The sequence below is a fragment of the Pseudomonas sp. MB-090624 genome (assembly GCF_003205245.1).
Taxonomy (GTDB): domain Bacteria; phylum Pseudomonadota; class Gammaproteobacteria; order Pseudomonadales; family Pseudomonadaceae; genus Aquipseudomonas; species Aquipseudomonas juntendi.
This window is the reverse complement of record NZ_QJRK01000011.1, coordinates 1-52,766: the sequence shown is the minus strand read 5'-3', so window position 1 is coordinate 52,766 and position 52,766 is coordinate 1. Positions and strand designations below refer to the sequence as shown.

At 61.4% G+C, this 52,766-nt stretch carries 65 protein-coding genes, 1 tRNA gene and 1 pseudogene (1 of these 67 running past the window's edge); 51 read left to right on the top strand and 16 right to left on the bottom strand.

All coding sequences use genetic code 11. The features are described from left to right. The 31 genes and pseudogenes from DMX12_RS08165 to DMX12_RS08030 all read left to right on the top strand — a co-directional run. Positions 1-173, top strand: the 3' portion of a protein-coding gene (locus tag DMX12_RS08165; protein WP_110677033.1) for a hypothetical protein. Its footprint begins 157 nt before the window's first position; the window shows 173 of its 330 coding nt (coding positions 158-330); its start codon lies off the left edge, out of view; it ends in the stop codon at positions 171-173. Beyond that, positions 170-328, top strand: coding sequence for a hypothetical protein (locus tag DMX12_RS29435; protein WP_177411251.1), 159 nt, complete (start codon positions 170-172; stop codon positions 326-328). Before DMX12_RS08165 ends, DMX12_RS29435 begins: the two co-directional genes overlap by 4 nt. After that, positions 328-666: an HNH endonuclease gene (locus tag DMX12_RS08160; RefSeq protein WP_110677031.1), complete on the top strand. Its 339-nt coding sequence runs from the start codon at positions 328-330 to the stop codon at positions 664-666. The genes DMX12_RS29435 and DMX12_RS08160 overlap by 1 nt, the downstream gene beginning before the upstream one ends. A 157-nt stretch (positions 667-823) precedes the next feature. After that, positions 824-1,300, top strand: coding sequence for a terminase small subunit (locus DMX12_RS08155; protein WP_110677029.1), 477 nt, complete (start codon positions 824-826; stop codon positions 1,298-1,300). Between the two features lie 3 nt (positions 1,301-1,303). Continuing rightward, the gene (locus tag DMX12_RS08150; protein WP_110677027.1) at positions 1,304-2,983 is read left to right on the top strand and encodes a terminase large subunit; all 1,680 of its coding nucleotides are present in this window, start codon (positions 1,304-1,306) and stop codon (positions 2,981-2,983) included. Positions 2,984-3,133: 150 nt separating this feature from the next. Continuing rightward, complete coding sequence (locus tag DMX12_RS08145; protein WP_110677025.1) at positions 3,134-4,432, top strand: phage portal protein; 1,299 nt, start codon at positions 3,134-3,136, stop codon at positions 4,430-4,432. A 16-nt stretch (positions 4,433-4,448) separates the two neighbouring features. Beyond that, on the top strand, positions 4,449-5,306 hold the full coding sequence (locus DMX12_RS08140) for a head maturation protease, ClpP-related (protein ID WP_110677023.1): 858 nt from the start codon (positions 4,449-4,451) through the stop codon (positions 5,304-5,306). Between the two features lie 2 nt (positions 5,307-5,308). Further along, positions 5,309-6,490: a phage major capsid protein gene (locus tag DMX12_RS08135; protein ID WP_110677021.1), complete on the top strand. Its 1,182-nt coding sequence runs from the start codon at positions 5,309-5,311 to the stop codon at positions 6,488-6,490. 588 nt (positions 6,491-7,078) lie between these two features. Further along, positions 7,079-7,420, top strand: a complete 342-nt coding sequence (locus DMX12_RS08125; protein ID WP_110677019.1) for a head-tail connector protein — start codon at positions 7,079-7,081, stop codon at positions 7,418-7,420. Further along, positions 7,417-7,743 (top strand): head-tail adaptor protein, encoded by a 327-nt coding sequence (locus DMX12_RS08120; RefSeq protein ID WP_110677016.1) that lies wholly within the window; start codon positions 7,417-7,419, stop codon positions 7,741-7,743. Before DMX12_RS08125 ends, DMX12_RS08120 begins: the two co-directional genes overlap by 4 nt. An 8-nt stretch (positions 7,744-7,751) precedes the next feature. Further along, the gene (locus DMX12_RS29430; RefSeq protein ID WP_177411250.1) at positions 7,752-7,922 is read left to right on the top strand and encodes a hypothetical protein; all 171 of its coding nucleotides are present in this window, start codon (positions 7,752-7,754) and stop codon (positions 7,920-7,922) included. Positions 7,923-7,925: 3 nt separating this feature from the next. After that, positions 7,926-8,426 (top strand): HK97 gp10 family phage protein, encoded by a 501-nt coding sequence (locus DMX12_RS08115; protein ID WP_009681824.1) that lies wholly within the window; start codon positions 7,926-7,928, stop codon positions 8,424-8,426. Next, a complete protein-coding gene (locus DMX12_RS08110; protein WP_054913598.1) occupies positions 8,419-8,805 on the top strand; it encodes a DUF3168 domain-containing protein in 387 nt (128 codons plus the stop codon). The genes DMX12_RS08115 and DMX12_RS08110 overlap by 8 nt, the downstream gene beginning before the upstream one ends. Before the next feature lie 54 nt (positions 8,806-8,859). Next, on the top strand, positions 8,860-9,360 hold the full coding sequence (locus tag DMX12_RS08105; RefSeq protein ID WP_009681822.1) for a hypothetical protein: 501 nt from the start codon (positions 8,860-8,862) through the stop codon (positions 9,358-9,360). A gap of 40 nt (positions 9,361-9,400) precedes the next feature. Continuing rightward, positions 9,401-9,745: a hypothetical protein gene (locus tag DMX12_RS08100; protein ID WP_033690111.1), complete on the top strand. Its 345-nt coding sequence runs from the start codon at positions 9,401-9,403 to the stop codon at positions 9,743-9,745. After that, positions 9,742-9,978 (top strand): hypothetical protein, encoded by a 237-nt coding sequence (locus DMX12_RS29850; protein ID WP_110677014.1) that lies wholly within the window; start codon positions 9,742-9,744, stop codon positions 9,976-9,978. The genes DMX12_RS08100 and DMX12_RS29850 overlap by 4 nt, the downstream gene beginning before the upstream one ends. A 41-nt stretch (positions 9,979-10,019) precedes the next feature. Next, a complete protein-coding gene (locus DMX12_RS08090) occupies positions 10,020-13,310 on the top strand; it encodes a phage tail tape measure protein (RefSeq protein WP_110677012.1) in 3,291 nt (1,096 codons plus the stop codon). Further along, the gene (locus DMX12_RS08085) at positions 13,310-13,648 is read left to right on the top strand and encodes a phage tail protein (RefSeq protein ID WP_054913693.1); all 339 of its coding nucleotides are present in this window, start codon (positions 13,310-13,312) and stop codon (positions 13,646-13,648) included. Before DMX12_RS08090 ends, DMX12_RS08085 begins: the two co-directional genes overlap by 1 nt. Continuing rightward, entirely contained in the window at positions 13,645-14,394 is a 750-nt protein-coding gene (locus DMX12_RS08080; RefSeq protein ID WP_110677010.1) for a phage minor tail protein L, read from the top strand. The genes DMX12_RS08085 and DMX12_RS08080 overlap by 4 nt, the downstream gene beginning before the upstream one ends. 2 nt (positions 14,395-14,396) lie before the next feature. Further along, positions 14,397-15,152, top strand: coding sequence for a C40 family peptidase (locus tag DMX12_RS08075; RefSeq protein ID WP_110677008.1), 756 nt, complete (start codon positions 14,397-14,399; stop codon positions 15,150-15,152). A gap of 29 nt (positions 15,153-15,181) precedes the next feature. Then, on the top strand, positions 15,182-15,532 hold the full coding sequence (locus tag DMX12_RS08070; protein WP_064314679.1) for a hypothetical protein: 351 nt from the start codon (positions 15,182-15,184) through the stop codon (positions 15,530-15,532). A 42-nt stretch (positions 15,533-15,574) separates the two neighbouring features. Next, positions 15,575-16,204, top strand: a complete 630-nt coding sequence (locus tag DMX12_RS08065; RefSeq protein ID WP_110677006.1) for a tail assembly protein — start codon at positions 15,575-15,577, stop codon at positions 16,202-16,204. Positions 16,205-16,260: 56 nt separating this feature from the next. Continuing rightward, positions 16,261-18,877 (top strand): annotated as a pseudogene (locus tag DMX12_RS29845) (host specificity protein J); the annotation flags it as partial. 290 nt (positions 18,878-19,167) lie between these two features. Next, on the top strand, positions 19,168-23,673 hold the full coding sequence (locus DMX12_RS30255) for a DUF1983 domain-containing protein (protein ID WP_371928255.1): 4,506 nt from the start codon (positions 19,168-19,170) through the stop codon (positions 23,671-23,673). Continuing rightward, the gene (locus DMX12_RS08055) at positions 23,670-24,050 is read left to right on the top strand and encodes a hypothetical protein (protein WP_009681809.1); all 381 of its coding nucleotides are present in this window, start codon (positions 23,670-23,672) and stop codon (positions 24,048-24,050) included. The genes DMX12_RS30255 and DMX12_RS08055 overlap by 4 nt, the downstream gene beginning before the upstream one ends. After that, positions 24,034-24,204 carry a hypothetical protein gene (locus tag DMX12_RS29425; RefSeq protein WP_009681808.1) on the top strand — a complete coding sequence of 57 codons (171 nt, stop codon included), beginning with the start codon at positions 24,034-24,036 and terminating at the stop codon, positions 24,202-24,204. Before DMX12_RS08055 ends, DMX12_RS29425 begins: the two co-directional genes overlap by 17 nt. 61 nt (positions 24,205-24,265) lie before the next feature. Then, complete coding sequence (locus DMX12_RS08050; protein WP_064314436.1) at positions 24,266-24,490, top strand: hypothetical protein; 225 nt, start codon at positions 24,266-24,268, stop codon at positions 24,488-24,490. 60 nt (positions 24,491-24,550) lie between these two features. Next, positions 24,551-24,988, top strand: a complete 438-nt coding sequence (locus tag DMX12_RS08045; RefSeq protein WP_110677002.1) for a structural protein P5 — start codon at positions 24,551-24,553, stop codon at positions 24,986-24,988. After that, positions 24,985-25,368 (top strand): hypothetical protein, encoded by a 384-nt coding sequence (locus DMX12_RS08040; RefSeq protein ID WP_110677000.1) that lies wholly within the window; start codon positions 24,985-24,987, stop codon positions 25,366-25,368. Before DMX12_RS08045 ends, DMX12_RS08040 begins: the two co-directional genes overlap by 4 nt. A 92-nt stretch (positions 25,369-25,460) precedes the next feature. Further along, positions 25,461-25,706, top strand: a complete 246-nt coding sequence (locus tag DMX12_RS08035) for a hypothetical protein (RefSeq protein ID WP_371928254.1) — start codon at positions 25,461-25,463, stop codon at positions 25,704-25,706. A gap of 56 nt (positions 25,707-25,762) precedes the next feature. Continuing rightward, positions 25,763-25,918 carry a hypothetical protein gene (locus DMX12_RS08030; protein WP_371928252.1) on the top strand — a complete coding sequence of 52 codons (156 nt, stop codon included), beginning with the start codon at positions 25,763-25,765 and terminating at the stop codon, positions 25,916-25,918. Here the strand turns inward: DMX12_RS08030 and DMX12_RS08025 are convergent. Then, positions 25,905-26,357: a response regulator gene (locus DMX12_RS08025; RefSeq protein ID WP_110676998.1), complete on the bottom strand. Its 453-nt coding sequence runs from the start codon at positions 26,355-26,357 to the stop codon at positions 25,905-25,907. The two genes, DMX12_RS08030 and DMX12_RS08025, sit on opposite strands and share 14 nt — an antisense overlap. Positions 26,358-26,536: 179 nt before the next feature. Between DMX12_RS08025 and DMX12_RS08020 the strand changes: the two genes are divergently transcribed. The 4 genes from DMX12_RS08020 to DMX12_RS08005 all read left to right on the top strand — a co-directional run bounded on the left by DMX12_RS08020 (position 26,537) and on the right by DMX12_RS08005 (position 28,671). Continuing rightward, positions 26,537-26,761 carry a hypothetical protein gene (locus DMX12_RS08020; protein WP_110676996.1) on the top strand — a complete coding sequence of 75 codons (225 nt, stop codon included), beginning with the start codon at positions 26,537-26,539 and terminating at the stop codon, positions 26,759-26,761. A 73-nt stretch (positions 26,762-26,834) separates the two neighbouring features. Beyond that, positions 26,835-27,128 (top strand): hypothetical protein, encoded by a 294-nt coding sequence (locus DMX12_RS08015; RefSeq protein ID WP_110676994.1) that lies wholly within the window; start codon positions 26,835-26,837, stop codon positions 27,126-27,128. Further along, complete coding sequence (locus DMX12_RS08010) at positions 27,125-27,430, top strand: hypothetical protein (protein ID WP_110676992.1); 306 nt, start codon at positions 27,125-27,127, stop codon at positions 27,428-27,430. The genes DMX12_RS08015 and DMX12_RS08010 overlap by 4 nt, the downstream gene beginning before the upstream one ends. Before the next feature lie 740 nt (positions 27,431-28,170). Further along, positions 28,171-28,671, top strand: a complete 501-nt coding sequence (locus DMX12_RS08005) for a GNAT family N-acetyltransferase (protein WP_110676990.1) — start codon at positions 28,171-28,173, stop codon at positions 28,669-28,671. Between the two features lie 36 nt (positions 28,672-28,707). Here the strand turns inward: DMX12_RS08005 and DMX12_RS08000 are convergent, their stop codons facing one another. Beyond that, positions 28,708-29,427, bottom strand: a complete 720-nt coding sequence (locus tag DMX12_RS08000; RefSeq protein ID WP_110676988.1) for an SOS response-associated peptidase family protein — start codon at positions 29,425-29,427, stop codon at positions 28,708-28,710. Positions 29,428-29,529: 102 nt separating this feature from the next. Here DMX12_RS08000 and DMX12_RS07995 point away from each other — a divergent pair, with 102 nt between their 5' ends. Together DMX12_RS07995 and DMX12_RS07990 are read left to right on the top strand one after the other, a co-directional pair. Next, positions 29,530-29,958 carry a LexA family transcriptional regulator gene (locus DMX12_RS07995; RefSeq protein WP_009682126.1) on the top strand — a complete coding sequence of 143 codons (429 nt, stop codon included), beginning with the start codon at positions 29,530-29,532 and terminating at the stop codon, positions 29,956-29,958. Continuing rightward, complete coding sequence (locus DMX12_RS07990; RefSeq protein ID WP_110676986.1) at positions 29,948-31,222, top strand: Y-family DNA polymerase; 1,275 nt, start codon at positions 29,948-29,950, stop codon at positions 31,220-31,222. Before DMX12_RS07995 ends, DMX12_RS07990 begins: the two co-directional genes overlap by 11 nt. Positions 31,223-31,281: 59 nt before the next feature. Here the strand turns inward: DMX12_RS07990 and DMX12_RS07985 are convergent, their stop codons facing one another. Both DMX12_RS07985 and DMX12_RS07980 read right to left on the bottom strand, forming a co-directional pair. Then, entirely contained in the window at positions 31,282-31,623 is a 342-nt protein-coding gene (locus DMX12_RS07985; RefSeq protein WP_110676984.1) for a hypothetical protein, read from the bottom strand. 107 nt (positions 31,624-31,730) lie between these two features. Then, positions 31,731-31,967 (bottom strand): hypothetical protein, encoded by a 237-nt coding sequence (locus tag DMX12_RS07980; protein ID WP_082416178.1) that lies wholly within the window; start codon positions 31,965-31,967, stop codon positions 31,731-31,733. 207 nt (positions 31,968-32,174) lie between these two features. Here DMX12_RS07980 and DMX12_RS28955 point away from each other — a divergent pair, with 207 nt between their 5' ends. Beyond that, the gene (locus DMX12_RS28955) at positions 32,175-32,405 is read left to right on the top strand and encodes a hypothetical protein (protein WP_146226818.1); all 231 of its coding nucleotides are present in this window, start codon (positions 32,175-32,177) and stop codon (positions 32,403-32,405) included. Between the two features lie 73 nt (positions 32,406-32,478). On the opposite strand, the gene adhP is transcribed toward DMX12_RS28955, so the two are convergent. After that, the gene (gene adhP / locus DMX12_RS07975) at positions 32,479-33,489 is read right to left on the bottom strand and encodes an alcohol dehydrogenase AdhP (protein ID WP_110676982.1); all 1,011 of its coding nucleotides are present in this window, start codon (positions 33,487-33,489) and stop codon (positions 32,479-32,481) included. A 10-nt stretch (positions 33,490-33,499) separates the two neighbouring features. Here adhP and DMX12_RS28950 point away from each other — a divergent pair, with 10 nt between their 5' ends. Both DMX12_RS28950 and DMX12_RS07970 read left to right on the top strand, forming a co-directional pair. Then, positions 33,500-33,814, top strand: coding sequence for a hypothetical protein (locus DMX12_RS28950; RefSeq protein WP_146226817.1), 315 nt, complete (start codon positions 33,500-33,502; stop codon positions 33,812-33,814). A gap of 76 nt (positions 33,815-33,890) precedes the next feature. After that, positions 33,891-34,094: a hypothetical protein gene (locus DMX12_RS07970; RefSeq protein WP_029886325.1), complete on the top strand. Its 204-nt coding sequence runs from the start codon at positions 33,891-33,893 to the stop codon at positions 34,092-34,094. A 1-nt stretch (position 34,095) separates the two neighbouring features. Here the strand turns inward: DMX12_RS07970 and DMX12_RS07965 are convergent, their stop codons facing one another. Next, entirely contained in the window at positions 34,096-34,509 is a 414-nt protein-coding gene (locus DMX12_RS07965) for a DoxX family protein (protein WP_009681230.1), read from the bottom strand. Positions 34,510-34,613: 104 nt separating this feature from the next. Continuing rightward, positions 34,614-34,698, bottom strand: a tRNA-Leu gene (locus DMX12_RS07960). Between the two features lie 269 nt (positions 34,699-34,967). Here DMX12_RS07960 and DMX12_RS07955 point away from each other — a divergent pair. From DMX12_RS07955 to DMX12_RS07945, 3 genes are read left to right on the top strand one after another with little or no spacing between them, the layout of a single operon-like run. Further along, positions 34,968-36,128, top strand: coding sequence for a nitrogen regulation protein NR(II) (locus DMX12_RS07955; RefSeq protein ID WP_110676980.1), 1,161 nt, complete (start codon positions 34,968-34,970; stop codon positions 36,126-36,128). A gap of 5 nt (positions 36,129-36,133) precedes the next feature. Then, the gene (locus DMX12_RS07950) at positions 36,134-37,579 is read left to right on the top strand and encodes an ATPase domain-containing protein (RefSeq protein WP_110676978.1); all 1,446 of its coding nucleotides are present in this window, start codon (positions 36,134-36,136) and stop codon (positions 37,577-37,579) included. A gap of 11 nt (positions 37,580-37,590) precedes the next feature. After that, positions 37,591-37,944, top strand: coding sequence for a response regulator (locus DMX12_RS07945; RefSeq protein WP_110676976.1), 354 nt, complete (start codon positions 37,591-37,593; stop codon positions 37,942-37,944). 41 nt (positions 37,945-37,985) lie between these two features. Here DMX12_RS07945 and csrA read toward each other — a convergent pair whose 3' ends face one another. From csrA to DMX12_RS07910, 8 genes are all read right to left on the bottom strand, one after another. Continuing rightward, positions 37,986-38,183: a carbon storage regulator CsrA gene (gene csrA / locus DMX12_RS07940; protein WP_009683195.1), complete on the bottom strand. Its 198-nt coding sequence runs from the start codon at positions 38,181-38,183 to the stop codon at positions 37,986-37,988. Between the two features lie 253 nt (positions 38,184-38,436). Further along, the gene (locus DMX12_RS07935) at positions 38,437-39,459 is read right to left on the bottom strand and encodes a DNA topoisomerase IB (protein ID WP_054913452.1); all 1,023 of its coding nucleotides are present in this window, start codon (positions 39,457-39,459) and stop codon (positions 38,437-38,439) included. A 56-nt stretch (positions 39,460-39,515) separates the two neighbouring features. Next, positions 39,516-40,607, bottom strand: a complete 1,092-nt coding sequence (gene modC / locus DMX12_RS07930) for a molybdenum ABC transporter ATP-binding protein (RefSeq protein WP_110676975.1) — start codon at positions 40,605-40,607, stop codon at positions 39,516-39,518. 1 nt (position 40,608) lies between these two features. After that, positions 40,609-41,289, bottom strand: coding sequence for a molybdate ABC transporter permease subunit (gene modB, locus DMX12_RS07925; RefSeq protein ID WP_110676973.1), 681 nt, complete (start codon positions 41,287-41,289; stop codon positions 40,609-40,611). After that, complete coding sequence (gene modA / locus DMX12_RS07920; RefSeq protein ID WP_232108656.1) at positions 41,289-42,011, bottom strand: molybdate ABC transporter substrate-binding protein; 723 nt, start codon at positions 42,009-42,011, stop codon at positions 41,289-41,291. Before modA ends, modB begins: the two co-directional genes overlap by 1 nt. Positions 42,012-42,187: 176 nt before the next feature. After that, positions 42,188-43,264, bottom strand: coding sequence for a nitronate monooxygenase family protein (locus DMX12_RS07915; RefSeq protein ID WP_110676969.1), 1,077 nt, complete (start codon positions 43,262-43,264; stop codon positions 42,188-42,190). A 42-nt stretch (positions 43,265-43,306) separates the two neighbouring features. Then, positions 43,307-43,477: a hypothetical protein gene (locus DMX12_RS29420; RefSeq protein WP_165944137.1), complete on the bottom strand. Its 171-nt coding sequence runs from the start codon at positions 43,475-43,477 to the stop codon at positions 43,307-43,309. Between the two features lie 7 nt (positions 43,478-43,484). Further along, on the bottom strand, positions 43,485-43,787 hold the full coding sequence (locus tag DMX12_RS07910) for a DUF1883 domain-containing protein (RefSeq protein WP_003250918.1): 303 nt from the start codon (positions 43,785-43,787) through the stop codon (positions 43,485-43,487). A 159-nt stretch (positions 43,788-43,946) separates the two neighbouring features. Between DMX12_RS07910 and DMX12_RS07905 the strand changes: the two genes are divergently transcribed. From DMX12_RS07905 to DMX12_RS07870, 8 genes are all read left to right on the top strand, one after another. Further along, positions 43,947-44,306: a hypothetical protein gene (locus DMX12_RS07905; RefSeq protein ID WP_054913448.1), complete on the top strand. Its 360-nt coding sequence runs from the start codon at positions 43,947-43,949 to the stop codon at positions 44,304-44,306. Between the two features lie 145 nt (positions 44,307-44,451). Further along, the gene (locus tag DMX12_RS07900; protein ID WP_054913447.1) at positions 44,452-45,102 is read left to right on the top strand and encodes a cytochrome c; all 651 of its coding nucleotides are present in this window, start codon (positions 44,452-44,454) and stop codon (positions 45,100-45,102) included. Beyond that, the gene (locus DMX12_RS07895) at positions 45,099-46,013 is read left to right on the top strand and encodes a c-type cytochrome (protein WP_110676967.1); all 915 of its coding nucleotides are present in this window, start codon (positions 45,099-45,101) and stop codon (positions 46,011-46,013) included. The genes DMX12_RS07900 and DMX12_RS07895 overlap by 4 nt, the downstream gene beginning before the upstream one ends. Before the next feature lie 273 nt (positions 46,014-46,286). Beyond that, the gene (gene galU / locus DMX12_RS07890) at positions 46,287-47,126 is read left to right on the top strand and encodes a UTP--glucose-1-phosphate uridylyltransferase GalU (protein ID WP_009683182.1); all 840 of its coding nucleotides are present in this window, start codon (positions 46,287-46,289) and stop codon (positions 47,124-47,126) included. Between the two features lie 188 nt (positions 47,127-47,314). Beyond that, entirely contained in the window at positions 47,315-48,670 is a 1,356-nt protein-coding gene (gene gorA, locus DMX12_RS07885) for a glutathione-disulfide reductase (protein ID WP_009683181.1), read from the top strand. Between the two features lie 180 nt (positions 48,671-48,850). After that, positions 48,851-49,414: an alkyl hydroperoxide reductase subunit C gene (ahpC, locus tag DMX12_RS07880; protein WP_004375926.1), complete on the top strand. Its 564-nt coding sequence runs from the start codon at positions 48,851-48,853 to the stop codon at positions 49,412-49,414. 127 nt (positions 49,415-49,541) lie between these two features. After that, positions 49,542-51,119, top strand: coding sequence for an alkyl hydroperoxide reductase subunit F (gene ahpF / locus DMX12_RS07875; RefSeq protein ID WP_110676965.1), 1,578 nt, complete (start codon positions 49,542-49,544; stop codon positions 51,117-51,119). Between the two features lie 487 nt (positions 51,120-51,606). After that, the gene (locus DMX12_RS07870) at positions 51,607-51,795 is read left to right on the top strand and encodes a hypothetical protein (protein WP_029886312.1); all 189 of its coding nucleotides are present in this window, start codon (positions 51,607-51,609) and stop codon (positions 51,793-51,795) included. Positions 51,796-51,799: 4 nt separating this feature from the next. Here the strand turns inward: DMX12_RS07870 and DMX12_RS07865 are convergent, their stop codons facing one another. Continuing rightward, the gene (locus DMX12_RS07865; protein ID WP_029886311.1) at positions 51,800-52,447 is read right to left on the bottom strand and encodes a YceH family protein; all 648 of its coding nucleotides are present in this window, start codon (positions 52,445-52,447) and stop codon (positions 51,800-51,802) included. Between the last annotated feature and the right edge of the window lie 319 nt (positions 52,448-52,766).

Below are 52,766 nucleotides of genomic sequence, written 5' to 3'. Positions count from 1 at the left end.
TCCGTGCTGCCTACGACGTTGCCATGGCCGAGCGTGACAAGCGCCTGGACGACCTGACCAGCAAGACCGAGAGCGCCGCTACCAAGGCATCGAAGGCTGCAACCACCGCAACTCAGGCCGCCGACAAGGCTGATGAGGCGCTGAGCCGAACCCAATCGGAGCCATGGCCATGACTCGCATCACCGCAACGATAGTCTGCCGCCAGGCCTGGTGGCTGAAGTACTACCTTGCCGGCGCCCTCATCGTTTCCCATATAACCGGCCGCGAGCCTGATATGTGCCGCGTCTTTCGATGGATAGAGCGTGGAATTGAGGTCGAGGTGCACTGATGGCCAGGCTCAAGACACTGGGATCGCGCATCAAGGAGAGCGCAAGCTCGCGGGTCAAGGTGGTCACGCCTGGCAGCTGGCGTAGCGGCATGACCAGCTCTCAGCGTGGTTACGACTATCGATGGCAGAAAGCGCGAGAGCACTACCTCAATGAGCACCCGCTGTGCGTCTTCTGCGAGCGGAACGGCCGAACTGCTGCCGCAAAGGTAGTAGACCACATCGTTGCACACCGCGGTGACATGGTCCTTTTCTGGGATCAGACCAACTGGCAAAGCCTATGCAAGCCTTGCCACGACTCGGTCAAGCAGGCCGAGGAGGCAGCTGGCCTGGGCGGCTGAGTCATCAGTGGATCGCCGAAAATCAGCCAATAGGCACAGAGGCACGCCAGTGACGTGCTGCGAAAGGGGTAGGGGGTCAAAAGCTAGGGATTCTCAACTAGCTAGACCGCCACCGACCCCACGTACACATTTTTTCCCGTTTCAGGAAAAGTTAACCATGGCTTTAACCGACAAGAAGCGGCGGTTTGTTGACGCTTTGTTGTCGGGGGCCTCGAATCGCGAATCGGCGATCGCCGCCGGATATTCCGAGAAGACCGCGTCGCAAGCGGGCTCCAAGCTTGCGAAGGACCCCGATGTCCTCGCAGAGGTCGGGCGCCGTTTGAAACAAAAGCAGGCTTCCAGCACCGAGGTTAAACCCTCTCGAAAAGTTAAAGATGAACAGCCCCGAGACCTACAGGCCGACGAGCTGTCGTTAACCGAGACCGACGACCCGCGAGCCTTCCTTACTGAGCTCATGAATGCGGAAGGCGCCGACATGCGCCTGCGCTTGGAGGCGGCCAAAACCCTCATGCCGTATTCGCACGGCAAGGTCGCGGACCAGGGCAAGAAAGAGCAAAAGGTCGAGGCCGCGAAACAGGTCGGCAAAGGCAAGTATTCCCAAGGCAAGCCGCCCCTCTCCGTAGTGAAGAATTGATCTATGCAATGGACAACAGCCTGCCCGGACTGGTGGAGGTGCCTGGCTGCGGGCGAATCAATCATTCCTGATCCGCTGTTTCCAGACGAAGCAGAAGCCGGACTTGAGGTGTTCAAGGGGCTGAAGATCGTTGATGCCCCGGGCAGTCCCACCATTGAGGCCGCCTGTGCACCGTGGGTCCTGGCGTTCGCCGGGGCCATCTTCGGGAGCTACAACAGTGAGACCGGCGAGCGCCTAATTCGGGAGGTGATGCTCTGCATCCCCAAAAAGAACAGCAAGTCCACGATTGCTGCCGGGATCATGCTGACGGCGCTGATCCGCAACTGGCGGCTTTCGGCTGAGTTCATCATCTTGGCGCCGACCAAGGAGATTGCCGACAACTCGTTCATACCGGCCAAGGACATGGTCAACAATGACGATGAGCTGAAAGCGCTGCTGCATGTCCAGCCGCACCTACGGCTGATCACTCATCGCGAGACCGGCGCCACGTTGAAGGTGGTGGCTGCGGATAGCGACGTGGTGGGCGGCAAGAAGGCGGTCGGCGTCCTGATCGATGAAGCCTGGCTGTTCGGCAAGAACCCCAAAGCCGCTGACATGATCCGCGAGGCCACTGGCGGTCTGCTGTCGCGACCTGAGGGCTTCATCATTTGGTTGACGACCCAGTCGAACGAGCCGCCGGCTGGCGTGTTCCGCTCCAAGCTCAATTATGCCCGCGGCGTGCGTGATGGCCGGATCGACGACAACCGCTTCCTGCCGATCATCTATGAGTTCTCTCAAGAGATGATCAAAAGTGGCGAGGCGCGGAAGCCTGAAAACTTCCACCTGGTCAATCCGAACATCGACTACTCCGTCGATCGACCTACGCTTGAGCGCCTGTTTATGCAGGCTGAGCTGGACGGCGAGGCTGAATTGCGCGGCTTCCTGGCCAAGCATCTCAACATCGAGATCGGCCTTGCGCTGATGTCCGATGCTTGGGTCGGGGCAGAGTTTTGGGAGCAGCAAGGAGCAACGTGGCTGAACCTCGATGAAATTCTCACGCGGTGCGAGGTCATTGATGTGGGCGGGGACGGCGGCGGTCTTGATGACTTGCTCGGTCTTGCCGTCATGGGCCGGGAGACGGGAAGCCGTAGGTGGTTCCACTGGGCTCACGCCTGGGCGCACCCTTCGGTTCTGGAGCGCCGCAAGTCAGAAGCGCCACGGTTGAGGGACCTAGAAAAGGCAGGCGACATCACCATTGTGGAGCGCATCGGTGATGACGTTGAGCAGTTTGCGGCCATCGTTGCCCGCGTTAATGACACCGGCCTACTCGATAAAGTTGGCCTCGACCCGGCTGGCATCGGGGCAGTACTCGACGCGCTTGCGGATGCTGGCGTTGAGGAAGACAAGATCGTGGGCATCTCGCAAGGTTGGAAGCTCACCGGTGCAATCAAAACCACGGAACGCAAGCTTGCCGAGGGCACGCTGCTCCATTGTGGTCAGCCGCTCATGGCCTGGTCCTGCGGAAATGCCAAGGGCGTGCCTTCAGCCAACGCCTTCTTGATCACCAAGCAAGCCTCGGGCACCGCCAAGATCGACCCGCTGATGGCGACTTTCAACGCCGTTTCACTGCTCAGCCTCAACCCAGAAGGCCGCGGGGGAATGGACAATTTCATGGCAGGCATTCGGGATCCACTGATCGCATGAACGCATTTCATATTTTCATCGCCTGCGCAGTGATCGCTTTCTGCTTGGCATGCGGCGGCATCTGGATGCTGGCTGGTACCGGCTGGGCTTTGCTGGCGGGATCGCTGAGCTTTTTCTGCATCGCTGGCTTCATACGCAGAGGGCTTGTCAGTGATTAAAACCCTATCCCAGGCATTAGGCGCTGCTGCCACCAAGCCTTCAGCCAGCATGAGTGAGTGGCTGGGGAAGACTATCAAACTGTCGGATGGCGGTTTCTGGAGTGCCTTTAACGGTGCCCAGTCCAGTAGTGGTAAGTCAGTCAGTGTCGATAAGGCCATGCGCCTGTCCACCGTTTGGGCATGCGTCCGTATCATCTCGACTTCGGTAGCCGGCCTGCCGTTGAGCATCTACCGGCGGATGCCCGATGGTAGTCGAGAGAGCGCCCGCGATTTCCCGCTGTACGACGTCGTGCACAACAGTCCCAACGAAGACATGGCTGCCTTCCATTTCTGGCAGGCAGTCGTCGCCTCGATGCTGTTGTGGGGCAACGCCTACTGCGAGATCCATCGTTCTGCTGGACGCGTCATCGCCTTGGACTTCCTCATGCCGTCGAGAGTCGATCTTGAGTTCGACGACGATGGACGGCTCAGGTATTTCTTCAGGCCCCGAAAGGGAGCCCGCCGAGAGATCCAGCGGCAAGACATGCTGCACATTCCCGCCTTCACCCTGGACGGCCGAGTCGGCCTTTCAGCTATTCGGTACGGTGCGGATGTATTCGGCTCTGCGATGTCTGCTGACGACGCCGCCAACAGCACCTTCCGGAACGGCATGATGCCGACGGTCGCGTTTTCGGTAGACAAGACGCTGAATCCAGCCCAGCGCATCGAGTTTCGTGAGTACGTGAAGACGATCTCCGGGGCGTTGAATGCTGGCAAGAGCCCCGTGCTCGAGCAGGGTGTGAAGCCGGAAATGATCGGCATTAACCCTGCCGATGCGCAGCTGTTGGAGTCGAGAGGGCACAGCATCGAGGAAATTTGCCGATGGTTCGGCGTTCCCCCCTGGATGGTGATGAAGACCGACAAGGGCAGCAACTGGGGTACCGGTCTGGAGCAACAGCAGATCGCGTTCCTCACGTACTGCATCATGTCCTTCACGGCGCCGATCGAGCAGTGCGTGAACAAGTGGTGCATGACGGCGGTTGACCGGATCAAGTTCTACGCAGAGTACTCACTTGAAGCGTTCCTGCGTGCGGATAGCGCAGGCCGCGCGGCCTATCTCAGCACGATGGGGCAGAACGGCTACCTGACTCGAAACGAGGGGCGGCGGAAAGAGAACCTTCCAAGCATGCCTGGTGGCGATGTACTGACCGTGCAATCCAACCTGGTGCCACTTGACCAGCTGGGCAAGCAAAACGACAGCCAGGCCGCAAGGGCCGCACTGATGAACTGGCTTCAACAGCCGGAAAAGTAAATCACGGGAGCAATCCATGAAGCACAAGATCCAGTCTCGCGGCCTGCGCAGCGAGATGAGCCCGCGCGCGCTCGAAAAATGGAATCCCGCGATCCAGGCGGCCGTCGAGAATACCTCGGACACCATCACTGTTTACGGAGTGATCGGCGAGGACTGGTATGGCGAAGGCGTCACTCTGAAACGAATCGATGCCGCTCTGCGGGCCATCGGCGAGCGAGATGTCACCGTCTACATAAACTCGCCAGGCGGCGACATGTTCGAAGGTATTGCTATCTACAACCGCCTGCAGGAGCACAGCCACCAAGTCACCACCAAGGTGCTCGGGATGGCAGCTAGCGCTGCTTCAATTGTCTTCCTGGCCGGCAAAAAGCGTGAGGTGGCCAGCAGCGCGTTCCTCATGATCCACAACTGTTGGACCTGGCTCGCCGGCAATCGCAACTACCTGCGCGACATCGCTGACGACATGGAGGAGTTCGACGCCGCGATGGCAGACCTCTATGCCGAGACCAGCGGCCAGTCGACAGAAGACATGGCCGAGCTGATGGACGACGAGACCTACATCCGCGGCAAGCGTGCAGTCGAGCTTGGTCTGGCCACTGGGCTGTTGTCCTCCACTGAAGTCACCGAGCGCGAAACCGAAGACGCCTCGCAGGCCAATGCGCTCAAGGCCATGGATGTAGCGCTGGCCAAGGGTGGCATGCCTCGCTCCGAGCGCCGCGAACTGTTCGCCAGTTTCAAGTCCGGCATGCCTCGCGCTGCCGGCGGGGGTACGCAGAACGCTGCCCCGACCGACAAGCCTAGCGCTGTCGCGCCAGACCTATCCGCCTCTCTGAGCGCGGCAACCGATCTCCTCAATTCTCTGAAAGGAAAGTGACCATGGACTTTGAAGCCCAAGTCAAAGAACTCAACGCCAGCCTCAAGGGCATTGGCGATCAGATCAAAAGCCAGGCCGAGGCGACCGAGAAGCAAATCAAGGCTTCCGGTGAAATGAATACCGAAACCCGTGCCAAGGTTGATGAACTGCTGACCAAGCAGGGCGAGCTCCAGGCGCGACTGGGCGAGGCCGAGCAGAAGCTCGTGAACGCAAGCCGGGATCGCAACCATCAGGAGGAGCCGCAGAAATCGGTAGGCGCCCTCGTGATCGAAAGCGAAGAAATGAAGGACATGACCTCGTCCTTCCGCGGCTCTCGTCGTGTCTCCGTGCCGCGTGCGGCCATCACCACCGCAACCGGCGGTGACCTGGTGCAAACTCAGCGCCTGCCGGGGATCATTGCCCCGGCTCAACGCCGGCTGACCGTTCGCGACCTGGTCGCGCCGGGCACCACCGAATCGAACTCCATCGAGTACGTCCGTGAGACTGGCTTCACCAACAACGCCCGCACCGTGGCGGAGACCACTGCCAAGCCGTACTCCGATCTGACCTTCGGCCTGACCACTGCGAACGTGCGGACCATCGCCCATTTGTTCAAAGCCAGTCGACAGATGCTGGACGATGCCAAGGCCCTGCAGAGCTACATCGATGGTCGTGCACGCTACGGCCTCAACATGGCTGAAGAGGCTCAGTTGCTGTACGGCAACGGCGCCGGTGTGAACCTGCAGGGCCTCATGACTGTTGCTCAACTGTACGCCGCCCCGGATGGCGTTGCTGTGGTGGGCGAGCAGCGCATTGACCGCCTGCGCCTGGCACTGCTGCAGGCCGAACTAGCCGAGTTTCCATCGGACGGCATCGTGCTCAACCCGATCGACTGGGCGGCCATTGAACTGACCAAGGACGGGGAGGGCCGCTACATCATCGGTCAACCACAAGAAGGCACAAACGCGAAGCTGTGGAATCGTCCGGTAGTTTCCACCCAAGCCATGATCCAGAACGACTTCCTGGTTGGTGCCTTCAAACTCGGCGCTCAGATCTTCGATCGCATGGAAATCGAAGTGTTGATCTCGACCGAGAACAGTGATGACTTCGAGAAAAACATGGCAACGATTCGTGCTGAAGAGCGCTTGGCCTTCGCCATCTATCGCGACGAAGCATTCGTTACTGGCCCGCTGGTCACGCGTTAACCATCCCGCAGATCGGCGCCAGAAATGGAGCCGCAATGGAGTAAGCCAATGGCACGTAAACAGGAAACACCAGCCTCGACGGCTGATGCGAAGGATCCGGTATCGACCGTTGATTCCTGCAGCGAGCCGGCTGAGGCTGCCGGGATGCCTCTTTCGCCTGGCCAAGCGATAGTTCCAGACGCTAGCGACTCCGCTGATTCGGGCATCCCTGCAACTGCTTCAGGCTCGGCGGAGGGCTCGGGCCTGTTGACGGCAGAAGGACAGGCAGCCGCTGGCACTGGGCCTGATGGCGTCACAGGCGAGCAGGGTGCCGGTATCTCTACGACGGGCGCTGCCGATGCCGCATCCGAAGCCGTCGCTCAAGCTACCTCAGTCTTGGCAGATAGCGGCACCGGCGCTGATGAGTTGGCACTAGATGATCGGACCAAACCCAACCCTGCGACTCTTCAGATCTATCCGCTGCGTTCGTACATGGATGAAGGCGAGCTTCGCCGTCGCGGTGGCCCAGCGTACACGGTGCCGCGCCGGCACGCTGAGGAACTGGTACAGCGGAATCTGGCATCCCTCGAACCGCTGAAGGAGTAGGTGATGCCGGTTATCAGTATGTCCATTGCCCGGCATCACCTTCGAGATCCCGATGATGATGACGAGTATCTGGAGCTGCTGGTCGAGGCGGCTGAGGGGCAGGCGATGGACTACCTGAACCGCCGGTTTTACGCCAACCAGCAGGCGCTTGATGAGGCTGTCGCCGCCGGGGATGCCGGTGATTCGCCCATGGTCAGCAATAAGCAGATCCAGGCGGCTTGCTTGTTGATCCTCGGCCACCTTTACGCCAACCGCGAGGACGTTGTGATCGGGACCATCGCCACCGAACTGCCGCAAGGTTCGAAGGCGCTCCTGACGCCGCATCGTATCGGGTGGGGCATATGAGGGCCGGGCCGCTGCGCCACCGGCTGCAGGTTGCTCATCGACACGAGGAGAGGACTAAATCCGGGGGCGCTACAGTGACGTGGCTACCAGCTGCTCGCCCAGAAATGTGGGGTGAGGTTCGCACCCCAAGCGGTCGAGTCATTGCGGTTGCTGAAAAGCTGAGTGCTGTTGTAACCACCGAAATTATCGTCAGGCCGCGCCCAGATATCGTTGCAGGATCGCGCCTGACACGTAGGGGGATCACGTACCAGGTTGAGGCCGTGTTGCCTGACAACGAAAATTCCCTGATGAGGCTTCTCTGCTCATCGGTACCTAACCCATGAGGTGAAACATGAAAATTCGAGCACTGGGCCCGCTGACGGGCGCATCTGGTGAGCGCGAGAAGGGCGAAGAGTTCGAGGTGACCAACGAGCAGGGCGAAGGCCTGATTGCTCGTGGCTACGCTGAGGCCGTGGTCGACAAGGCCGTCAAGCCAGCGAAGGCCGATCAGGCCAAGGAGTAGGCCATGGCGCGCCGCTCGAAGATGCGCGGCGACATCCGCCTCCGGCGGACGCTGCGCAACATCCACAAGACGATGGACAACGAGTTGGCCCCGGCGATGCGCCAGGCCGCTGAGCGGGTTCTGGCTACCCAGCAACAGCTGATGCCCAAGGACACGGGAGCAGCGGCCGCCGCGCTGAAGATCTACGTCGCGCCCAGCGGGCTGGATGCGCAGATCGGCATTCGAGGAAAGCGCGACAATCGAAAGTTCTTCTACCTACGCTTCATCGAGTACGGAACCAAGGGCTACATCGGCGGCAAGCGCGCAGGGAGCCGGAACCGCCGCGCAACCAACAAGAGCGATGGCGAACACTTCTTCGGCAAATACCCGGACATTCCGGCCAGGCCGGCGCATCCCTGGCTACGCCCGTCCATCGACGTGAACCGCGAGTACGTCATGGCTGATATCGAGACGGCGGTGCGTCGAACGCTCCGCAAGGCAAGCCAGGGGGTAGGCAATGACTGATCCATCCCTGGCCCTACAAGAGGCCATCTTCGCCAGGCTTCAGGCGGAGGTGAGTTGCCCGATCTACGACGGTGCGCCCTTGAATGCGGAAATGCCATATGTGTCCATAGATCGAGAAGTTTCGGTCAACAACAGCCCGATCTCGGGCCGCAAGCGCGACACGCGCCTGCTGTACCTGTCCGTCTGGTCTGATGCTGTCGGCCAGGCCGAAGTGAAGCGCATCAACGGCGAGGTGATCGCCGCCCTGGACGAGCGCCCGCTGCCGCTGGAGGTTGGCCGCGCTGTATCGGTACGCGTCATCCAGTCGGACGCCCAGCGGGATGCTGACGGCGTTACCTATCAGGGCTCGATCACGGTTCGCGTCATCACCACCCACTGATTTAACCACCGGCCGCGCTGCGGCTTTATCCAATGTGCCTTTGGAGGAACCCCCATGGCCGAAGACAACCTCAACACAGCCGCTGGCTGCCGCCTCTTCATTGGTGGTAAGACCGGCGCTGATACCGTAACCGAGTACGAGGCCGATACCTATGTCCGGGTGGGCGAGATCGAAGACCTCGGCGAGTTCGGCGACACCTTCAACCCGGTGAACTTCACCTCTCTGGATGATGGCCGTGTGCGCAAGTACAAAGGCACTGCCGATGCAGGCAACATGACCATGGTGGTGGGCTTTGACAGCGGAGACGCCGGTCAGAAGGCTGTGGCTGTCGCGCATAAAGACCGCTCCAAGGGTAACTACAACGTCAAGGTCACCTTGAATGACGGAGACCCTGACGCAACCCCTGCGATCCTGCCGACTACGTTCTATTACGGCGTGAAGGTAATGAATAACACCGTGGCAGCCGGCCAGGCCGACAACGTGGTGCGCCGTAACGTCACGCTGGCGATCAATACCGACATCATCGAAATTCCAGCCGGACCGGCCACCCCATGATCTACGGGGCTGGCCCCGTCCCACCCCTGCGAGAAATCCAATGAGCGAAGCCATGCACGGCACCGTCACGCTGGTGATTGGTGCCCGTAGTTACACCCTGAAGCCGACGCTGGATGCGGCTTTGCGTATTGAACACCGGTTCGGTGGTCTGCGCGGAGCGCTGGAATCGATGCGACTGATGAGCATCGCCGCCTGTGCTGACATCGTGATTGCTGGCGCCGACCTGAAACCCGACCAGCATCCGGTTATCGCCAGTGAGGTGTTCCACACCGGTGTGGCCAAGGTGTCTGGTCAGTTGACCGAGTTCATCACCGTTCTGCTCAACCCTGTACCGCCGAGTGTGGTTGCCAAGGGAAAGGACGAGGCGGCCAGCACAGCGCAGTGAAAAATGGCAGCTACGTTGACTACCTGTTCGGCGTTGCCACCGGCTGGCTTGGCTGGCCGCCTGAAACCGCCTGGCGTACTCCCATCCCCCAAATCATGCTGGCGCTTGACGCCCGTCTCGACTGGGCAGGTCGCGGTCAGGTTCAGCCATCTGGCCAGCCCGCGGCGCCGCGTAGCCCCGGCAGCGTGGCCGACAAGCTGAAGGCCTTCTTCCGAGGCCGTCAGCCAAAGTAGTTTGCCGCCTCCGGGCGGTTTTTTTATGCTTGGAGAATTGCATGGCCGATCAACAAGTCCAGGGCATGCTTGTCCAGATCGAGGCGACAACGGCTCAGCTACGCCGCGAGTTGGCAAGCGCTGACCAGGTGGTGGCGCGCAGCACGCAGGCGATCGACCGCAACCTGGCCACCGTCGATTCGGCTTTTGACAGGGCGGGTGCAGCGGCTGAGAGCGCTGGTGCACTGATGCGTGGCGCCTTCGCTGCTGTTGCTGGCGCCGGGCTGATTGGCGGCATCATCAAGCAGGTCGACGCCTACGGGCAGATGTCGGACCGCATGAAGGCTGCCGCGGGCAGTGCTGGCGAGTACCAGATGGTGCAGGAGCACCTGCTTCGCACGGCCCAGGAAACCTATCGGCCCATGGCCGAGGCCCAAGAGCTGTATATTCGCACTGCCGATGTCATGCGCAGCCTGGGCTTCAATACCCAGCAAACGCTCGACATCACCGACAGCTTCAGCTTCCTGCTGGTGACCAACGCGGCGGCCGCTGACAAGGCCGGCTCTGCGTTGGACGCCTACTCCAAGGCGCTGCAGACCGGCAAGGTTGAGGCTGATGGCTGGGTGTCCATTCAGGACGCAATGCCAACCATCGTCACTGCGATCGCCACTGCCACCGGCAAAAGCGCTGAAGAGATCCGTAAGCTCGGCGTGCAAGGCAAGCTGTCGCTCGATGATATCAACACCGGCCTGCTGCGCACCGTGGAGGTCAACCGCAAGGCTGCGGCTGACATGTCCACCAGCGTGCAGGACGCGATGGTAAACATCAGTAACGCCATTCAGAACTTCCTGGGCGGCATGGAGGAGCAGACCGGAGCAGTTGCAGGCCTGTCTAGCGTGCTGATCGCCCTGGCCGACAACGTTGACCTGGTGGCGGTCGCCATGGGTGGCGCGGGCGCTGCGGCTCTTACCCTCTATGTAGCCAAGGCTGGCATGGCGCTGAAGGCCGCCCTGGCCCAGCGCATCGCGGAGGTCCAGAACGCACAGGCAGCACTGCGAGGCGCTGAAGCACAGCGCATCTATGCCCAGGCGCAGGTGCAGCAGGCGGAGGCCTCGGTAGCTGCCGCGACAGGCCTGCAGCGGCTCAATCTGGTTCAGACCCAGCTCTTGCCAAAACAGGCGGCGCTCACGGCATCCACCGAAGCGCTGACCATTGCCCAAGCCAACCTGACACGCGCCGCCACCGGCGGTTTGCTGTCGGCACTGGGCGGCCCGATGGGGCTGGCTTTGCTCGCCGGTACCGCAGCGGCCAGCTTCCTGTTACTCAGCGACAACGCCGACCAGGCGGGCGTCAGCCTGGACGACCTGCACAAGCCGGTTGCTCAGCTGCGAGAAGAGTTCGCCAAGCTCAACAAGGACCAGCGTGAAGCCTCGCTGGTGAAGTGGCAGCAAGAACAGGTCAATGCCGCTGACAAGGTGAAGGACGCCTATGGCGACCTGTCCCAGTCGATCCGATCGGCTGTGGTCACGGCCCCGGCGCGCGACTCTGGCGGCCAGTACAATCGGCAGTTGGCCGAATACCAAGGCCTGATCGATCGCCTCAATGAGGCGCGTGCCTCGGGACAGGGTTTATCGCCTGTGCTGCAGGAGGTAGCGACACGGCTGCAACTGCCGGCCAGCACGGTGCAGCAGTGGATCACCCAGGCGGGTGCCGTCAGCGACGCCGACCAGCGATCGAGCCTGATCGCGGAAACCCTGCGAGTGCTCACCGGTGTCACCGATGCGAACACCTCGGCCACCCAGGCGAACAATGCCGCCAAGGTCGGCATGAGTTCGGCGGGCCAGACGTATCTGGAAACGCTGCAGAAGCAGCTGGCCGGCCTGCAGGACAATGGCGACGCAATCAAGATCGCCAACCGCTACATCGCCGAAAACGCCGATCTCACCGAGACCGACCGACAGGCGATCCTTTCGGCGGCCAGCGCGATCGAGTCGCAGAAGAAGGCCAACAAGGATGCGACTGAAGGCAGCAAGGGCCGCACCAAGGCGCTGAACGACGAGGTCAAGGCGCTCGACGCGATCATCGACCGTGCGCTGCCGGAGAAGAAGCGCCTGGAGGACCTGGTCGAGGGCGTGCAGGGGCTGCGCAAGGCCCAGGCCGCCGGCAAGATCACCGCCGCCGAGATGGAGCTCGGCATCAAGAACCTGAACGCGGCCTATGCCGATCCGGAGTTGAAGAAACGGGCCGAAGAAGAGAGGAAGCTGGCGGAGATCCGGCGCAACAGCGCCGAAGCCTACCGCAAGGCCATGGAGGTGGTGCTGCAGACCCGGCAGGACGCAATCAATGCGGACGTAGCCGGCGTAGGCATGGGCGACGATCAGCGCGAACAGGCCGACCGGCTCAACGCTGTGCGGCAGAAGTATGCCGAGGCGCGCCGGCAGCTTGAAGAGCAGCAGGAGGATGTGTCGCGCCGGCTCAGCCAGGACGCCTATCAACAGCGGCTGGCGGACCTGGCCGACTACCAGGCCCGCGAGCTGCAGATGGAAGTCGACGGTTTCGACGCTCGCTTGCTGGCCCAGCGCGACTATCGCAACGGCGCCAAGCGGGCCTGGGCGAACATCCAGGCCGATGCCCCGAACGTGGCAGTCGCAACCGACGACATGCTGACTACGGGCTTCAATACTGCCCGTGACGCGTTGGCTGACTTCGCTATCAGCGGCAAGGCCAGCTTCAGAGACTTCACTACCAGCGTCATTTCGGATATGGCCAGGATCGCCAGTCAGCAGGCCGCGAGTTCGCTGCTGAGCGGTTTGGTTGGCCTAGGTGTTTCTGCTGCGAGCGCCTGGTTCGGCGGTGGCTCAGGTAACGGCATGACGCCCGGGTCTGCGGGTGCCATCTCGTCGAACCTCGGTGCGTCGCAGGCGGGCTATGGCAGTACGTACTTCCCCCAGGCGCTGGGCGGCGCTTGGTCTGGAGGCGTGCAGTTGTTCGCCAAGGGCGGTGCGTTCACCAACAGTGTGCTGAGCCGCCCGACTGCCTTCGGCATAGCAAATGGTGGCCTAGGCGTGGCCGGCGAGGCTGGACCTGAGGCAATCATGCCGCTGGCCAGGGGCTCGGACGGATCGCTTGGCGTTCAGGTCGTTGGTGGCAACGGCGGCGGGTCCACCGTGGTGCAGCTCAATGTGCCGGTTTCGGTGAGTGTTGAGGACCGCAGCGCAGACGGCATGGAACTGGACAGCACCACCCTTCAGCAAAACCTCCAGCAGCAGATGCAGGGGGTGGCTGAGCGTGCCATAGCCGCCTCGTGGCGGGCGGGTGGTGTGAGTTATCGAAACAGTAACGGGAGGCGCTGATGGCGATCGAAACCTTCACCTGGACGCCAGACGACGAGGCCAGCGGTGATAGCACCTTACGCACCCGGAAATCACAGTTCGGTGACAACTACGCCCAGGTGTCCACCGATGGCCTAAATGCCGAATCTGACAGCTGGTCGCTGTCGTTCGGCGGTCTGGCTGACGAGCTCGCACCTATCCTGGCGTTCATCCGGAGGCACCGGGGCGCCACGTCATTTCTGTGGACGAATCCCGAGGGCGTCCTTGGGCTTTATCGGTGCGAGACCTTCCGGCAGCAGCGAAAGCCGGGCGGTGTGGCGGTGCTGACAGCTACTTTTGAACGAGCATTTCATCCATGACCTTGATCACTCAGCTGCAGAAGCTGGAACCCGGTGCAGAGATCCTGTTGTTCGAGCTGGACGGTTCCGATTTCGGAGCGGACACCCTGAGATTCCACGGGCATGCGATACCGCACACGCCTCAAGAGCTTGCAGCGGCAGGCGCGAACGCCGATCAGCTGCCAGCCAAGTCGATCTGGTGGCAGGGCAATGAGTATGGCGCCTGGCCCATGCAGATCGAGGGCATCGAAGCGAACTCGGACGGTACTGCCGTGCGTCCCACGCTCACCGTAGGTAACGTCAACGGCCGGATCACGGCCCTGTGCTTGGCCTTCGACAACCTGCTCGAGTTCAAGCTGACTGTGCGTCACACGATGGCGCGGTACCTGGATGCGGTGAATTTCCCGTCAGGTAACCCGGAGGCCGACCCGACCGATGAAGCCATTGAGGTCTGGTACATCGACCAGAAGGTGTCCGAGAACGGCACCACGGTTTCTTGGGAGCTGGCCAGCCCTGGCGACGTGGGCGGGGAGACGATCGGCCGGCAGATGACCCAGCTACGTCACTGGGCAATGACTGCCGGCTACCGTGGCCCCAACTGCGGCTACACCGGCCCCTATTACAATTTGGACGGCAACCCCACGGACGACCCGGCCAAGGATCAGTGCAACGGCTGTCTCGACTCAGGCTGTACCGTTCGCTTTGGCCAGGGCAACCGACTGCCCTTTGGCGGCTTCCCGGCTGTTTCCCTCATCGCACGGAGCTGACCATGCGCAAACATATCTTGGCCGCCGTGCAAGTGCACGCTGCGGCGGAATACCCGCGGGAGTGTTGCGGGCTGATCGTTACCGTTGGTCGCTCGCAGCGCTACGTACCGTGCGAGAACACTTCCGCCGATCCTGGCGAAGAGTTCCGCATTTCGCCAGAGCAGTACTCGGCAGCTGAAGACCAAGGCGAGGTGATCGGCATCGTGCACTCGCACCCCGACGCCACCAGCAGGCCGTCCCCCCGTGACCTGGCAATGTGCGAGGCCACCGGGCTGCCCTGGTACATCCTGTCGTGGCCGGAGGGTGACCTGCGCACTGTCACGCCCACCGGTCACACACCTCTGCTCGGGCGGCCGTTCGTGCACGGTGCTTGGGACTGCTGGCAGGTCTGTGCTGACTGGTACAAGCGAGAGTGGGGTCTGGAATTTCCGGCCTACGCGCGGGAGGAGGGGTGGTGGGAGAAGCCGGACGGTCCAAGCCTGTATGAGCAGGACTTCGAGTCTGCTGGCTTCTACCAGGTCAGCCAGCCGCAGCGCGGCGACATGATTGTCATGGCCGTGGGCCGCACGGCACACCCGAACCACGCCGGCATTTACCTCGGCGCTGACGCTCGGCTGCCGGAGGAATCGGCGGAGGTCTTCGGACCTGGCCCGTTCATGCTGCACCACCTGCTGGGGCGACCATCAGAAATCGTTGTCTTCGGCGGGCCATGGCTCGATCGAGCGCGGCTGGTGCTGCGTCACCGCGGCGCCAGGTGATACATTCCGTCTTTTCAAGGAGTGATGCCATGCGCGTAATGGTCACGATACTGAGCTTCGTGCTCTTGGGCGGATGCGCTTCGATGAATGAGAAACGGGCTGCTGGGCCGGCCTTTACCGCCAACAGTTCGAAACCCGTAGACAAAGTCGCAGAGTGTGTCTTGTTTGCCTGGCAGAACCAGTCTTTGATGGGGGCTCATTACGCTGCGGCATTGCAGCCATTGGCTGGTGGAGGGAACACAGTCATCAGCGCAGGAGAGGTCGAGTTCGCGGACTTTGATGCTGCGAATGGCAAAACGCAGGTGCGTCTCTACTTCCAAACTGGCTTGATGGACTGGAGGAAAAAACGACGAATTGAGGCGGTTGAGAGCTGCCTTTGATCAAACCGCCTTCGGGCGGTTTTTTATTTTCCGGAGGCATGCATGTCTGATTCAGCAATCCACTACACCGCCATGACAACCATTAAGTTGTCAGGCTCCTTGGCTCAGAAGTTTGGTCGTACCCATCGCCGGCAGCTGGATACTGGCGATATATGGGAGGCATTCCAGGCGTTGAAGGCTACCCTGGTTGGATTCGAAGACGAAATCCGCCGCCTTGATGGCCTGGGCCTGCGGTTCGCGGTATTCCGGAATCGACTGAATGTCGGGGCGGATTCGTTTGACCGCGGTGGTGTCCGAGAGCTGCGTATTGTTCCTGTGATCGGCGGGAGCAAGCGCGGCGGCTTACTGCAAACCGTTGTTGGGATAGCCCTCATTGCCGCAGCAACATTCGCGACTGGCGGGCTAGGTGCGGCCTTCGCTGCTGGCGCTGGTGGTTGGGGAGTTGCAGCTGCAGTGGGCGCATCGATGGCCATCGGCGGCGTGATTCAGCTCCTCAGTCCCCAAGCCCAAGGCCTGTCACTGAGCGCTGCGGCTGAAAACAAGCCGTCCTATGCATTTGGCAGTGCGAGGAACACCACAGCCAGCGGCAACCCCGTTCCTATCTGCATCGGCGATCGACGCTGGGGTGGAGCGATCATCTCAGCCTCGATCGAGGCGCAAGACAAGGCCTAGGGCCAACTCAGCTAATAGACCGCCTTCGGGCGGTTTTTTATTGCCCGGAGGAAAGTATGGGCCCTGTAGATCATCTGGAAATCACCGGCGCCAAGGGCGGCGACAGCAAGCCGAAAACTCCGGTCGAGGCACCGGACAGCCTGCAGTCGACGAACATCGCCAAGATCCTGCTGGCCGTGGGTGAGGGCGAATTCGACGGTAGGCCAACCGACCGTGACATCTACCTCGACAACACGCCGATCATGGACGCCAGCGGCAATGTGAATTTCCCAGGCGTGAAGTGGGAGTGGCGCCCAGGCTCCGTCGAGCAGGAGTACATCCAGGGCATTCCTTCGATTGAGAACGAAACCACCGTCAACGTCGAGCTGCGCAGCGACAACCCGTTCACCCGCGCCCTGAGCAACACCCAACTCTCGGCCGTGCGCGTGCGCATGACTTGGCCGCGCCTGGCGCAGCAGGACAGCAACGGCAACACCAACGGCTACCGCATCGAGTACGCGATCGATATCGCCACCGACGGCGGCGCCTACGTCGAGGCACACCTCGGCGCCGTGGACGGCAAGACCACCAATGGCTACCAGCGCTCCGTGCGTGTGAACCTGCCCAAGGCGTCCTCCGGCTGGATGCTGCGTGTGCGCCGGATTACCTCAAACGCCAACAGCGGCACAATCGCCGACACGATGACCATCGCTGGCTACACCGAGATCATCGACCAGAAGCTGCGCTATCCGAACACCGCGCTGCTGTACATCGAGTTTGACGCCCAGCAGTTCCAGAACATCCCGGCTGTCACCGTGAAGTGCAAGGCCAAGCGTTGGCCGGTACCGACCAACTACGACCCGGTAGCCCGTACCTACACAGGCGTATGGGACGGCACCTTCAAGCAGGCCTGGACCAACAACCCTGCGTTCGTGACCTACGGGCTGTGTGTCGAAGATCGGTTCGGTCTGGGTAAGCGCATCAAGTCGTGGATGGTCGACAAGTGGGAGATGTATCGCATCGCCCAATACTGCGACCAGTTGGTGCCGGATGGCGTGGGTGGTCAAGAGCCGCGCTATCTGTGCGACATGAACCTGCAGGGCCGCTCCGAGGCCTGGACGCTGCTGCGTGACTTGGCGGCCATCTACCGGGGCATGGTGTACTGGGCCCACGGTTCGCTGTTCATGCAGGCGGATATGCCGCGAGCCCAGGACATTGACTACGTGTTCACCCGAGCCAACGTAATCGACGGTGACTTCGTCTACGGGGGCGCCGAGCGCAACACGCACTACAGCCGCGCCTTGGTCAGCTACGACAACCCGGCCAACAATTACGACACCGACGTCATTCCGGTGACCGATCTGTCGCTCCAACGCCGGTACCGCGATCGCCCAATCGAGCTGTCGGCGATTGGCTGCACCCGCGCCTCCGAGGCCCAACGCCGCGGTAAGTGGGCGCTGTTGAGCAACAGCCAGGACCGCACCGTCACCTTCAAGACCGGCATGGAAGGACGCATTCCACTGCCTGGCTACGTCATTCCCATCGCAGACGAGCTCGTTGCGGGCCGTCCAAACGGTGGCCGGATTTCGGCGGCTGCCGGCCGCGTTGTGACCTTGGACCGTGACACGCCGATCAAGGCCGGTGATCGCCTGATCTTGAACCTGCCGAATGGGACTGCTCAGGCGCGCACCGTGCAATCGGTAGCTGGGCGCGCGGTCACGGTGACCACCGATTACGGGGTCCAGCCTGAACCTGAGCTGCAGTGGGCAATCGACTACGACGACCTGGCGGTGCAGTTGTTCCGCGTGCTGAAAACGACGCGGACCCAGGAGGGCGAGTACGAGATCACCGCGCTCGAGTTCAATCCGAGCAAGTTTGCAGCGATCGATACCGGTGCCAAACTGGACGAGCGCCCGATCAGCGTCATCCCGGTGACCACCGTGCAGCCGCCGGCGAGCGTGACGCTGTCGTCTACCCACATGATTGATCAAGGCATCGCGGTCAGCACCATGACCATCGCTTGGCCGGCAGTGGAGGGTGCCGTTGCTTACGATGTTGAATGGCGCAAGGACAACGGCAACTGGATTCGTCTGCAACGCACCGGCGCTGCTTCGGTTGATGTGGTAGGAATTTACGCTGGCGCTTACCTGGCTCGGGTACGGGCGGTCAGTAGCTTCGACATCACGTCGATCTGGAAAAGCTCGAATCTGACTCAGCTGAATGGCAAGGAAGGCCTGCCGCCGGCCGTTACGTTCTTGGATACCGAAAGTCTGCTGTTTGGCATCGGCATCAAGTGGGGCTTTCCAGCAGGCGCCGAGGACACCCAGCGAACGGAGCTGTGGTACAGCGAAGGCACCGATCTGGGCTTGGCCACCAAGCTGGCCGACCTGGCTTATCCGCAGAATGAGCACGTCATGCAGGGCCTGCGCGCCGGGCAGCGTTTCTTCTTCTGGGCGCGCCTGGTGGATCGCACCGGCAACCTCGGCCCGTTCTTCCCGGTGGCCCCGGCAGTGGTTGCCGGAATGGCCAGCGCTGATGCTGGCGCGATCCTCGAGCAGATCAAGGATCAGATCACCGAAAGTGAACTGGGCCAGGAGCTCACCAGCCGCATCGACCTGATAGACATGAACGGCCCTGGGTCGGTGAACGATCGGATAGGGATGGCCAAGACCGAACTGGCCCAGCAAATCAGTGAGGTGAACAACGCCCTCAACACCACCAAGGGCAACTTGCAGCAGCAGATCACCGCTGTGAGCGTTGATGTGTCGGCTGCCAAGGCCGACCTGCAACAGCAGATCGCCAACATCTCGGCCTTGGCCGGCTCGTTGCCGTACCGGAAAGACAAGGCCTACAGCGTCGGGCAAAGCGCCTTGGGCAGCGATGGTAAGTTGTACCAGGCCCTGAAAGCCGTGCCGCTGAACACGCCGCCGCCGAACACCACCTACTGGACCGATGTTGGCCAGGCGGTGGTGACTGCCAACGGCATGGCCGCGCGCGTCCAGACCATGGAAACCAAAGTCGAAACCCTGGAGGGCGCCACCTCAGCCCAGGCCCAGCAGATCTCGGGCCTGCAGTCGAGCCTAACCACCACCAACGGCAACGTGTCGGCTGCCCAGCAGGCTGCGCAGGATGCGGCCACGCTGGCGGGCGGGAAGGGCAAGGTCCTTGTTCAGTCGGCCGCGCCTGCCGTCGCCGACCGTCTGGCTCAGAACCTTTGGATCGACACCACCAGCAATGCCAACACGCCGAAGAGGTGGAGTGGCACCGCCTGGGTCGCTGTTACTGACAAGGTTGCAACCGATGCTGCCGCAGCTGCCGCCGGCGCATTGGCCTTGGCCCAGACTAAGGCCGACGCCACGGTAGTCAGCAGCCTGACCACCCGGGTCAGCGATGCCGAGGGCAAGCTCACGTCGCAAGCCACCCGCATGGACGGCATGCAGACCAGCATCGACGGCAAGGCCAGCTCGCAAGCGCTGCAGCAGGTCACTAGCCGTGTGACCGCCACCGAGCAGAAGGACGCCGCCCAGGACCAGCAGCTGACCTCCCAGAGCCAGGCCCTGACATCGCTGACTGACAGCGTGAGCAAGAAGGCGGATGCTTCGGCTGTCCAGTCCCTGGGTAACCGAGTGGAGGCTGCTGAAGGGGCACTGAGCAGCCAGAGCACTGATATCACGCAGCTGAAAAACAGCGTAGGCGCTGCCCAGCCATTCGTTGCTGGCCGTGCCTGGGAGTTCACCGGCTCGACAAGGGGTTGGGTGGCGACCGCGACAAATGGGACGATTACTGCGGGCCCGCTGTTTGCTACCGTGACTGCAAACCCGAACCTTCAGTGCAATTTCACCCCAGTCGTTGCAGGCGCAGAGAACCCTTATCTGCGGATCAGGCTACGCCGGCGTAATACCAGCCGGGCGGGTGCCCAGATGTACTGGGCCAACGAAGACGGCGGGCTGGCCGAGGCAAGGCGCTTTGGGTGGTTCATCAGCACCACAACCACAGATTGGCAGGACATCGAGCTTGACCTATCCGGCCATGCCGGGTGGAACGGCAAGAAAATTTACGCCATCCGCCTGGACATGATGAGCTCCGGTGATACAGGCGGCGAGATCGATATCGCTTATATCGCCGTTGGTAGGCGTTCCGCCTCGGCCTCTGCAGAAGCCGTTTCCACTCTGAGCAACGCGGTTACCGAAGCAGAAGGAAAGCTATCCAGCCAGAGCCAGTCGATCGTAAATCTGCAGGGTGGGCTCAATGCCACAAACGGTAATGTGTCAGCTGCGCAGAAGGCTGCCCAAGACGCATACAGCCTCGCTGATGCCAAGGGCAAGGTGATCGTCCAAAACTCAACACCTTCAGCCATCAACCAGCAGATCCAGAACCTTTGGATTGATACCACAGGTGGTGGGAACACACCCAAACGATGGAATGGCTCTGCATGGCAGGCAGTTTCGGACAAGGTAGCCACGGATGCCGCAGCAGCAGCGGCCAATGCCCTGAGCCAAGTAGCGACAAAGGCTGATGCCTCTACCGTTCAGAGCCTCACGAATAAGGTAGAGCAACAGGGCACAGCCATCACCGCCGCTGGCGAGGCGATCACTGGTATTAATGCATCGCTCGGCCAGGTTGGCGGCGAGAACCTACTGCCTAACCCTTCGTTTGAGGTAGAGGGGCCAACTGCCGGCCTTGCTGATGGCTGGCGTATTGGCTCCTCGCTGTCTGCACCCAATCGGCTCCTGTCGTTGGTGCCGTCAACCTTGGACCCTCGCGGTAAGGCGCAGCGTGTCGATGCCAAAGGGCTGTCCGGCTCCGCGTATGTGGATGTTGCGCTACCGAACGCAAGCTGGGTGTCCATGGCGCCAGGGCAGGTACTGACAGTGTCGGCGTATGTCCGGGGCACCCAGGATCTGGTCAGCGAGATATACCTGCAATACAAGAACAGTGGTGGGGCCACGGTAGGGACGCATGGACCGCTCCGAACCATTCTGAGCGACGCATGGAACCGACCAGTCTTCACTGGCGCTGCCGCTCCAGCGGGGACGATCGGGGCAGACCTTCTTTTACGCGTCAGAGGTCCTTTGGGTGGTACCGCCAGTGACGGCTACTACGAGATTGATCGCGCCCAAGCTGAACTATCCACCGTAGTGAGTGCCTGGAAGGACAACGCCAAGAACGCTCAAAGCGCAGCGCAAGCAAACGCTGCAGCGATCAACAGCGTATCGGGTCGTGTCTCCAGCACGGAGGAGGGGCTGACGTCAGTCAGTGGTCGGCTAACTCAACTGGACAATTCGATCGGAGACGTTGGCGGAGAGAATCTGCTCTACAACCCGGCTTTCACGAAATTGGGAGCAGCTACGGGGAACAATCCTGATGGATGGGTGCCGGAAGGGACGGCGACCTATGCGCCCTCAATGGTCAGCTCCTGGCTTAACGCTGCAGAAAATGCATATCGGTGCACCACCACGGGCGTTGGCACAACAGCTTCGGGCAACCCTTACACGTCGCTGGTCACAGCAAGTGAACGGGCTCCTGCAGTTGCCCCGGGTCAGACGGTGACGTCGTCGATCTATGCAAGGAAGACATCCGATTCAGGCGATTTGGGATTGAGGATCTTCCATCAGTGGGCAAACGCCGCCGGTACCGTAATCTCTGCTCCGGCCTCGCCGGTTGTGCCCGTATCGGTGTCCGGCGATCGCGTGTCGTTCACATCGGTTGCTCCTGCTGGCGCCGCCAAGGTTCGGGTGTTTTACCGGGCCCACGCTGCAAGCGGGAGTAGTGCTGCTGGTACTTTCGAGGTTGCCAGGCCACAGGTCGAATACGGTTCGCGGCCGACTGGCTGGCGAGACAACGGGCAGGTCAACAGCACCGCCATCGGCGCCGTTTCTACGGCAGTCGACGGCCTGACATCCAGCGTGAGCCAGCAGGCCAAAGACATAACCTCTGTGTCCGGCAGAACGACCAGCCTTGAGAACAGCGTCAACAACGGTTCCACTGGCCTGGCCAGCAAGGCGTCGACCGCAGCGCTGAACAACGTGGCTGGCCGCGTCGCTGCTACTGAAAGCGGACTGACTGCGCAATCCACGAGCATCACCAACCTGGAAGCGAAGATTGGTACCGCTCTGCCATTCGTGGCTGGGCAGACCTGGGAGTTCGTTAACTCAGTGGAGGGATGGATAGCCAATACGTCTGGAGCAACCCTGACCGCTGGCCCTCAGTATGCAACTGTCGCCAAGTTCACGACCATTCAGGCAACCAACACCTTCCCGGTCATAGACGGAGCCGCGAACCCTCTTGTGAGGATCAGGCTGCGCCGGCGCAACACCGGCCGGACCAGTGCGGCTATGTACTGGGCCAATGAGGATGGGGGCCTTGCCGAGGCCCGGCGGTTCAACTGGCCTATCAGCACCTCTAACGGGGACTGGCAGGACATTGAGTTCGACCTTTCCGGCCACGCAGGCTGGAACGGGAAGAAGATCTGGGCCATCCGCCTGGACATGTACAACTCAGGTGATGCCAATGGCGAGGTGGACATTGCCTACATCGCAGCCGGTCGGCGGTCGGTGGCTGCTTCGGGTAGGGCGTTTGATTCGCTCAGTGTCAACGTATCCCAGCAGGGCGACAAGCTGGCGGCTGAAACACAGAGGATAAATGGGCTGCTGTCCTCTGTCGGAGATGCCAACGCCGCGATTCAGAACGAAGCCAAGGCCCGAAGCGATGCTGATGGAGCACTCAGTCAGCAAATTCAGAGCACCCAATCGTCTTTGGGGGCCACCAATGCTTCGGTACAGCAGATCAGTACCGCGCAGACCGGACTGAATAATCGGGTCAACGCTCAGTTCTCGATCAAGGTTGCAGTTACGCAAAGCGGAGTTTATGCGCTCGGTGGGATTGGAGTAGGCATTCAGAACCAGAATGGTGTGCTGCAGTCGGTCGTGGCCGTCTTGGCGGACCAGTTCGCGGTAATCAACGCCGCCGGCAATGGTTACGTCAGCCCGTTTGCGATTCAAGGCGGCCAGGTGTTCATGAATGATGCCTTCATTCGTGATGGCAGCATCATCAACGCCAAGATCGCCAATGGTGCAATTACGTCCGCGAAGATCGGTGTGGCGGAAATCGACACGCTGCGCATTCGTGGGAACGCCGTCACCGTGCCGGTATCGGCAAGCAGCCCCGGGAATGTGCTGGGTGCGGGGGTAGGCCAATGGCAAAACCTAGTCGCTGTCGGCGTGCAGATGGACGAGGGCGGTTTCATCACGGCCCAGTACAGCTGCTACCAAGGGTTTGGCAGTGGTATCCGTAAGTACCAATTCCAGATGGATATCAACGGCTTGGTGATCGCGGAAGGTGGCGGCGACTGGGCGGATGGTTTCCCTAACCTGATGGGATCAATCGGCGTTGGCCCGGGTTTTTTCGTCGTCACTGTGAAGTGGTGGGGGGAGAACACGGGGGTCGGCGTGAAAAATCATAACCTCTTTGCGATGGGAACCAAACGATGAGCAACACTGGACACTTCGCAGCCTATGAGCCTGACGGCCGGATCGTATTTGCCGTCAGCTGCCCGCCCGAGTACGGGAAGCAGATCATCAGGCTCAACACCGACCGGCCTTTCATCCAGGTGGCCACACCGGCAAGGCCGGCCGATCACTTCGTGATGGGGCAAATGCTCAAGGAGCGCCCCCAGATGGGGGCGGTTCTCCAAGGGCTCTGGTTGAAGGGGGTGCACGAAGGTGCCGCCGTCAACATCGAGAGCGAAACCTACACCGCTGACGGCAGTGACATCGAGCTGGGATTTTCGGCGCCGGGTATCTACACCGTCACGGTCACCCTTTGGCCATACCGCGATCAGGAGTTCACCGTTGAAAATTCAGCATAAGAGCGACCACACCAAGCGCCGTGCGGCCGAGTACCCGCCGGTGGAGGAGCAACTGGACATGCTGTGGCACGCGATGAATCAAGGGCATATGCCCAAGGCTGAGCCGTTCTTCTCGACCCTGCAGCAGATCAAGCAGCAACACCCCAAGGCTTGAATCCAAGCCAACTACCCAATGCCCGCCATCGAGCGGGCTTCTTTTGCCTGGAGATTTACCCATGCCATTTGTCGCCATCAACCTGAGCAATGACTACGAAGTTGCCAACAAAACTCGCTACGCCACCCAGGAGGAGGCCGACGCCCGAGCCCGCGAGATCCTGAACCAGTTCCCGACCGCGCAGGTATGCGTGGCCCAGGTGCTGAAGGACTACACCGCCAAAGTCTCCATCAGCGCAAAAGATCCGGCAGAGCCAGCACCAGAGCCTGAGGCGTCTGCTGCCTGACGGCGTTCGCAACCACCCAATGCCCGCCCAGCGCGGGTTTTTTTTCGCCTGGAGAAAAGCATGTCCACAACTCGCGGCATCCGTAACAGGAACCCCGGCAACATCGACTACAACCCCCGTAACGACTGGCAAGGCCAGATCGGCAAGGAGCCCGGCGGCCGGTTCGCCATCTTCGACACGCCAGAGAACGGCATCCGTGCCTTGGGCAAGTTGCTGATCAACTACCGGGGCAAGGACGGTATGCCCGGCGTGGGCGGGAAGGGCATCGACACCGTGCTCGAAACTATCAACCGCTGGGCGCCGAGCAACGAGAACGACACCCAGGCCTACGCCAGCGCCGTGGCCAAGCGCTTGGGCGTGCGCACCACCGACCCGATCAACATCAAGGACGCAGCGACCCTGCGGGGTATGGTGGTGGGCATCATCATCCACGAGAACGGCGGTAACCCGTACAAGGCCGAGGTGATCGACGAGGGTATCCGGCGGGCCTTGGCATGATTGTGGCCCCGGTAGAGGGCGGCCGCCTGGCCGCCTTTCTGTTGGGCTGCGTGCTCTTAGCCGGGCTCGGCGGGGCGGGTGGCGTCTGGCTGGCTGCTGGTCACTACCGCCCGCTGCTGGACCAGGCCAATGGTGAAGTCTCCACTTGCAAGGCTGCCCGGGACAATCTCAGCGGCCTGGCGCAAGAGCAGGGAAAGGCTTTGGGCGACTTGACCATGGCCGCGAACGAGCGCCAAACCAGGGCGGAGCAGGCGGTGGGTGAGGCCAAGGCCAGAGCCCAAGACGACTACGCTGCGGCGAACCGCCTGCAGCAGGAGCGAACCGGAGGCGACCAGTGCGCAGCCGCAACCTCGATCATCGACACGGAGCTGGGGTTATGAGCCTGGGCCTGAACTCGCACTCCTGTGGGAGCGGAACAGGGTGGTTTCGCTCTGAAAGCCGCGTAATCCGTGGCTTTTCCTGTGGGATCGGACTGGTGCTAACCCTGGGCCTAGCCGGGTGCGCCGGCAAGGTAGAGCCGCAGATCCAGTACGTGCGCGTCGAGGTGCCAGTGCAGGTGCCGTGCCGGGCGCCTGAGGTGGCGGTGCCGGCCTGGGCGGCTGCCGGTCTGCGCATAACCGACAGCCTTGAGGTAAAAGTGCGCGCCCTGTTGGCTGAGCGCCGGCAGCGTATTGGCTACGAGCGGCTTCTGGAAGCAGCGGCAGGATCTTGCCGCTGACCGACAGTTGCCCCGGTACGGCTACCGGCGCTGTTGCCACAGGCGAGAAGCACCCCATGGTTCTTTCCGACCTGCTGGGTCGGGCTGATGAACGAGCGGGAGACTTGGTGAAAGCTGTCGACATTGCCGGCCGCGCGAGAGCTACAGGGCGAGCGGTTTACCATGGACTGACCCAGGCTGGTCGTCGTGAAAGAGCCCTTAGCGCACGCTAAACCGGGCTGATCCAGGCGGCGGTTCGTTAAGGAATGCCCAGAACAAACCCAATTCGGAAACGGCCGCTACGAAGTCCTTGAAGTCGACCGGCTTCACGACGAACGAATTTGCTCCTAGCTCGTACGCGCGAGTGAGATCGGACCCCATCTTGGAGCTGGTAAGCATCGCCACAGGGATGGTGCGGAGGTATTCAGTCGCCCGTATTTTTTCCAAAACCTCAAGTCCATCCATCTTGGGCAGCTTGAGATCCAGCAACACCACGGCTGGATTTGCATCGGGCCTGTCTGCGAATCTCTCTCGACGAAGCAGATAATCAAGTGCTTCCACTCCATCTCGGGCGACTACAACCTCATTCGCTAACTGGCTGCGCTCTAGCGCGATCAAAATGAGGTCAAGATCGCGCTCGTCATCTTCGACGAGCAATATTGGTTTAAGCATAAAGGCCTCTGATATTCACCTGCTCATGCTACCAGTCATGCACCTTTGAATGGCATCCCCACGATGCTTGAGATCCTGATCGAATGTCGCTAATCCTGGCAGCACTTGAACGAAGCCGACTGCGGGCCTGGCGTGCGAGTCCATCTATAATGGCCTTACCAGATGAGCAGGTCACCAGAATGGACAAGCGCACCTTCATCGGCATGGTCGAAGCTGGCGAGCCGCTGATTCAGCAGGCCATCGACGCCATGCGCGAGTATCACCAGGCCCAGGACTTTGGCGCTCCGGCGGAGGAGGTCGAGCGCCTGCGTGTTCTTGCCGAGTCTCTGTTCCAAGCTGTGTCCGATTACCAGCTGCGCGCTGTGGCCAAGGCCCGCGGCAAGGATCTGCCTCCTCTTCACTGATCCGCTGACCGGCAATTGCCCGCGCCCGATCCCGCCTATACGATACTGTTTATCTATACAGTATTGGTGCCCTATGTACTTCCTCCTCGTTCGCCGCCGCGTGGATGGCGTGGTCATCCCCACGAATCGCCTCAGCAAGATCACACCAATCCGGGCCGATATCCACATAGGTGACCAACACAGCGAGCGGCTGGGCCGGGTATCGACACAGGCTTGGGTGTTCAACCCTTCGCCTGGGCCGGACATTATCCCGCGGCTGCACGATGCCAAGGTCAACGGCATGGCCCAGCTCGGCATCAACATCAACGGGGTGGAGGAGGTCGACGGCGTGCTCTACGCGCAGTCTTGGTGGTGCAGGGCAGAATGATGGCCGGGATACCGAAAGCGTGGCTGGATGAGCTGAACGACCAATTTTCCTTGGTAACCGATCCAGATGGGCGCGCCGCTGTGCTCGATGAGATGGCCTATGCCGCTCACCGCCGCCGTGAAGTCAGTTCGGAGAACCTGGTCGATATGCTGGAGCTGTCCGAGGCGGCGCGGCTTTGGGCGCTGACAGAGCACGAAGAGGCCTATCACATCGGCCTGTTCAAGTACGAATCGTGGGAGGGGATGGGGAGTGATGAGCCAGGCCGGATCATCATTGGCAGAACGCCAGGGTGGGGGTGCTGATGCTTTCTAAAACTGCTCGAAAGCTTCTCGGTTTTACTGGGTGAAAGTCGCTGAAACCGGACGAACTGTATTAGACAGGGGCGGTGCACAGGCCGCTTGTGGCGCGGCCTGATGCCAGAGTCTCACGCTACTGTTGCAGTACCGGAAGGTGGGCATAAAAGGGCCGGAAATCAGTCCCAAAACTTTTTAGGTGACCCTTGTAGAATGCGGGTTTCAGACGTGCAAATCCCGCTTCGTTTTGGAACTGATATTTGCATCCAGCAGGCATGAATAGGCGATTCTTGTATCGGTTTGCAAATCCGTCTACGCCGGTTCGATTCCGACCTCGGCCTCCACCATTCGAAAGCCCCGCAGATTAACGTCTGCGGGGTTTTTATTTGCGCGTCAAAAAATGCCAAACGTTCCTAAATTAATGGCAGCCCTACGGCTAATGCCTGTCAGTTAAGCGTTACTGGGGCTGCTTTGCAGCCCTTCGCGGGCACGCCCGCTCCCAAACGTTTCAAGCGCTGAACTCAAGAAATGCGCGCCCCCCTGTGGGAGCGGGCGTGCCCGCGAAGGGTCGCAAAGCGGCCCCAAATTACGTAACTGACAGGCATTAGCCCTACGCCTGATTGCGTACTGCTGAGCCCCGGCCAAGACGCTGTCTTGCGCCCCTTACGAGGCGCACGTGCGGGCTGGCCGAAATCAAGCTGTTGCTGGCATGCTTGTCTGCGCACGAAAGGGAGCAAAGGGTGCCCGTAATGAATCGTTCTTGCACTACCTACTATTTGGAAATGACTTCGGCTTCAGACCTGCAGGCGAAGCCCCAGCGGCATGACCTACAGATTATCGAGTGCGAAGTGCCTCAGGCGCTATTCAACAAATTCCTCTACCAGCTCGTAGGCGCGTCCTGGGAATGGGGCGATCTTGATACCTGGCGTGACGCCGATTGGCAGGCACTCGTTGAGCAGGATTGCCATCGAACGTGGGTTGCCTACCACCGAGGTGCAATTGCCGGCTACTACGAGCTTTATCGTCCCGATGGCCGTAACAGTGAGATCCGATATTTCGGGCTGGCGCCGCAGTTCATAGGGAGCGGGTTCGGCGGGGCGCTGTTGAGCCACGCCGCCCTATCTGCATGGGAGTGGCCTGGCACAGAGCGGGTATGGGTGCACACGTGCACACTTGACCATCCTGCTGCCCTTAAAAATTACCAGGCGCGGGGATTCCGCATTTACAAGCAGGTGGAGGAAGCAGGCTAATGAGCGCCTGCGAAGCGGGAAGCCCGGCTACCCGCTTCAAAACCCCAGGTCCCCCTGACGGTCCCGATCATTGGCAGGTTCTATCAACTCCGCCCCCTCGTTGCGAACATTGCCCACTGCTTTTCCAACCGGAAACCAGCGGAAATCCTGTGCGGGGCGGCAGCCTTTTTCGATGATCGTCGCCGCACGTTCCGCCGATGTGGCGGGGTCCAGCCATTCCCTTGCCAGTTGCGGCGTCAGCACCAGAGGCTTTCGGTCGTGGATGTCGATAAGCCCCTGGTCTGCGGCTGCAGTGATGATCACGAAGCCATCGCGCTCATCCGGTGCCACGCCGTGGTGCACCTCTGCCAGCGCCGCAAAGAAAAGCGGGCCGCCGTCGGCACTGGTGATGTAGCAGGGCTGCTTGCGCTTTGGGTCCGCTGGGTCCGCGAGCCACTCAAACCAACCATTGGCAGGCGCCAGGGCTCTGCCGTTCGGCCAAAGCGCCTTGAAGAACTTACCTGTCACTGCCGTCTCGGCTCGAGCATTGATCGGATCCGGGCGCTTGCCTTTGGCCCAGGCAGGCGACCAACCCCACTTGACCCGATCCACGTACAAACCGTCACCACGCTGGCGAACGAGTTCCACGCGCGTGGACGGCGCAACGTTGTAGCGGTTGATCGGCTCGTGGTCGTAGCCATTGATCACCACCAGGTCCAGCGCGAGCTGGCGCAGGTAGTGATCCATCGACTCGTAGATCGAGTAGCGCCCGCACATAATCCACCTCTCGTCCGTCAGAATTTTCGCCGTGCGTGATTGACCGCATGCCCAATGCCAGATTTACTGTATATGCATACAGTTTGCATTGGACCTTCCGTCATGACCATCACCTATCTCGGTCCGCCGACTGGCGGCACCGAATCCTTCCCGCAGTACTCGTTCCACGTTCCGGCCGGTTTCCCTTCGCCTGCCGCAGACCACCTGGAAGGCCATATTTCCCTGGATGAGCTGTTCGACATCCGCGCACCCCATGTGTATCTGGTGAAAGTTGAAGGCGACAGCATGCAAGGCGCTGGCATCTACTCAGGTGATCTGGTCATCGTAGACCGTGGCCGTGAGGCGGAGCACGGCGACATCGTCATTGCCGCGGTCAACTGCGAGCCGGTGTGCAAGCGCCTGCACCGCCGCGACGGGGTGGTGATCCTCAAGTCTGAAAACCCCGCTTACCCGGCGCGGTACATCATGGAAGGGGATGACTTCGTGGTATGGGGCGTTGTGCGTTACAGCGTTCGTGACCATGCGCAGTGACCCGGTTTTCGCGCTCATCGACTGCAATGCGTTCTACGCGAGCTGCGAGCGTGTGTTCAGGCCCGACCTGGCCAAGACCCCGATCGTGGTGCTGAGCAACAATGACGGCTGCGTGATTGCCAGGTCATACGACGCAAAACCCTTCGTGAAGATGGGCGAACCGTATTTCCAGGCCAAGGACAAGTTACGCCGCCACGGCATCAAGGCCTTCAGCAGCAATTACGCGCTGTATGGCGACATGAGCGAGCGCGTCATGTCGCTGATCGAGTCGATGGTGCCTGCCGCCGAGGTCTACAGTATCGACGAGTGCTTCGCTGACCTGTCCGGAATTCAGGGCGACCTGACTCTGTTTGGGCGAAATGTGCGTTCAAGAGTCTTTCAATGCACGGGCATCCCGGTTGGCGTTGGCATCGCCGGTACGAAGACGCTCGCCAAGCTGGCCAACCATACGGCCAAGCGCATACAGGCCCAGACGGGCGGGGTTGTGGACATTACCGATGCGTTCAAGCGCGACTGGGTGCTCCGCAATACCAAGGTGAAGGAGGTGTGGGGTGTTGGCCGGCGCATGGCCGCCCACTTCGAGGCAATGGGCATTCATACGGCGATGGACCTGGCCAGGGCCGATGCCTGGACGCTGCGACGCAAGTTCAGCGTGGTCGTGGAGAAAACGGCCCGGGAGCTGGCCGGTACGCCCTGCCTTGAGCTGGATGAGGTCGAGCCGCCGAAGCAGGAAATATGCTGCAGCCGCATGTTCGGCAGGCGGCTTGCTGACCTGGCGCCGATCAAGCAGGCAGTGGCCACCTACGTTGGCCGTGCGGCGGAAAAGTTGCGTGCCCAGGGTTCGCTGTGCAAGCGCATGCGCGTCAGCATACGCACCGGCATGTTCAACCCGCAGGAGCCACACCACGCCCAGGGAGCATTGGTGGAGCTGCCCTATCCGACCTGCGACACACTGCTCATGACCGGGCTGGCTACGGCAGCGGTCGAGCAAATCTTCCGCCCTGGGTTTCGCTACAGCAAGGCCGAGGTGCTGTTGATGGACCTTCGACAACCGGGCGAATTTTCAGAAGATCTTTTTGCCCTGAAGCAGTCGGTGGCGTGCGACCGATTGATGGCGGTCATGGACGACATCAATGGGCGCTGGGGGAGGGGTACAGTGCGCACTGCCAGTGTGCCCGCGGTGCCGGATTGGGGCATGAAGAGGGAGATGATGAGCCAATCCTACACGACGCGAATTGACCAGTTGTGGAAGGTAAAATGCTGAGTCGCGCCTCGGCTTGAGTTCTCCGCAGGCTAAAAGCCTGCGGAGGGTCGTCGGTTAGCTCAAAACCCTGTTTGACCGTTGTTGTACAGGATGGTGTAAGAGTCATCGGTTCTTGGCTCTATCATGATGGGCATGCCGAACAGCTCGCCTCGGCATTGGCATTCACTGATCTTGCAGCGAGGCACATCACCTCGCCTGAACGCCCTCCATAAGGCCTCATCGTGTATCAGGATGCGCTTGACCAAGTTCCCTGGCGCCTCGCTGACCTGCGCAACGTAGTGGTCAAGATCACAACCGAAATACGGTATGGTAACTTCTTGTACAAAGCCGATATTCACGCCATGCTTCTCGAGATCCTTCCTGATACGCTCGATCACCTCTTCTGCTTCACTTTTTATCATGATGGGTATCTCACGTTGCGTGTGTTCATCAAGAACTTTAGCTCACGCGGCGGTGATGCTCTGGTCACTCTGTCGGATTTTTGTGCGCAGCAGCGAGTAACGTAGCGCTAGCCTTCCGGCAGGCTCGTTCCACAGATGAATTCCTTCGACCCCAGCCGGTGTGACCCATGCTCGACCACATAGCCCGCGCCGCGCCGCCGCGCCTCTGCCTGTGCTGTTTGCTGGTCGGCATAGACATCGACAAAATGCCAGGGGTAGCGGTCTCTTAGTACACCCCATCCAAGCACCCAGCCTGGACGGTTGGGGTCTTGTGGAAGAATTCTGGCCAGGCTGCGAATGGTCATTGCTGTCTCCTGCAAGTACAAGCCGTACAGACCATTCAAAACCCTCACGTCGAACAGTGCGAGATTTTTCTTTGAACCTGGTATGCCGGTGATCGGTCAGCTTCACTGAAGGGAGTGGTCTGTATCAGGGTATTTCCCAGCGTACTGTTGTAATGTTTCTCAGCTATGGTTGAACGTAAGCGATGTTCACCAACGACGGAGTCAGGAATGGATTATTCCAGCATGGTTGAATCGTTGGACAAGATTCTCAAAGAAGCGGCTGCCGATTGCCTGCATGAGGGTGGGCCAGCCAGCCAAGTGTTTGCCGGTACTGGCAATCATCAATGTATTCGTAGCCATGCGTGCGCAACGTCGCCACTCGTGGACGGGGTGACCCCTTTGCTACAGGGCATGAACGCGCGGTCGAACTTGAGCGTTGCCCCAATGGGCAGAAACTGACCGGTGGAAGCGAAGCCCGCAACGGATTGTCTGCGGGCTGTGCAGTGGTAATCTTCGTCGCGTAGTCAGCAGGTCAGCCTTCGAACTGGATCACCATGCGGCCTTTGATCTTGCCTTCCAGCATCTCGTCGAAGATCTGGTTGATGTCTTCGATCGGCCGGAGTGTCACCTTGGGCACGACTTTGCCTTCTGCGGCAAACTGGAAAGCCTCCTGCAAGTCCTGGCGGGTGCCCACCAGCGAGCCGACTACTTCGATGCCGTCCAGTACCAGGCGGGGGATGTTCAGGTTCATGGCTTCGGAGGGCAGGCCGACCGCAACCAGGCGGCCACCGGCACGCAGGGCGTCTACCGCCGAGTCGAATGCCGCTTTGGCTACTGCCGTAACCACGGCTGCATGGGCACCACCGGTCTTGGCCTGAATGACTTTCGCTGCATCCTCGGTGCGGGGGTTGACCACCATGTCGGCGCCCATCTCGCTGGCGAAGCGCAGTTGCTCGTCGTTGACGTCGATGGCAATCACTTTGGCGTTGAACACATTCTTCGCATATTGCAGGGCCAGATTGCCCAAGCCACCGAGGCCATAGATGGCGATCCACTGGCCGGGGCGAATGTTGGAGCTTTTCACGGCCTTGTAGGTGGTGACGCCGGCGCAGGTGACGCTGCTGGCCGCTGCAGAGTCGAGGCCATCAGGCACCTTGACCGAGTAGTCGGCCTTGACGATGCAGGCCTCGGCCATGCCGCCGTCGACGGTGTAGCCGGAATTCTTCACTTCGCGGCACAGTGTTTCGTTGCCACTGGTGCAGTATTCGCAGTGCCCACAGCCCTGGTAAAACCAGGCAACGCTGGCGCGGTCGCCGGGCTTGAGCGAAGTGACACCGGGGCCTACCTCCTGAACCACCCCAATGCCTTCGTGACCCAGCACGACACCGGTCTTGTCACCGAAGTCGCCATTTTTGACATGCAGGTCGGTATGGCATACCCCGCAGCATTGCATCTTCAGCAGCGCTTCGCCGTGTTCCAGTGGGCGCAGGGTTTTCTCGACAACGTCCACGCGACGGCCTGGCGCAACAACAGCAGCTTTCATAGGAGCCTCCGTGTCTATCCGAATGAGCTTGAGTGATGGCCGGATCAGCATAGACCTTGCGCGCGAGGGGAAAACTGCTCCAGATCATGAGGGTGAGCAGCCACAGGCTGTCGAACAAAGAAAAGCCCGCGGCAAATGTGCGGCGGGCTGCAAGAACGTACGGAGCGGGGTCAGTGTGCGCAAGCAGATGTCGGTATTTCGTGAAGCGCAGGTGATCAACCTGTCATTTGGGGCGCAGTCATTGGCGGGGCGAAAAAAAGCCCGCCATGAAGGCGGGCAAGCAACGTTTGAAGGGAGAGCCTGCAGATTGGGCTGGTGGCATTAACGGTGCATTAATAGCCCCCATTGACCCGGCACCTCGATCGGCCTATACAGGCCTGCCAAACACTTCAGGAGCCAGCATGCGCGACCAAGACGACCTTCACGAGCCGGAGCACGATCATCTGCTCGATCACGAATTCCTCTATGGCGACGACGTGGAACACGAGGCGGACGCCCAGGGCGCCGAGGATGAGCTGGAGGAAGACGAAACGCCGGGTGACTTCGATGACCTTGATGAAGAGCGGCTCGAGCATCCGGCGTGGTTCGATGACTGCGACGACTGACTCAGCGCCCGTCTACGGAGAAGCGCCCAGGGCCGCTCACGGCCAATAGCAGCAGGCCACCCATAATGGCCATGTTCTTCAGGAACTGGGTCATGTTGGCACTGCGTTCGGGGTCGACCATGTTCCAGAAAGGGTGGCCGATCAGCGCGGTGCCCAGCACGAACAGCGCGAACAGCGCTGCCAGTGGCCGGGTATAGAAGCCAACGATCAGCAGGATGGCGACCACGAACTCCATCAGTACCGCAATTGCGGCCGCCAGCATCGGGGCGGGGGCACCCAGGGAGGTCATGTAGGCGACGGTCCCGTCGAAACCGGTCAGTTTGGCCCAGCCTGACAAGACGAACAGGATCATCAACAGCACGCGGGCAAGCAGGATGATGATGTCGCGTTGACCATCGAATAGGGAGTAGCGCATGGCAGCGTTCCAGTGGACGAATGTATGCTCCACTTTAGCAGCTGCGCAAAACATTGCTGCCAGACGCTAAAAAGGCGCCATGCAGGCGCCTTTTCAGGGGAATTTGGTGCGAGTGGCGGGACTCGAACCCGCAAGGCTCACGCCGACAGATTTTAAGTCTGCTGTGTATACCAATTCCACCACACTCGCACGCTTGAAGGGGTCGTGAACGACCGGCTCGCTTCTAAGCAGAAGGGCTTTGCAATCAAGCGCGCTTTATAACCCATTGTTATAGTTGAGTCAACCGCAGCACCTATGATCTACAGATGAGAGGGCAGTTGTAATGGGCAATTGACACGTTGCAGTCATTAAGCCACTGTTACCGATTGGTTGGATCCAAGAGTGTCAAGGGATGGCTCAAGGCTGGGCACACCGGGTTACATTCATTTTTTCCTTCCTGCTGTGCCAGTGGAGTATGCATGGTTTCAGCTGATAGCATCGACCACCCCGACATGCCCGCCCACCGTTATGAACAGCTGGTTCAGTCGGTGGTGGACTATGCCATCTACATGCTCGACCCTTCTGGGCATGTGGTGTCGTGGAATGGAGGCGCGCAACGGATCAAGGGTTACCGCGCCGACGAAGTGGTTGGCCGGCATTTTTCGCTGTTTTTTACCCCGCAGGACTGCGCTGACGGCCGCCCTGAGTGCCTGCTGCGCCAGGCGCTCGAGCAGGGTGTGGCACAGGATGAAGGCTGGCGGGTACGCAAGGATGGCACGCAGTTCTGGGCGTTGGCCGCACTGGATGTGATTCGCGACGAAGACGGCCAGATCGTCGGGCTTGCCAAGGTCACCCGTGACATTACCGACCGTCGTGAGTCTGCCATGCAACTGGATGCCATGCGCGCCCAGCTGTTCCAGGCGCAGAAACTTGAGGCGCTTGGCCAGTTGACCGGTGGCCTGGCGCACGACTTCAACAACATGCTGACCATCATTCTCAGCTCGGCACGCCTGGCGCAGACTACCCAGGACCCGGTGCGGGCGCAGCGCATGCTGCAGCACATCATCGATGCCGGGCAGCGCGGCACCGAGCTGACTCAGCAATTGCTCAGCTTCGCCCGCCACCGCCAGCTCGATGTGGCCAGTGTTGCACCGGCTGCCCTGGTTGCCGCCACCCGTGGCCTGCTGGAGCATGCGTTACCCAGTGCGATCACGCTGACGGTGGTGCTGCAACCGGACCTGCCGCTGATCGAAGTCGATGCCGGGCAGCTGCAAATGGTCTTGCTCAACCTGTTGTTCAATGCCCGCGACGCCATCACCGGCAATGGCCATATCGACCTGAGGGTGGAGCTGGTCGAGTTGGCCGGCGAGGTAGAAGGGCTGCACGGCCGCTTTGTGTGCTTTGGGGTGGAGGACAGTGGCGAGGGTATCGCGCCCGAAGTGCTGCCACGCATCATCGAGCCATTTTTCACCACCAAGCCCTTTGGCAAGGGTACTGGCCTGGGCCTTAGCCAGGTGTACGGCTTCGCCAGGCAGAGCGGTGGCGCTATTTGTGTCGATAGCGCGCCGGGTCGTGGAACTTGCATGCAGCTTTATCTGCCAATGTATCAGAATCAGGCACTCAGCCCACTCGACAGGTAGACAACATGGCACAGGCACTCAGGCGGCTGATAACGGGCATCGACGGGCTCGATGCGTTGCTCAGGGGTGGCCTGGTGGCTGGCGCCTCCTACATCGTTCAAGGGCCACCGGGTGCCGGCAAGACCATTCTTGCCAACCAGCTGGCCCATAACCACGTGCGTGACGGTGGTCGGGTGCTGGTGGCTACCTTGCTCAGCGAGTCACATGAACGCTTGTTCCAGTACCTGTCGACGCTCGCGTTCTTCGACCCGGGGTTGATTGGTGACCAGATCCAGTTCGTCAGCGCTTTCGACACCCTGGAGCAGGAAGGGCTGGAGGCTGTGGTGCGCTTGCTGCGCCAGGAAATCGCCCGGCAAAAGGCCAGCCTGCTGATCGTCGACGGTGTGCTCAATGCCCGCGCCCGTGCACACACCACGCTCGACACCAAGAAGTTCGTCTCCGAACTGCAAGGCCACGCGGCGTTTGCGGGTTGTACCGTGTTGCTGCTGACCAGCGCCCGGCTGGAGGAGGGGAGCCCTGAGCACACCATGGTCGATGGGGTCATCGAGTTGGGTGAGCAGTTACTGGGCAGCCGTGCCGTGCGCCATGTCCAGTTACGCAAAACCCGCGGCAGTGGGGCGTTGTCGGGGCGCCACGAGTGCCTGATCGACGAAGCCGGCATGCACGTGTTTCCGCGCCTGGAAGCGCTGTTCAGCCAACCCAGCCAGGTCGCCGGCGGCAATGTGGGGCGCGTCACCAGCGGGGTACCCACGTTCGATGAAATGCTCGGCGGCGGGCTGGCGAACGGTTCGGTCAGCTTGTTGATCGGCCCGTCCGGTATTGGCAAGAGCTCGTTGTGCCTGGCATTTCTTGGCGCCAGTACCGCGCAAGCGCCAGGCTTGCATTTCGGCTTCTATGAAACGCCCGAGCGCCTGCGCAGCAAGGCCGCATCGCTGGGGTACGACTTTGCCGCGATGGAGCAAAGCGGCAGTTTGCAATTGTGTTGGCAACCCACCACAGAGGGGTTGCTCGACCAAGTGGGCGCGCGGCTGCTGGAGCGGGTCGCCGCACTGGGCAGCAAGCGCGTGGTGATCGACAGCCTGGGGGCATTCAGCCGCCTGGCCACCGACCCGGCCCGCCTCAATGCCTTCTTTCGCGCGTTGACCGGTGAGCTGCGCGCGCGCGGCGTCAGCGTGATGCTGACCTGGGAAATGCGCGATATTTTCGGCGCCGAGATCAGCGCACCGGCGCCGGACCTGTCGAGCATCGTCGACAACCTGATGCTGATGCGCTTTGTGGAACTGGACTCGCAGCTGCGGCGTATGCTGTCGATCCTCAAGGTGCGTGACAGCCACCATGACCCGGCCTTGCACGAGCTGCTGATCGGGCCCCAGGGCATCACGCTACACAAGGCATTCGCCGGCAACAGCGGGGTGCTTTCGGGTACGCCGGTGCCGCAGGATGGCGGGTGACAGGCGGGGCAATGAACACCATTCTGATCGTCGATGACGAATACCTGATCGCCGATATCCTGGCCTTCGCCCTGGAGGATGAAGGTTACGAGGTGAAAAAGGCCATCAACGGCAAGAAGGCGCTGGAAATGCTTGTGGCCGAGAGCGTGCAGTTGGTGATCACCGACTACATGATGCCGGTGCTCAATGGCGAGGAGCTGGTGCGCGCCATGCGTGACTGCTCGGCGCTGCGCGAGGTGCCAGTCATTCTCATGAGTGGCGCACAGGCCAGCCAGGTCTGTCCTGCCCTGTTCAAGGCCATTTTCGACAAGCCATTCGATATGGACAAGATGATTGCGAAGGTGCGTGAGCTACTGAAAGCCTGAGCCTGCGGCCGAGCGCATCCATGCGCTTGGTCAGCCGGGATTCACTGTGAATCGTCGTGCTTTTCCGGGGCTGGGCTGCCGGCCTGGATACGCTTGAAGATCTCTTCACGATGGACCTGTACATCCTTCGGTGCATCGATACCGATCCTCACCTGCATCCCTTTTACGCCCAGAATGGTGACTTTGATGTCATCATTGATGACGATACTTTCGCCAACCTTACGGGTGAGTATCAGCATGTAGTTCTCCTTGGTGATAATAAAGTCCGCATGGCTAACTGCCGCGGCGGCGGGAGCGGGTCCCTGTTCCTTCTCATTAAAGACGCTTTCGGCGGATAGTAATTCCCCGACAGAAAAATTCTGTTGCGTACCTTCACTTGCAGGTGCCAAAGCAAACCGTCAGCGATTTGTCGGCCAAGGTGCTCGGTGGCAAGAATAGGGCCGTTGGCGGCCAATGGGAAATTTCTTCGCATCATGGATTAAATAGACAGGCTTAATGACCGTCCTGTTCCTCTAGGGCTTGAAGAAATACCAGCAAAGCCACCTCTTCAGGGTCCAGGCCTTTGCGTATGCGGTGCTTTGGCAAGTCCGCCAGGCGGCCCAGGGCGTAGTGTTCGAGTACGGCGGGGTGGATGTAGCAGCGGCGGCAGACCGCCGGGGTATTGCCCAGGCGCGTGGCCACCTGGCGAACGATGGCGGCCACCTGGCGTTTGGCCTCGGCCTCCGGTTCCCAGGCCAATGGCCTGAGCAGGTCCAGCGCCAGGCTGCTGCCAGCCCAGGTGCGGTAGTCCTTGGCGGTGAAGTCGGCACCTGTGAGTTGCTGCAGGAACTGGTTGACCTCGGCCGAGCCGACGCTATGGCGCTGGCCGTCGGCATCCAGGTACTGGAACAGCGCCTGCCCGGGCAGTTCCATGCAGCGCTTGAGCAGGTTGGCCAGACGCCGGTCATTGAGGGTGACGTTGTGCTCGACACCGCGCTTGCCGCGGAACTGGAAGCGAATGCTGCTGCCCTTGACCTCTACGTGGCGGTTGCGCAGGGTGGTCAGGCCGTACGACTGGTTGTCGCGCAGGTAGCGCTGGTTGCCAATGCGGATCAGCGTGTGGTCCAGCAGGCTCACCACCAGTGCCATGACCTTTTCCCGGTCCAGCCCTGGGCGTGCCAGGTAGGTTTCCAGTTGTGCGCGCAGTTTCGGCAAAACCTGGGCGAAGGCCAGCATGCGGCCGTACTTATGCTGGTCGCGCAGTTCGCGCCATTGCACATGGTAGCGGTATTGCTTGCGGCCACGCGCATCACGGCCGGTGGCCTGCAGGTGGCCCTGGGGGTCGGCACAGATCCACACGTCGGTGTAGGCCGGTGGGATCACCAGGGCGGCAATGCGCGCCAGGGTGTCCTTGTCGCGGACCCGTTCGCCATCGGCGTCCAGGTAGATGAAGCGGTCGCGCCAACGGCGCCGGGTCAGGCCTGGCTGGCTGTCTTCGACATAGTGCAAACTGCGCGGCAGAGGGCAGTCGAGCATGGTGTTTGGCCTCGATCAGATCACTGATCAATGGACAACACGCGTGTCAGGTATGCTCAGCCCAGTAGCGCCACCGATTTGATCTGGGCGTACACGACCTGCCCTGCGTGCAGGGCGAGCTCCTCTGCCGAAAACCGGGTAATGCGCGCGAGCAGCAGGTTGCCGCCAGCGTCCAGGCTGACCAGTACATGCGCCGGGTTGGCCGCGGGGCGGGTTTCGCGCACCTGTACCGGCAAACGGTTGAGGATGCTCGAGGTGCTGTCAGCTGTCAGTGCCAGGCTTACGTCACGCGCCTGCACCTTGACCCGCAAGGTGTCGCCCATGGCCCGGGCGGCATGGGCGATGCGTAGCAAGGGCCCATGTTCGCCGGGCAGGCGCAGGTCGAGCAGGTCGTAGCGCGGGTCGTGCCCCACCACCCGGCCTTCGAACACCACCCCGGCGTCATCGTCCTGGGCCAGCGGCAGATCGAGGCGGGCGAGGGTTTCGCCAATGGGGCCGCTGGCCACGGCTCGGCCGTGTTCCAGCAGCACCAGGTGGTCGGCCAGGCGTGCCACCTCATCTTGTGCGTGGCTGACATACACCAGCGGGATGTCCAGCTCACCGTGCAGGCGTTCCAGGTACGGCAGTATCTCGCGCTTGCGTGGGCCGTCGAGGGCGGCCAGCGGCTCATCCATCAATAGCAGCTGCGGGCTGCTGAGCAGGGCGCGGGCGATGCCAACCCGCTGCGCCTCACCACCCGACAAAGTCGCCGGGCGGCGCTCCAGCAAATGGCCGATACCCAACAGCTGGCTGGCCTGGCCCAGGCTGACTTTGCGTTCGGCGGCCGCCAGGCGGCGCCAGCCGAATTCCAGGTTGGCGCGCACCGACAGGTGTGGGAACAGGCTGGCCTCCTGGAATACATAGCCCACCGGGCGTAGGTGGGGAGGGCGGAAATAACCACGGCTGCTGTCCTGCCAGACCTCGCCGTTGACCTCGACATAGGCGTTGGCAGCCCGCTCCAGCCCCGCCAGGCAGCGCAGGCAAGTGGTCTTGCCAGAGCCGGACTGACCGAACAGGGCGCTGATGCCGCGGCCGGGCAGGCGCAGGTCTACGTCCAGGGTAAAGTCGTCACGTGGCAGGTTCAGGCGCGCCACTATCGATGCAGTCATCTCAGCTCCAGCCGGCTTTACCGCGGCGCCCGGTGTACAGCAACAGCAGCACCAGGAACGAGAACACCAGCATGGCGCCGGCCAGCCAGTGTGCTTGTGAATATTCCATGGCCTCGACGTGATCGAAGATCTGTACCGAAACCACGCGCGTCTTGTCGGGGATGTTGCCACCGATCATCAGCACCACACCGAATTCGCCCACGGTGTGGGCAAAACCGAGAATGCTGGCGCTGACGAAACCGGGGCGTGCCAGCGGCAGCACCACATGGAGGAAGCAGTCCCACGGGCTGGCGCGCAGGGTGGCCGCGACCTCCAGCGGGCGCTGGCCGATGGCGGCAAAGGCGTTCTGCAATGGCTGGACCACGAAGGGCATGGAATAGACGGTCGAACCAATGACCAGGCCGGTGAAGCTGAACACCACGGTGCCCAGGCCCATGGCCTGGGTGGCCTGGCCGAGCCAGCCGTGGGGGCCGAGGGCGATCAGCAGGTAGAAGCCGATGACGGTCGGTGGCAGCACCAGCGGCAGCGCCACCACCGCGCCCACCGGCCCGCGTAGCCAGGAGCGCGTGCGCGCCAGCCACCAGGCGACCGGCGTGCCGATGATCAGCAGGATCACCGTGGTCAGGCTGGCCAGTTTGACGGTCAGCCAGATGGCACCCAGGTCACTGGCATCCAGCGGCATCAGATTTCATAACCGTAGGACTTGATCAGGGCGGCGGCCTTTGGCCCCTTCAGGTATTCGATCAGGGCCTTGGCGGCAGCGTTGTCCTTGCCTTTGTCGAGCAGTACGGCGTCCTGGCGGATCGGGTCGTGCAGGTTGGCCGGTACGATCCAGGCCGAGCCTTGGGTCACTTTACCGTCCTTGAAGATTTGTGATAGCGCGACAAAACCCAGTTCGGCATTGCCGGTGGAGACGAACTGGAAAGCCTGGGTGATGTTCTGGCCTTCGACGATCTTGCGTTTGGTGGCCGCGGTAAGCTGCAGTTTGTCCAGTACCTGGGTGGCGGCCAGGCCGTATGGCGCGGCCTTGGGGTTGGCGATGGCCAGGTGGCTGAATGCGTTTTGTTTCAGCACCTCGCCCTTGGCGTCGACGTAGCCATCTTTCGCCGACCACAGCGCCAGGGTGCCGATGGCGTAGGTGAAGCGTGAACCGGGGACGATCTGCTTTTCTTCCTCGAGCTTTTTCGGGGTTGTGTCATCGGCGGCAAGGAACACCTCGAAGGGCGCGCCGTTCTTTATCTGGGCGTAAAACTGCCCCGTGGCGCCGTAAGCCGCGACCAGTGTATGGCCGGTGTCGTGTTCGAAGTCCTTGGCAATGGCCTGGATGGGCGCCGTGAAGTTCGCCGCGACGGCCACTTGAACCTCGTCGGCCCAGGCGGTGTTGAAGGCAAACAGACTGGCCATGGCAGTGAAGGCCAGGTGAGACGGGCGGATACGCATGCAGGCAGCTCCTTGGGGTATCGTTATATTCACAACTATATAGCGATAGGCCAGTTGCCGGGAAGGGCTGCTGGGTGCATTCGCAAGGATGGTGTGATTGCGGGCTAACGAAAGGTTGCCGCAGGCTGCGCAGGCGCGGGCTACCCGGCAACCCTGGCCAGTGCCTTGGCCGCGATCTCCCGGGTCAGCGCCTCGGCCGGCATAGGCCGCCCCAACCGCAACGCCTGCCCTGACCACAAGTTGCTGAAGTCGCTGTTGACCTGCGGCTCGGTGATTGCCCTTAACGGCATCAATGCCCCGCCCGCCAGCGGAAACGCTGGTGCCAGCGCGCTCATCGGCCCCAGCTCGCGCATGATACGGTTGTTGATGCCGCGGGCCGGGCGGCCGGTAAACAGGTTGGTCAGCGCCGTGTCACTGGCAGGCGCACTGTCCAGCGCCTGCCGATGTGCTGGCGAAACCTTGGCCTCGGGGCAGAACAGGTACGCCGTGCCGATCTGCACGGCAGATGCGCCCAGGGCCAGGGCCGCCACCAGGCCGCGATGGTCAGCGATGCCACCGGCGGCGATGACCGGCAGGCGGACCGCGTCGGCCACCTGCGGTACCAGGGCAAAGGTGCCGATCTGGCTGGTGATGGCGTCGCTGAGAAACATGCCGCGATGGCCGCCGGCTTCATAACCCATGGCGATGATGGCGTCACAGCCGTTGCGCTCCAGCCAGACGGCCTCTTGCACGGTAGTGGCGGTGCAGAGCACCTTGGCACCGCTGGCCTGTACCCGTTGCAGCAGGTCGGCCTGGGGCAAGCCAAAGTGGAAGCTCACCACTTCCGGCCGCAGTTGTTCGACCAGTTGGCAACTCGCCTCATCGAAAGGCGCACGGTTCGAGACCGGGGTGGGCGCCGCGAAATCCGCCCCCACTTCGCTGTAGTAGGGGGCGAGCGCCTGCTTCCAGCGCGCGTCGCGCTCGGCGTCGGGCGCGGGTGGCTGGTGGCAGAAAAAGTTCAGGTTCAAGGGGCGCCCCGGGCAGCCGGCGCGGAATGCAGCAATTTCGGCGCGCACCTGCTCACCGTTGAGCATGGCGCAGGGCAGGGCGCCCAGGCCGCCGGCCGAGCTCACCGCAATGGCCATGGCCGAGCCGGTTGCCCCCGCCATGGGGGCCTGCAGAATGGGCAACTCAATGCCCAGCAGGTCGAGGATGCGGCGGTCGGGCCAGTGGCGCATGCGAGGTCTCCTTGCGCTGGGCGAACGGTGCGGCGGCTACTACTACAGGGCCTTGCTGACCTGAATGTCGCTGATCTTGTCGGCGTCTTCACCATGGATTTTGCGCAAGGCTTCGAGGGCTTGCGCCTGCGAGGCGTCGGGCATCAGCGCGAAGTCCCAGCGACGCTGGCCGTCGAGTTTGTATTTGATCACGTACTTGATGGTCTGGGTCATGGTGGCCTTATCTGAGTTTCGACGACGAGCGACGGATGATCTTGATCTTGTGGGTGAGGGTGGGCTTGCGGGTAACCGAGATCGGGCGGGTGGTCACGGTATCGATGGTGATATTCCAGAACCCGGTGCTGGGCACGGTGATCTTCGCCGGAAACTTCTCGAAGTGGCCGCCGTGGTAGGTATGACGGCCGCCGTTCTTGAAGCTGCGGAAGTTGGCGTCGTTCATCAGGCGGATATTGCAGCGCTGGGAACACTCGATGACGACGATGTCGTCCTCATTGAGGTGCTCGCGCTGGTGTACGAATTTCATGTGATGCTCCGCAAGGTTTGGTTCAGCAAAGGCAAAAGATACCACGATGTGCCGTTATACTGCCGCGCTGTTCGCCGGGCTTGGATAATTCTGCCAAAGCACGGAGCAAAACTGCCTGACGGTGGTCGAACGGGGTTCGTACAAGTTGAGGTATGACAGATGAAGTGGATGGTGGCCGCGTTGACACTGGCACTGGGTGGCTGTGTCAGTGTTTCCGAGCTGGAGCAATCGCATGCGACCCTGGATGTGATTTCTGGCAAGACGCCCCGCGAGTATGCCGATTGCGTCAAGGCGCAGCTTGCCGACAGCCGTGACCCACTGGTGGAAGAGCGGCGCGGTGACGGCCTGCGCCTGACGGTGCCGCAGAAGCTGACAGCAGGTGCTGGCCCGGCCGCCCTGCTGGATATCGATGAGCGTGGCGGCGGCAGCAGCATCAAGCTGCATGAGCGGCTGAGCAACTTCCCGCTGCGCCTGGGCGATGTGCGCACGGCAGCTACCCACTGCATCTCGGGGAGTTGATCTGAGGCAAGTAAGGGGCGGTTAATGGGCTATTGGCCATCAGATCGGCCGGCCTGACGTTGTTGCGATTTCCCCGACGGGGCTAGTATCCATTTGCTTATGTTTTTTAAGCCTAAGCTTATAACAAAAGAAATGGAGATTCGTGATGACACCGTTGAGTCGCGTCGTGATCGGCAGCCTGCTGATCCTGGCCTGGCCCGGGGCGCATGCCGCCGATGGCCAGAAAATTTTCACCCAGGGCGGGGCCAACCCCGCCGCCCTGGCCTGCCTGGGTTGCCATGGCCCGGACGCCAAGGGCATCGCTGCGGCGGGCTTTCCGCGGCTGGCCGGCCTGCCGGCTGCTTACCTCAGCAAGCAATTGCATGATTGGCGCAGTGGCAGCCGCAAGCAGGCGGTGATGGAGCCGTTGGCCAAGGCCCTGAGCGAAGAGGAAATCACCGCCGTCAGCAGCTACCTGGCCAGCCTGCCGGCAGTCGAGGTCGTCGATGGGCGCCGCCAGCAGATTGCCGGCGACCCTACCACCCGCCTGGCCCTGTACGGCGACTGGAACCGGCATATCCCTGGTTGCGTGCAATGCCACGGTCCGGGTGGCGGTGGCGTTGGCGAACACTTCCCGCCTTTGGCCGGGCAGCCTGCCAGTTACCTGGTAGCGCAGCTCAATGCCTGGCGCGACGGCAGCCGCAGCAATGACCCGAACCAGCTGATGGTCGGCGTGGCCAAGGCCATGACCGATGACGAGATCAAGGCTGTTGCCGAGTTCTTCGCCCGCCCCGCCAGCCAGGAGGTCAAACCATGAAACCGCTGATCCCCGCTCTGTTGCTGCTGGTTGTGGGCAGTGCCCAGGCCGCGCCTATCGCCATGGAAGACCAGTCGCAATTGAAGGTCCCCGGCAAGCAGGCCGCCCTGCAGTTCACGCCCCCGGCGGAAGACGAGCTGCCCGCCAATGCCTTCGGCAAGATGGTGCGTGAAGGCCATGCCTTGTTCGTCGATACCCGCCGGCTGATGCCCGAGGCGGTGGGCAACGGCATGAACTGCAGCAACTGCCACCTCGACCAGGGGCGTATGGCCCATTCCGCGCCACTGTGGGGCGCGTACCCCATGTACCCCGCCTATCGCAAGAAAAACGACAAGGTCAACACCTTTGCCGAGCGCATCCAGGGCTGCTTCCAGTTCAGCATGAATGGCAAGCCGCCGGCCGCGGACAGCCCGCAGATGACGGCGCTGTCGGTGTACGCGTACTGGCTGTCGACCAAGGCGCCGACCGGCGTCGAAATTGCCGGGCGCGGTTACCCGGAAGTCGCGCAGCCTGCAGGCGGGTACGACTTCACGCGTGGCCAGCAGGTGTACCGCGAGCAATGCGCGATTTGCCATGGTGACAACGGTGAAGGGCAGAAAGTGGCGGGCGAATATGTGATGCCGCCGCTGTGGGGCAAGGACAGCTACAACTGGGGCGCCGGTATGCACCGTATCAACACGGCGGCATCCTTCATCAAGTACAACATGCCACTGGGCAAGCCGGGCAGCCTCAGCGACCAGCAGGCCTGGGATGTTGCGGCATGGATCAACCGGCATGAACGGCCGCAGGATCCCCGCCTGGTAGAAGGCTCTGTCGAGAAGACGCGGGTGAAATTCCATGCCAATGACGGCGTGAACCTGTATGGGCAGAAGGTCGATGGCGTGCTGGTCGGGCAGGGGACCGGTAGCTGAAGGGGTGTGTGTAGCGAACGCTGCGCGGGTAAGCCTGACCTGCAACGGTGGTTGTGGAAGCAGGTTTACTCGCCAGGAGGCCGCCACAGGCAGGCGTGATTTGTGGTATTTCAATTGCATGTCTGCTGGCGATATTTGCGATCCCTCGGAACTATCTACACTTGCTTATCTCTATCTACCCATCGGTCGGCCGCAGGTCAGGCATTGTAAGGTTTCTGCCGCCTGATTAGACTGCGCCGAATTCCACAGGCCTAGCCTTTTGTAAGGACGTATATGATCAAGAAATGCTTGTTCCCGGCAGCCGGCTACGGTACGCGCTTCCTGCCTGCTACCAAAGCCATGCCCAAGGAAATGCTGCCGGTGGTCAACAAGCCACTGATCCAGTATGGCGTTGAAGAGGCATTGGATGCCGGCCTGAGCGAAATCTCCATCGTGACCGGCCGCGGCAAGCGCGCCCTGGAAGACCACTTCGACATCAGCTACGAGCTGGAAAACCAGATCAAGGGCACCGACAAGGAGAAATACCTGGTCGGTATCCGCCGCCTGCTGGACGAGTGCTCGTTCTCGTACACCCGCCAGACCGAAATGAAAGGCCTGGGCCATGCCATTCTCACCGGGCGCCCGCTGATCGGCGACGAGCCGTTTGCAGTGGTGCTGGCGGACGACCTGTGCGTCAACCCGGAAGGCGACGGCGTGCTGACCCAGATGGTCAAGCTGTACAACCAGTTCCGCTGCTCGATCATCGCCATCCAGGAAGTCGACCCTCAGGAAACCAACAAGTACGGTGTCATCGCCGGTGACATGATCCGTGACGACATCTTCCGCGTTACCAACATGGTCGAGAAGCCTGCACCGGAAGATGCGCCGTCGAACCTGGCGATCATTGGCCGTTACATCCTGACGCCGGATATCTTCGACATCATCAAGAACACCGAGCCAGGCAAGGGCGGCGAAATCCAGATCACCGACGCGCTGATGCAGCAGGCGCAGAACGGCTGCGTGATCGCCTACAAGTTCAAGGGCAAGCGCTTCGACTGCGGTGGCGCCGAGGGCTACATCGACGCGACCAACTTCTGCTTCGAGAACTACTACAAGACTGGCAAGGCTTACTGATACAGCCGCTGCTTGTAGCACCATTGCGATGACTGGGGCCGCTGCGCGGCCCTTCGCGGGCAGGCCCGCTCCTACAGTTACCGCGCATGCCCCTGGTGTGCGCCAACCTGATGGGGGCGGGTCTGCCACGAAGGGCTGCAAAGCGGCCTCAGTGCGTTATGCTGGGCGCCTGCTAGGAGAGAGAACACATGGCCTACGATTTTGATCTGTTCGTGATTGGCGCCGGCTCCGGCGGGGTGCGCGCTGCGCGCTTCGCCGCTGGTTTTGGTGCAAAAGTGGCAGTGGCTGAAAGCCGTTACCTGGGCGGCACCTGTGTCAACGTCGGCTGCGTGCCGAAAAAGCTGCTGGTCTACGGTGCGCATGTGGCCGATGAACTGGAACAGGCTGCCGGTTACGGCTGGTCCCTGGAAGAAGGGCACTTCGACTGGGGCACCCTGATTGCCAACAAGAACCGTGAGATCGAGCGCCTGAACGGCATCTACCGTAACCTGCTGGTGAACAGCGGGGTGACCCTGCTGCAGGGGCACGCGCGCCTGACCGGGGCCAATGAAGTGGAAGTGGAGGGCCAACGCTACAGTGCCAGGCACATCCTGATCGCCACCGGCGGCTGGCCGCAGGTGCCGGACATTCCAGGCAAGGAACTGGCAATCACCTCCAACGAAGCCTTCTACCTCAAGAGCCTGCCACGCCGGGTGCTGGTGGTCGGCGGTGGCTACATCGCGGTCGAGTTCGCCGGTATCTTCCAGGGCCTGGGGGCGGCTACTTCGTTGCTGTACCGTGGCGACCTGTTCCTGCGCGGTTTCGATGGTTCGGTACGTACCCACCTGAAGGAAGAGCTGGAAAAACGCGGCCTCGACCTGCAGTTCAATGCCGATATCCAGCGCATCGACAAGCTTGAAGACGGTAGCCTGAAGGCCACGCTCAAGGATGGCCGCGAGTTGCAGGCCGACTGCGTGTTCTATGCCACCGGCCGACGCCCGATGCTGGACAACCTAGGCCTGGAAAACACCGGCGTCGAGCTGGACGAGCGTGGCTATATCCGGGTCGATGAACAATACCAGACGACCGCGCCGTCGATCCTGGCCATTGGTGACGTGATTGGCCGGGTGCAACTGACCCCGGTGGCGCTGGCCGAAGGCATGGCGGTGGCACGGCGCCTGTTCAAGCCCGAACAGTACCGCCCGGTGGACTACCAGAACATCCCCACAGCCGTGTTCAGCCAGCCGCCAATCGGTACCGTGGGGCTGACGGAAGAACAGGCGCTGGCGGCAGGGCACAAGGTGCAGATATTCGAAAGCCGCTTCCGCGCCATGAAACTGACCCTGACCGACATCCAGGAAAAGACCCTGATGAAGCTGGTGGTCGATGCCGACACCGACAAGGTGCTGGGCTGCCATATGGTCGGCCCTGATGCCGGCGAGATCATCCAGGGCCTGGGTATTGCCCTGAAGGCCGGCGCCACCAAGCAGCAATTCGACGAAACCATCGGCGTGCACCCGACGGCCGCCGAAGAGTTCGTCACCCTGCGTACGGCTAGCCGTTGATCTATGCGTTACGTTGAAGGGGCGGGGCACCCCGCTCCTACAACCGAGTCTTCTATCAAGTACCTCTGGCTATAGCCAAAACCAATCACGAGCATGAGCTTTGCCAATGAGCCTTCAGCGGGATGATTAGTTAGGATTCTATCCATCAACTGATTCCAACCCCATGAAGGAGCGTCTCTCATGCCAATCATCAACAGCCAGGTCAAACCGTTCAACGCTACCGCCTACCACAAAGGCGAGTTCGTGCAGGTCAGCGAAGCCGACCTTAAAGGCAAGTGGTCCGTCGTGTTCTTCTACCCGGCCGACTTCACCTTCGTTTGCCCGACCGAGCTGGGTGACCTCGCCGACAACTACGCCGAGTTCCAGAAGCTGGGCGTGGAAATCTACGGCGTGTCCACCGACACCCACTTCACCCACAAAGCCTGGCACGACACGTCGGACACCATCGGCAAGATCCAGTACCCGCTGATCGGTGACCCAACCCACGTCATCTCGCGCAACTTCGACGTGCTGATCGAAGAAGCTGGCCTGGCCGATCGCGGTACCTTCGTGATCAACCCGGAAGGCCAGATCAAGATCGTCGAACTGAACGACGGTGGTGTAGGCCGCGATGCAGCTGAGCTGCTGCGCAAAGTGAAAGCTGCCCAGTACGTTGCTGCCCACCCAGGCGAAGTTTGCCCGGCCAAGTGGAAAGAAGGCGAAGCCACCCTGGCGCCATCGCTGGACCTGGTCGGCAAGATCTAAGGCCATGCGCGCAACAACGCGGGCGGTAGGCAGCCGCCAAAGCTGAACAAGCTACCGCCCCGTCAAACGCCCGGGCGACCTCGCCTGGGCGTTTTTGTATCCGAGTATTGAAGAAGGAATCGCCCGTATGTTGGACGCCACGCTTAAATCGCAACTGAAAACCTACCTGGAGCGGGTCACCCAGCCGATCGAGATCGTTGCCTCCCTCGACGACGGCGCGAAGTCCCGTGAATTGCATGACCTGCTGGTGGAGATCGCCAGCTTGTCCACACTCATTACCCTCAGCGCGGACGGCACCGATGCCCGTCGCCCATCGTTCTCGTTGAGCCGCCCGGGTGCTGGCGCCGATGGCAAAGGTATCAGCCTGCGCTTCGCCGGCATCCCCATGGGCCACGAATTCACCTCGCTGGTGCTGGCACTGCTGCAAGTCGGCGGCCACCCTTCCAAGGCCAGTGCCGAAGTGATCGAACAGATCCAGGCATTGGAAGGCGAATTCACCTTCGAAACCTATTTCTCGCTGTCGTGCCAGAACTGCCCGGACGTGGTCCAGGCGTTGAACCTGATGGCCGTGCTCAACCCCAACGTGCGCCACGTGGCCATCGACGGCGCGCTGTTCCAGGCTGAAGTGGAAGCGCGCAAGATCATGGCAGTACCGAGCATCTACCTGAACGGTGAGTTGTTTGGCCAGGGGCGCATGGGCCTGGAGGAAATCCTCGGCAAGATCGACACCAGCGCCGGTGCGCGCCAGGCCGAGAAGATCAACGCCAAGGACGCTTTCGATGTGCTGGTTGTGGGCGGTGGCCCGGCTGGCGCGGCGGCTGCCATTTACGCAGCGCGCAAGGGCATTCGTACCGGCGTGGCTGCCGAGCGCTTCGGTGGCCAGGTACTCGACACCCTGGCCATCGAGAACTTCATCTCGGTGCAGGAAACCGAAGGCCCAAAACTGGCGACTGCACTCGAAGAGCACGTCAAGCAGTACGACGTCGACATCATGAACCTGCAGCGCGGCGAAGCGCTGATTCCCGCCGCCGACGGCGGCTTGCATGAAGTGCGCCTGGCGGGCGGCGCATCGCTCAAGGCCAAGACCGTGATCCTGGCCACCGGTGCCCGCTGGCGTGAAATGAACGTGCCGGGTGAGCAGGAATACCGCGCGCGTGGCGTGGCCTACTGCCCGCACTGCGACGGCCCATTGTTCAAAGGCAAGCGCGTGGCGGTGATTGGTGGTGGCAACTCGGGTGTTGAGGCCGCCATTGACCTGGCCGGTATCGTTGCCCAGGTGACGCTGATCGAATTCGACAGCCAACTGCGCGCCGACGCGGTGTTGCAGCGCAAGCTGCACAGTTTGCCTAACGTGAAAGTGATCACCAGTGCGCTGACTACCGAGGTGCTTGGCAACGGCGAGAAAGTCACTGGCCTGCGCTACAAGGATCGCGCCACGGACGAGCAGCATGAAGTCGCGCTGGAAGGCATCTTCGTGCAGATTGGCCTGTTGCCGAACACCGATTGGCTCAAAGGTACTGTCGAACTGTCACCGCGCGGCGAGATCATTGTCGATGCCAAGGGCCAGACCAGCATTCCAGGGGTGTTCGCTGCGGGGGACGTGACCACCGTGCCGTACAAACAGATCGTGATTGCGGTGGGTGAGGGGGCCAAGGCTTCGCTGGCGGCCTTCGACCACCTGATCCGGACTTCGGCACCGGCGTAAGCCTGGGCTGGCCCTGCCTTCGAAGGCGGAGCAACTGTCTTTCTCAAAATTTGAAAAAGCCTGCGTGATTCACCTGTAGGAGCGGGCAAGCCCGCGAAGCAGGCGACGCGGTGTCTGGCACCGGCTGTGCCGGTGTTCGCGGGCATGCCCGCTCCCACAGGGGGTCTGCGTTGGCTTGGAGTTGCCGCCGTACTTGCAGGAGCAGCTGTCTTTCTCAAAATTTGAAAAGCCTGCGTGATTCACCTGTGGGAGCGGGCAAGCCCGCGAAGCAGGCGACGCGGTGTCTGGCACCGGCTGCGCCGGTGTTCGCGGGCATGCCCGCTCCCACAGGGGGTCTGCGTTGGCTTGGAGTTGCCGCCGTACTTGCAGGAGCAGCTGTCTTTCTCAAAATTTGAAAAGCCTGCCCGCTCCCACAGGGGCCAGCGCTCGCAAGGCATCAAACCTAGGCTGTCTATGCTTACGGCATCCACCCTCAGGAAGCCGTATCATGACGCTGATCAGCCGCGAACCCTGGTGGCTAGTCCCGCCCAAGCCCGGTCAGACGGAGCAGGACCTGCATTGGGGTTACCTGGAAATCTACGCCGACGGTCGCACCGTATTCGTCGACCAGCGCCCCAGCGACCGGGAGCTGGCCGAGCGCAAAAGCTGCCGCAACTTCCCCGACCCCGAGCCGTGACCGCCTAGCCTTCCAGGTCTGCCAGGCGCGCTTCCAGCGCTGCGATGCGGGCTTCAAGCGCTTCGATACGCTCCTCCGACACGCTGCTGCCACTGCTGCGCTGGCCGCCCTCCTGCTGACGTGCAGCCAGGATCGCCTCGATCTCCGCCGGGTCGCCCAACGCATGGGTATAACGGTCTTCGCGCTGGCCCGCCTGGCGTGGCAGGTGCAAGGCCAGGTCGCGCGAGATCAGGCGCTCCAGCTGGTGCTGGATCTGCTCGGTGTCGTCGAAATCATGCAGGCGGTTGCTGCGGGTCAGCAGTTCGTTGAGGGTCTGCGGGCCGCGCAGGAACATCAGGCCCATCAGCACCAGTTGCGCCGGTACCAGCTCCAGGGCCTTGTCCACCCGCTGCTCCCAGCGATCGGCGCGGCTGCCCATCTGCAGGCGGGTCATGCCCTGCGCTTCAAGGTTGCGCAGGGCCTGGCCGACCTGGCCCGGGGTAAGGTTCATGACGGGCTCGCGGCTGGTCTTCTGGTTGCAGGCCAGGACCAGGGCGTTGAGGGTCAGCGGGTAGCTCTCCGGGCTGGTGGCCTGCTTTTCGATCAACGCGCCGAGGACACGGATCTCGGTGCTGCTCAAGCGGCCTTCACCGGCGGTTTCGTATTCTGACATGGCCCTGTCTCATTACTGGGGAAAGGCCACTAGGGTAGGTAATGCCATCGTGTAAGGCAATTGCGGCTGCTGGTGAGAGCGGGTGAACCCGCTCCGGCCAGCAGCCCGAAGAAAATCAGGCGCTACGCCTAATGCCGGTCAGTCAAGACGCGGGGATGCAGCCCATCGCCGGCAAGCCAGCTCCCACAGGGATCGCCTTAGGGCTGACAGGTGTTTGCCACAAGGTATGGCAGCGCCTGTTAGAGCGAGCGCCGCCCGCGCGGCGCAATCGCGAGCTGCGCTCGCTCCTACGTTTGTTTCGGGCCAATTATTCCTGTGG

Bases quoted from the DNA above. Each gene is read 5' to 3' on its own strand.
- DMX12_RS08105 (WP_009681822.1), top strand. From the start codon at position 8,860: ATGGCCGAAGACAACCTCAACACAGCCGCTGGCTGCCGCCTCTTCATT.
- DMX12_RS08125 (WP_110677019.1), top strand. From the start codon at position 7,079: ATGCCGGTTATCAGTATGTCCATTGCCCGGCATCACCTTCGAGATCCC.
- ahpC (WP_004375926.1), top strand. From the start codon at position 48,851: ATGCCAATCATCAACAGCCAGGTCAAACCGTTCAACGCTACCGCCTAC.
- DMX12_RS30255 (WP_371928255.1), top strand. From the start codon at position 19,168: ATGGCCGCGCGCGTCCAGACCATGGAAACCAAAGTCGAAACCCTGGAG.
- DMX12_RS07980 (WP_082416178.1), bottom strand. From the start codon at position 31,967: ATGACCATTCGCAGCCTGGCCAGAATTCTTCCACAAGACCCCAACCGT.
- DMX12_RS07965 (WP_009681230.1), bottom strand. From the start codon at position 34,509: ATGCGCTACTCCCTATTCGATGGTCAACGCGACATCATCATCCTGCTT.
- DMX12_RS29420 (WP_165944137.1), bottom strand. From the start codon at position 43,477: ATGACCCAGACCATCAAGTACGTGATCAAATACAAACTCGACGGCCAG.
- DMX12_RS07870 (WP_029886312.1), top strand. From the start codon at position 51,607: ATGACGCTGATCAGCCGCGAACCCTGGTGGCTAGTCCCGCCCAAGCCC.
- DMX12_RS08120 (WP_110677016.1), top strand. From the start codon at position 7,417: ATGAGGGCCGGGCCGCTGCGCCACCGGCTGCAGGTTGCTCATCGACAC.
- DMX12_RS07955 (WP_110676980.1), top strand. From the start codon at position 34,968: ATGGTTTCAGCTGATAGCATCGACCACCCCGACATGCCCGCCCACCGT.
- DMX12_RS08050 (WP_064314436.1), top strand. From the start codon at position 24,266: ATGCCATTTGTCGCCATCAACCTGAGCAATGACTACGAAGTTGCCAAC.
- gorA (WP_009683181.1), top strand. From the start codon at position 47,315: ATGGCCTACGATTTTGATCTGTTCGTGATTGGCGCCGGCTCCGGCGGG.
- DMX12_RS07910 (WP_003250918.1), bottom strand. From the start codon at position 43,787: ATGAAATTCGTACACCAGCGCGAGCACCTCAATGAGGACGACATCGTC.
- DMX12_RS08030 (WP_371928252.1), top strand. From the start codon at position 25,763: ATGGTTCTTTCCGACCTGCTGGGTCGGGCTGATGAACGAGCGGGAGAC.
- DMX12_RS29430 (WP_177411250.1), top strand. From the start codon at position 7,752: ATGAAAATTCGAGCACTGGGCCCGCTGACGGGCGCATCTGGTGAGCGC.
- DMX12_RS08020 (WP_110676996.1), top strand. From the start codon at position 26,537: ATGGACAAGCGCACCTTCATCGGCATGGTCGAAGCTGGCGAGCCGCTG.
- DMX12_RS08075 (WP_110677008.1), top strand. From the start codon at position 14,397: ATGCGCAAACATATCTTGGCCGCCGTGCAAGTGCACGCTGCGGCGGAA.
- modB (WP_110676973.1), bottom strand. From the start codon at position 41,289: ATGCCGCTGGATGCCAGTGACCTGGGTGCCATCTGGCTGACCGTCAAA.
- DMX12_RS08055 (WP_009681809.1), top strand. From the start codon at position 23,670: ATGAGCAACACTGGACACTTCGCAGCCTATGAGCCTGACGGCCGGATC.
- galU (WP_009683182.1), top strand. From the start codon at position 46,287: ATGATCAAGAAATGCTTGTTCCCGGCAGCCGGCTACGGTACGCGCTTC.
- DMX12_RS08135 (WP_110677021.1), top strand. From the start codon at position 5,309: ATGGACTTTGAAGCCCAAGTCAAAGAACTCAACGCCAGCCTCAAGGGC.
- DMX12_RS08100 (WP_033690111.1), top strand. From the start codon at position 9,401: ATGAGCGAAGCCATGCACGGCACCGTCACGCTGGTGATTGGTGCCCGT.
- DMX12_RS07945 (WP_110676976.1), top strand. From the start codon at position 37,591: ATGAACACCATTCTGATCGTCGATGACGAATACCTGATCGCCGATATC.
- DMX12_RS08080 (WP_110677010.1), top strand. From the start codon at position 13,645: ATGACCTTGATCACTCAGCTGCAGAAGCTGGAACCCGGTGCAGAGATC.
- DMX12_RS07915 (WP_110676969.1), bottom strand. From the start codon at position 43,264: ATGCGCCACTGGCCCGACCGCCGCATCCTCGACCTGCTGGGCATTGAG.
- DMX12_RS08005 (WP_110676990.1), top strand. From the start codon at position 28,171: ATGAATCGTTCTTGCACTACCTACTATTTGGAAATGACTTCGGCTTCA.
- DMX12_RS07970 (WP_029886325.1), top strand. From the start codon at position 33,891: ATGCGCGACCAAGACGACCTTCACGAGCCGGAGCACGATCATCTGCTC.
- DMX12_RS08160 (WP_110677031.1), top strand. From the start codon at position 328: ATGGCCAGGCTCAAGACACTGGGATCGCGCATCAAGGAGAGCGCAAGC.
- DMX12_RS07950 (WP_110676978.1), top strand. From the start codon at position 36,134: ATGGCACAGGCACTCAGGCGGCTGATAACGGGCATCGACGGGCTCGAT.
- DMX12_RS08140 (WP_110677023.1), top strand. From the start codon at position 4,449: ATGAAGCACAAGATCCAGTCTCGCGGCCTGCGCAGCGAGATGAGCCCG.
- DMX12_RS08085 (WP_054913693.1), top strand. From the start codon at position 13,310: ATGGCGATCGAAACCTTCACCTGGACGCCAGACGACGAGGCCAGCGGT.
- DMX12_RS28955 (WP_146226818.1), top strand. From the start codon at position 32,175: ATGGATTATTCCAGCATGGTTGAATCGTTGGACAAGATTCTCAAAGAA.
- DMX12_RS08110 (WP_054913598.1), top strand. From the start codon at position 8,419: ATGACTGATCCATCCCTGGCCCTACAAGAGGCCATCTTCGCCAGGCTT.
- DMX12_RS08000 (WP_110676988.1), bottom strand. From the start codon at position 29,427: ATGTGCGGGCGCTACTCGATCTACGAGTCGATGGATCACTACCTGCGC.
- DMX12_RS08015 (WP_110676994.1), top strand. From the start codon at position 26,835: ATGTACTTCCTCCTCGTTCGCCGCCGCGTGGATGGCGTGGTCATCCCC.
- DMX12_RS07995 (WP_009682126.1), top strand. From the start codon at position 29,530: ATGACCATCACCTATCTCGGTCCGCCGACTGGCGGCACCGAATCCTTC.
- DMX12_RS08150 (WP_110677027.1), top strand. From the start codon at position 1,304: ATGCAATGGACAACAGCCTGCCCGGACTGGTGGAGGTGCCTGGCTGCG.
- DMX12_RS08115 (WP_009681824.1), top strand. From the start codon at position 7,926: ATGGCGCGCCGCTCGAAGATGCGCGGCGACATCCGCCTCCGGCGGACG.
- DMX12_RS07865 (WP_029886311.1), bottom strand. From the start codon at position 52,447: ATGTCAGAATACGAAACCGCCGGTGAAGGCCGCTTGAGCAGCACCGAG.
- DMX12_RS08010 (WP_110676992.1), top strand. From the start codon at position 27,125: ATGATGGCCGGGATACCGAAAGCGTGGCTGGATGAGCTGAACGACCAA.
- modA (WP_232108656.1), bottom strand. From the start codon at position 42,011: ATGGCCAGTCTGTTTGCCTTCAACACCGCCTGGGCCGACGAGGTTCAA.
- csrA (WP_009683195.1), bottom strand. From the start codon at position 38,183: ATGCTGATACTCACCCGTAAGGTTGGCGAAAGTATCGTCATCAATGAT.
- DMX12_RS08025 (WP_110676998.1), bottom strand. From the start codon at position 26,357: ATGCTTAAACCAATATTGCTCGTCGAAGATGACGAGCGCGATCTTGAC.
- DMX12_RS08090 (WP_110677012.1), top strand. From the start codon at position 10,020: ATGGCCGATCAACAAGTCCAGGGCATGCTTGTCCAGATCGAGGCGACA.
- modC (WP_110676975.1), bottom strand. From the start codon at position 40,607: ATGACTGCATCGATAGTGGCGCGCCTGAACCTGCCACGTGACGACTTT.
- DMX12_RS07895 (WP_110676967.1), top strand. From the start codon at position 45,099: ATGAAACCGCTGATCCCCGCTCTGTTGCTGCTGGTTGTGGGCAGTGCC.
- DMX12_RS29435 (WP_177411251.1), top strand. From the start codon at position 170: ATGACTCGCATCACCGCAACGATAGTCTGCCGCCAGGCCTGGTGGCTG.
- DMX12_RS07905 (WP_054913448.1), top strand. From the start codon at position 43,947: ATGAAGTGGATGGTGGCCGCGTTGACACTGGCACTGGGTGGCTGTGTC.
- adhP (WP_110676982.1), bottom strand. From the start codon at position 33,489: ATGAAAGCTGCTGTTGTTGCGCCAGGCCGTCGCGTGGACGTTGTCGAG.
- DMX12_RS08040 (WP_110677000.1), top strand. From the start codon at position 24,985: ATGATTGTGGCCCCGGTAGAGGGCGGCCGCCTGGCCGCCTTTCTGTTG.
- DMX12_RS07935 (WP_054913452.1), bottom strand. From the start codon at position 39,459: ATGCTCGACTGCCCTCTGCCGCGCAGTTTGCACTATGTCGAAGACAGC.
- DMX12_RS08070 (WP_064314679.1), top strand. From the start codon at position 15,182: ATGCGCGTAATGGTCACGATACTGAGCTTCGTGCTCTTGGGCGGATGC.
- DMX12_RS07900 (WP_054913447.1), top strand. From the start codon at position 44,452: ATGACACCGTTGAGTCGCGTCGTGATCGGCAGCCTGCTGATCCTGGCC.
- DMX12_RS08045 (WP_110677002.1), top strand. From the start codon at position 24,551: ATGTCCACAACTCGCGGCATCCGTAACAGGAACCCCGGCAACATCGAC.
- DMX12_RS08155 (WP_110677029.1), top strand. From the start codon at position 824: ATGGCTTTAACCGACAAGAAGCGGCGGTTTGTTGACGCTTTGTTGTCG.
- DMX12_RS07985 (WP_110676984.1), bottom strand. From the start codon at position 31,623: ATGATAAAAAGTGAAGCAGAAGAGGTGATCGAGCGTATCAGGAAGGAT.
- DMX12_RS07990 (WP_110676986.1), top strand. From the start codon at position 29,948: ATGCGCAGTGACCCGGTTTTCGCGCTCATCGACTGCAATGCGTTCTAC.
- ahpF (WP_110676965.1), top strand. From the start codon at position 49,542: ATGTTGGACGCCACGCTTAAATCGCAACTGAAAACCTACCTGGAGCGG.
- DMX12_RS08065 (WP_110677006.1), top strand. From the start codon at position 15,575: ATGTCTGATTCAGCAATCCACTACACCGCCATGACAACCATTAAGTTG.